The following is a 55792-nucleotide window of genomic DNA, read 5'->3' as shown; positions in this document are numbered from 1 at the left end:
AGGGCGCTTATCCGCCTGCGGAGCACGGCGAAGGTTTCGGCAAAAGCGGCGTTTACCGCTGCCTCGTCGCCTTCCACCTTGGCCGGGTCGGGCATTCCCCAATGGCTGCGGACAACCTTGCCGAAGTATAGCGGGCAGGCTTCGCCCGCTGCGTCGGCGCACAGGGTTATGACCGCATCCGGCTTTTCCGTCAGATTATCCCATGACTTGCTGGACAAGCCTTCCGTGGAAAGTCCGGCTTCTTTGAGCACAGCCAGGGCGCGGGGGTGCACACGTCCGGCGGGCTTGCTGCCCGCACTTTGCGCAGCCACACCAGCCGGGGCCATTGATTTGAAAAGCGCCTCTGCAATGATAGAGCGGCAGGAATTGCCCGTACACAAGAAAAGAATGTTCATAAGCGCCACTACTTCCGGGCTTCTATGGATAGACTGACAACGTAATCGGCCATTTCTTTACCCTTTGGCAAAGTCTCGGCGATTTGCTTGTACAAGGGGTCGTTCCAGTCCTGCATGTTCCGCACATAATCGGGCTTGGGCGTCAGGACGATAGAGGTGAAGCCGGTCTTTTCGAGCATGGCCCTGGTTTCGTCCACCAGCACGGCTCCGGCCACGCAACCAACCAAAGCCGCCGCCATTTCCCGGATGTTGTCGGGCAGATGTTGCAACAGGGCCAAGTCGGAAACAGACACCTTGCCGCCGGGTTTCAGAACTCGGAAGATTTCACGCCATACCTGGGGCTTGTCCGGCGAAAGGTTAATGACGCAGTTGGAAAGCACCACGTCAACGCTGGCATCGGGCACGGGCAAATATTCAATCTCGCCAAGGCGGAACTCCACGTTGTCCAGGCCGGTACGCTGCCGGTAGTGCTCAATGTTCTTGCGGGCCTTGGCAAGCATTTCCGGCGTCATGTCCACGCCGATGACACGCCCGGAGGCTTTCACCTTTTCGCCTGCCTGGAACACGTCAAAGCCGCCGCCACTACCGAGGTCAAGCACTGTCTGCCCTTCCTGCAAGGCCGCAATGGCTACAGGATTACCGCAGGAAAGCCCCATGTTCGCGCCTTCCGGCAGATTGGCAAGACTTTCCGCGTCATAGCCAATGGCCTGCGCCAACCGGGTTGGGTCGGCCTGACTGCTGCGCGGGCTGGAGCAACAACAAGAACGCTGCCCCGTGGCGATAGCCGCATATCCAGAGCGCACGGTTTCTCTGATTTGCTCGTTTGATTTGTCGGGCGTGTTCATAAAAATATTCTCCACGTTATGATTTTTTGTGTTCGCAGCAGGTCGGCAGAAACTCCGGCGCAATGCCACTTTCTGTCCGGTACGTCCGGCACTGGTCAGGGCTGCCGGAGCAGCACTCGGCAGTCAGGTAGGCGATAGTTTCCAGCATCAAAGGAATGTTGGCTTTGTACCGCGTGTTGCGGCCTTCACGCTCCATGCTGGCAAGCCCGCTGTGGACAATGGTTTTCAGGTGAAAGGAAAGATTCGTCTTGGGTATGTCCAGCATCCTGGCAATATCTCCGGCAACCAGTCCGTCCGGCGCGTATTTGACCAGCAGCCGGAAGATGGAAAGTCGGGCCTCGGAAGTCAGGACTTCAAATATGGTGGTGGCGGTTTTTGTTTCCATTGGATAATTATTCAACGCCAATTGAACTATGTCAAGGGTGAGCAGGAATTTCTCCTTCGCTGTGACCAAAGTATTCGGTCGGAGGCAACTACTCTACAACGCCCATAGAAGGAACCGGCGAGTATAAAGAATGCGGAGCGTCCCATGCAAGTTGACACCAAAATACCCGCCTGCTAGGAACAATTAAACACTTGCTTATGTATTTGTTTAGGAGATGCCATGTCCAAGCAGAAAGAGGATACCGGCCTATGCGGCTGTACCGTCATCCATGAAAATGTCGTTGCGGATGTTAGGGGAAAGGTTCTCGAAGATACGTTTCTTGTAGAAATTGCTGAGCTTTTCAAGTCGTTGAATGATCCGACCCGCCTCAAGATTATTAACGCCTTACTGCATGCGGAAATGTGCGTGTGCGACATCAGTGCCTTGCTGGGCATGAGCCAACCGGCTATTTCCCACCACTTGAAGATCTTGCGCCATATGCATTTGGTCAATTTCAGACGCGAAGGAAAAATCGTCTACTACTCCATCGCGGACGATCACATTGAGCCTCTTTTTATGCAAGGCCTTGCCCATATTATGGAAACCAAGAATTAATGATGCAATATATAAAAATAAGAACCAACATTACCAAAATGAATACTACATCGTATAACGGGTCAAGATTACATCAGAAGCGATTCTGGACACAGCCAGCGAGGAGCAAGGCCGATTGATGTCCAAGCTGTATGCTATTCTTGGGGTAAAAGGGGTTGTGGTACTGGTCTTTCTTTTGATTTCAAGCGCCACGGCAGTGGGCACCTCTACAGATACTTTTTGCCTATCTTGCCATGAAATGCGCATTTATCGGGATGAGTTGCTGCTATCACCACATGCTAAAGACGCCAAGGGCCACCCCATAGGCTGTTCGCAGTGCCATATCCCTAATTCCGGCGTATTTTCCATGCTGGGTGCAAAAACCTACATGGGAGCGAAAGACGCCTGGGCGCACTTCAATGACGAAGATCCGGCGGTTAATCGTAACGAAATGCGGGAAGACGCGAGAGAGTTTATAGCCGACTCAAATTGCCGGACTTGTCACGAAGATCTGATGCTCAATGCCAAAGGCGATGGCCCGGTGCCGGATAAAGGGCGAAAAGATCATGCCACATATCTGAAAAACAATCCCCACGCGGATAGAGGCGGTTGTTCCCGCTGCCATGGCAGAAAACCCCGCTCCTCAGCGCCCAAGAAGCCCAAGGTGGAAATCAAAAGCTGTGTTTCGTGCCATGAAGGCCTTGCGCATAAGCCTTTTCATATTGCTCCTGACAAATAGTTAAAACGAATAAAGCTGCCGAGAGGTATTTCCCCGGCAGCTTTATTCGTTTTAGTCCGAGCCTGCTATTGGCCGTGTCCCATCATGCCGCCCATCATCGGGCAACCACCCATCATGCCGCCATGGCCCATACCACCACCATGGCCCATACCGCCGCCGTGCATCATGCCGCCCCCTTGGCCCATGCCGCCCATCATGCCGCCGTAGCCGCACATCGAGCCGCCCATCATCATGCAGTATTGCATGAAGTTGTTATAGGAGATGCCGTCCTTCGCCATTTGCTGCTTCACCTTGGCCTGTGCTTCGGTGAGCTTGGCGCTCAGAGAATTTACCTCGCCAACAAGACCTTGAATGGTCTTATCGTCGGCTCCTGCGGATATCTGGGCGTCCAGTTCCATTTTTTTCGCGTACAGCAACTGCTCCAGGGGGTTAATGGTCGCGTAAGCTTTTTGCATGCTGGCCTGGACTTCAGGGGTCATGTTGTTGTAGCCGCCGTTCCCCATCATTTGACCGTTATGTGGAGCAGCACTTGCGATGCCGGAAGCCCCCAAAATTGTCATAGCTGCGAAGGCAAGCGCCATCATAGAAGTGCGAATAGTGTTCATAATGTTCTCCTTAAGGTTGGTTCATGTGTAAATTTGTTTATACGCTTTGGTAAACTTTGTTCATCTACAGCAGGGCATTCTTCAGAGCATTGAATTCATCGATGCTTATTTCTCCCTTAGCCAGACGTACTTTGAGAATTTCCAGAGAATCATAACGATCCTTAATGTTGTTTCCTGGTGTCTCTTTTCCCGTGAAGGCCTTCACAATGAAGTACACCACGGCAATAAAGAGAGTCAGGCACAACCACATCCATATTCCTCCGAACATGCCCATGAAGTGAGGGGAAGAGCAGCTCCACATACCGGCCTCCTAATACCCGTAGCTTGAGGCCGGATAATTCATTCCCGACGGATACCCGGAGCCTCTGTACTGTGGGGCATCGCTGGAACCGTTATTCCAGTAGCCGCAATGTCCTCCATGGTAACCGTCTCCATAGTATCCACGGTGGGGTGAACAGGCGGCCACCAAAAGGACCAATCCCAGTATGAGAAGCATTTTTTTCATGGTGAACTCCCTTATCTCTCTTCGGATTCGTACCGAGTATTTCCCTTATAGCCAGAACCGTGCCAACGCGATTAATTAAGTTAATTCTTTGATTTTATTGATAATATAAAAGATATAATCATTTTCTTCTTGCCTTGGCAGTGATTGGTGCATAATAATTATGCACCCTCCTGGACTCAAAGGGGTAAAATTTATGCATGCTATGACAGCTAACTCTCTTCATAAGGAAAAAATATGTCGCTTCTTCGCTCTTTACCTGCGGTCCGAGGCCAGCTGGCGGCCCGCTATTCGCCTTGGCTGATTATCGGCATGACGGCAATATTGGGCCTTGCCATCTTCATTCTGGCATTTCAGAACGCCCAACGCGAAAAAGCGTATATGTCGCAAAATCTCATGGACAGAGCCAATTCGTTGATATGGGCTTTGGAGGCGGGAACGCGCACGGGCATGGGCATGAACAGCAACAGCCGCGCCGTCCAGTCTTTGCTTGAAGAAACCGCCAAACAGCCCGGCATTGTGTACATGGCCGTTACCGATAGAGCGGGAATATTGTTAGCCCACAGTGAACCTCAAAAAGTGGGGCAATCTCTTTATAGTCGAGAGGTTGTTCAGGCCCTTGGCGTCGGCGAAAAAAGCCGGTGGAGAACTACGGAAAGCACGGCAGGCGCTTCTGTGTTCGAGGTATATAGAACTTTTTCCCCTCTGCCGGGTTTCCATCGTCATATGTGGCATGGTTCTTCTGGGGGCGGCGATTGCCGGGACTGTTCATGGGGGGGAGGGAAAAATACCGGGCACGGCATGCCACCATCAGCGGACGATACGGAAGACAATGTGCTGATTTTTGTCGGGCTGGATGTGAAGCCCTTTGAGGACGCCCTGGCGGAAGACTTCCGCAACACGCTCATAACCGCCGTTCTTGTGGGGCTTTTAGGGTTAGGCGGTTTTGCTTCACTGTTTTGGGCGCAAAGCTACCGACGTTCACGCCGCATGCTGCAAGATACCCGCGCTTTCGCCTCAGAAGTTGTCACCAGCCTGCCCATAGGACTCCTGACCACTGACACGGAGTACAAAGTAACTCTTGTCAACGAAGCAGCCGCCACGATTCTGGGAAAAAGCGAAGAGCTGCTTACGGGCAAACATCTGGCCGCTGTGCAAAATTTAGATTGGAATTCCATCCTGAAGCGTCTGGGTGCCGGAAATACTATCTTGGAAGAAGAGCATTCTCTGACGCTGCCGGAAGGAACCGCCACACCTGTCAGCATAAGCGCTTCCGGGATCATCAACGAAGAAGGCGTCAATCTCGGCTGTCTGTTTCTGTTGCGGGATCTGCGGGAAGTAAAGCGCCTGCAAGAGCAATTACGGCGTAGCGAACGCCTTTCCGTTCTCGGCAATATGGCCGCACGGGTGGCGCATGAGATTCGGAATCCCTTAAGCTCCATCAAAGGTCTTGCCACATATTTTTCTGAAAAAAACACCACAGAGCAGGACAAAGAATTTTCCGCCACAATGATCAGCGAAGTGGACAGGCTTAACCGGGTAGTCTCGGAGTTATTGGACTTTGCCCGTCCCACGGTGCTGAAGCTGCAAGACAGTGATATCAACGCTGTTATCGAGCGCTCTTTGCGCTTGGTGGAAGCGGACGCCACAACCAAAGGCATTACCGTGTCTTTCTCGCCAAACCCGGCTTTGCCGCTCCTGCTTGTTGACTCCGAACGGTTGACTCAGGCCTTTCTCAACCTCTTCATCAATGCGGTACAGTCCATGGCAACAGGGGGAACCCTGCGGGTAACAGCAAAAATGGCGGACGACTCGCGCATAGCGGTTGAAATCGCCGACACGGGCAAAGGCATTCCAGCCGACATAGCCGCAAATATTTTTAACCCCTACTACACGACCAAGGCCACCGGAACAGGGCTTGGCCTTGCTGTCGTCCAAAAAATACTCGAAGACCACCACGGCGAAATCAAGATGAGCAGCGCTGTCGGGCAAGGCTCTGTCTTTACCCTGCTGTTGCCGCAAAAGGATGCACAATGAGTACTCTTACCAAGGCGAAAATCCTGGTTGTAGATGATGATTCCGCCCATCGTGTCACGTTGCGGGCCTTGCTTTCGGCGTGGGGCGCTGTGGTTGTGGAAGCTGAAAGCGGAGAGAAAGCCGTCAGCTTGTGCCGGGAGCATCCTTATGACCTCATTCTGATGGACGTTCAGATGGAAGGGATAAACGGCATTGAAGCCCTTGCGGAAATCAAAGCGTATAACCCCGCCATTCCCATTCTCATTATGACGGCTTATTCCAATGTGGAAACCGCCATTGAAGCACTCAAATCCGGGGCCTATGACTACCTGTCCAAGCCCCTGGATTTTGATGTGCTGCGCCTTACGCTGGAACGCGCCCTGGATCACGCGACACTGCGGACGGAAAATCAGACGCTCAAAGATCGCCTGGGCTTGTCTTTTGATACCGGCGGCATCATCGGCACAAGCCCATCTATGCGCAAGCTTATGGAAATGCTGGCCATGATTGCGCCTTCGGGAGCCACTGTTCTTATTAACGGCGAATCCGGCACAGGCAAGGAAATGATCGCCAAGGCTGTTCACGCCAACAGTCAGAGTAAAAAAGGCCCGTTTGTCGCGGTGAATTGCGCGGCTCTTTCAGAAACGCTTCTGGAGTCGGAGCTGTTCGGGCATGAAAAAGGAGCCTTTACCGGGGCTGAAAGAAGACGTGAAGGACTTTTTGCCCAGGCCAATAAAGGAACCATCTTTTTGGACGAAATAGGCGAAATTTCCCCTCTCATGCAGGTAAAGCTGCTCCGGGTTATCCAGGAACGCGAATTTCAGCGGGTCGGGGGTGAACAAGTTGTCAAGGTGGATGTGCGTATTGTGGCGGCCACCAACAAAGACTTGAAAGCGGAAGTTGAAGCGGGCCGTTTCCGGCAGGATCTCTATTTTCGTCTGAATGTCGTGACGCTGGATATCCCGCCCCTGCGCCAGCGGGTGGAAGACGTGCCGCTTCTGGCCATGCACTTTCTTGAACACTTTGCGGGCAAGAACAATAAAACAGTCAAAGGGTTCACTCCCACGGCCATGGACAAGCTCCTGAAATATCCGTGGCCCGGTAACGTGCGGGAACTTGAAAACGCTGTGGAACGTTCCGTTGTGTTGCTGGTCGGCGAATACATCGGCGAAAGGGAATTGCCCCCTTCCATCGTAGGTGATCCGTCTGTGAACGACGGAAAAGAATCCTACGGCGCATTGGTCGGTTTGAGCCTTGAAGAGGCGGAAAAAATCGTCATAATGAAAACAGTGGAAGCCTGCGAAGGCAATAAAAGTGAGGCAGCCAGACGACTCGGCATTACCCGAAAGACTTTGCAGACTAAGTTGATTCACTACGAGTTGGCTGAGAACGGAGAGACGGAATAGCGCCGGGCACTACTGTCGTAGGCTTCATATCCTATCTGAATGATTTTCTCTCCCTCTTCAGGTTGTTTTTTGTGGCATTAACGATTAAACGTATAAGTAGATGTTTAATTGTTAATGTGCTCTTGAACAACGGCAGGCTTCTGCCAGCCAAGGAGAAAATATATGGATACCCCCACAACAAAACACCGGGAAACCGAGGCAATATCGAACCTGCCTGAGGCCAATAAGGCGGAATCCGGGCAGTCTGAGTGTGGAGATGCCTGCGAGCTAGCTTCTCGGCCTATCAATATGAAGGCTCAGACGCCGCAGGCAACGGTTTCAACATTTTCCATCACCGGCATGGACTGCCCCACAGAAGAAAGCCTGATCCGGAGCAAGCTTGCCTCGCTGAAAGGTATTACCAGCCTGGATTTCAATCTTGTGCAACGGACGCTTAAAGTGGGCCATATCGCTGAAGCCCTGCCCGCCATCAGTGCCGCGCTTGATTCGTTGGATTTGAATGCAAAACTGCTGGATACGGAGAACCCCGCTCCAGAAACACCACCTGCAACGGGCAACCTGACACGATTGGCCCTGGCGGGTGTTTTTGCTGTGGCCTCTGAAGTTGTTGAACTCGCATACGGCCACTCTTGGATAGTTCTGGCCTTAGCTCTCGCAGCCATTGTTGCAGGAGGGTTGTCTACCTATAAAAAAGGCTGGATTGCGGTAAAAAACCGCAATCTGAACATGAACGCCCTTATGACGATAGCCGTCACCGGAGCCGTGTTCATCGGGCAGTGGGCGGAAGCGGCCATGGTTATGGTGCTGTTCACATTGGCGGAAGTCATTGAGGCCAGATCGTTGGATCGCGCCAGGAACGCCATCCGGGGGTTGATGGAACTCACCCCGGAACGAGCGACAGTGCAACAACCTGACGGTAGTTGGGTTGATGTCGATGCCAAAATGATTGTTGTCGGCAACCGTATACGAGTTAAGCCGGGAGAACGGATTGCCCTGGACGGTGAAATACTTGAAGGACGCTCGGCAATCAATCAGGCCCCGATAACCGGAGAAAGCCTGCCGGTGGAAAAAGCCGAGGGCGACCATATCTTTGCCGGAACCATCAATGAGTCCGGCTCATTCATATACCGGGTAACAGCCGGAGCAAACGATTCCACCCTAGCCCGAATCATCCACGCGGTGGAACAGGCCCAAGGCAGCCGTGCGCCCACGCAACGCTTTGTAGACCAATTTGCCCGCTACTATACGCCCGCTGTTTTTGCGCTGGCGCTGGGGGTGGCTGTTGTACCCCCGCTGTTTACAGGAGCACTCTGGCTGGATTGGATTTACAAGGCACTGGTACTGCTGGTTATTGCCTGCCCTTGTGCCCTGGTCATATCCACACCGGTAAGCATCGTCAGCGGGCTGGCCGCAGCGGCCCGGAAAGGCATTTTGATCAAAGGCGGCGTTTATTTGGAAAAAGGCCGCGAGCTATCATGGCTGGCTTTGGATAAAACAGGCACCCTGACTCACGGCAAGCCCGTACAAACCGATTTTGAAACGAGGCAGGGAGCAGACCCGCTGACTGCCCGCAGCTTGGCCGCAAGCCTTGCCGCCCGTTCCGATCATCCGGTCTCCAAAGCGTTGACTGTAGCAGCTCAAAAAGATGGAATTGCTCTGCCGGAAGTAAGTGAGTTCATCGCTCTGCCCGGACGTGGTGTTAAGGGCCGCATTGGTGCTGAAACCTATTATCTCGTCAACCACAGGATGGTGGAGGAACTCGGAATATGCTCTTCTGACCTGGAGGAACGGCTTGCTGCACTGGAAAAACAGGGCAAAAGCGTCACGCTGCTGACCGACGAGAAGCATGTGCTGGCCTTCTTTGCGGTGGCGGACACGGTTAAAGAAAGCAGCCGTGAGGCGGTCTCTGAACTCCACGCTTTGGGCGTAAAAACAGTGATGCTCACGGGAGACAACCCACACACAGCCGACGCCATCGCTGCTCAGGTAGGAACCGACCGCGCCCTTGGGGGACTACTGCCGGAAGACAAGCTTCATGAGATTGAAGGCCTGCTGTCGTCCGGTGGAATCGTAGGTATGGTGGGTGACGGCATCAATGATGCCCCGGCACTTGCACGGGCGGACATCGGCTTTGCCATGGGTGCGGCAGGTTCTGACACGGCCATTGAGACAGCAGACGTGGCCTTGATGGACGACGACCTGCGCAAAATACCGACATTTATTCGTCTTTCAAGGGCCACGGCAACCATCCTGAAACAAAACATCATACTTGCCCTTGGCATAAAAGCGGTGTTTCTCGTCCTGACCTTTATGGGCGAGGCCAGCATGTGGATGGCTGTATTTGCGGACATGGGCACCAGTCTGTTTGTGGTATTCAACGGGTTAAGACTCTTACGCAAGTAGGTAACGAGCAGACAGGGCTTCGAGTCAACTCCGCACAATGATTTTTGCAGATGCCGTGTGGATGAACAAAATAACTGTCCCGATCTACCAATATTTACCCCGAGGTGTTATGCTAAAGATAGGTGAATTGTTTTTTGCGCATTCCAAGGAGGTGAGTTGTGAAAAAAAACAACAAAAACACCTATATAATTGGCATCATGCTAGGATTACTGGCTATTGCGTCCGCAGTGGCAACCACTGTTTTGCTCGGCAAAAGCAACTACCTGGGCACATCAACTTCTTTTGTTCGGGCAGCGGGTTTTATTGAAGAATTTTTCTCTCCCACGAGCACTTCCTCTGTCAGCTATTACGTGACTCAAAAAATCAAAGTAGACTGGCAATTCATGCTGGTAGTTGGCATCGCCGTTGGCGCATTTTTATCTTCTTTAGCCAATGGAACATTCAAAATTGAGTGGGTTCCCCCCATTTGGCGTGAGCGGTTCGGAAATTCCGTTGTTAAAAGGGCTTTTGGCGCTTTTATCGGCGGAATTTTTGCCATGTACGGAGCGAGGCTGGCGGACGGCTGCCCCAGCGGACACGGCCTAAGCGGCGTGATGCAGCTCTCGGTCAGCTCTCTTGTCGCCTTATTCCTGTTCGTTGCCGTCGGCGCTTTGATTGCGCATGCCGTGTACAGAGGAGGTGCCAAATGAGTACCGAACAAATCTTGGGATTGGTCACAGGCATAGCCTTCGGCTTTTTGCTGCAACGCGGCGGAGTTATCCGCTTTGAAAAACAGGTGGGCATGCTTCTTTTCAGAGATATGACCGTGCTGCGCTTCATGCTTACGGCCATCATCGTCGGTATGGTGGGTATTATCATCCTTGCCCAGGCCGGTGTGCTTACGTTGAGCCATAAGCCCATGAATGTAGGGGCAATCATCATCGGCGCTTCCCTTTTTGGCGTTGGGTGGGCACTGACAGGACTGTGCCCAGGCACAGCCATGGGCGCACTCGGCGAGGGTAGATTTCATGCAATTTTCACCATTGCCGGTATGCTGGCAGGGGCGATGATCTATGCCCATACCTACGATTTTTTGAAGGAAACAGTACTGGCCTGGAAAGATTACGGCAAAATAGACCTGCCGGAACTCACCGGCATTCCTGTCTTCATCCTGGTGGCGCTGTTCGCTGTCGGTGGGATACTCCTGATGAGGGCATTTGATAAAAAGGGGCTGTGAAAAGTAGAGCCAGAATCTGTAGCCCCACGCAAGTAAAGAATAAGGGCAGGCCTCATAGCCTGCCCTTATTCTTTACTTGCAAGTCTCTTTACATTCCGGCCAGCCGGTACAACCCCAGAAGTCATACCCGCCTTTGCCGTCCTTCCCCGCTTTCTTCACCCGATGCGCCATGAGTTTGCCGCATTTGGGGCAGGCCTTGCCCGTGGCTTTGCCGAAGGACTCCAGTTCCTTGGTAAGCTGCGCATGGGCTGTGCCGACCACCGCCCTGTATTGCGCTTTGCCTTCGGCAATATCGTCCAGGGCCTGTTCCATGTTTTTGGTGAATTCGTATTCGATGAAGGTGAAGTGGCCGCGCAGCCCGTCCACCACCATGACGCCCAGCGGCGTGGGTACCAGAAAGCGCTTTTCGGTCTTGACGTATGCGCGGGTTGTGATGGTGTCGATAATGGCTGCATACGTGGACGGACGGCCTATGCCGCGCTTTTCCAACTCGCGCACCAGACTGGCTTCTGTAAAGCGTGGCGAGGGCTTAGTTTTCTTGGTCAGGAGGTTGCCGGATAGGGCTGTGGCCTTTGTGCCGGGTTTCATAGTGGGAACAGGGTTTTCCGGCTCCTGCTGGGCATCCTCTGTGTCTTCTGTCTGGTCGTTGGATACCAACACTTTCCAGCCTTGCGAAACCAGTGTCCGACCTTTCGCCTCAAAGAGTGCCTGTTTGCTGTCCAGATCCGCGCCAAGCTGGAGAGTCCGCACGGCATACACAGCATCTTCTAACTGGCAGGCCAGGACGCGCAGGCGGATCAGACTGTACAGGGCCTTTTCGTCTGCCGATGTTCCGGCTTTCTCATCTTCGATATGCGTGGGGCGAATCGCTTCATGGGCTTCTTGAGCGCCTTGCTTGGATTTCCAGGTGCGGGGCTTATCCACAACCGGCCAGCCTTGGCCTTCGCAGTAAACGCGGAAGGCTTCCACTGCTTCTTGCGACAGGTTTGGGGAATCTGTCCGCATGTAGGTGATTGCGCCTTGTTCGTACAGACGCTGTGCCAGTTGCATTGTCTGCTTAGGCGTGAATTTCAGGGCGTTGCTGGCAGCTTGCTGCAAACTGGACGTGGTGAAGGGAGCTGGAGGCGCGGAACGGCTTTCGGATTCCTGACAGTCCAGTACATCCAATATACGCAGCTTGGAGGCCTTCTCGGCCAGAGCCTTATCCAACAAATACTCCTGACCGTCTTCAAGCCAGCCTTTAGTGACCCAGGAGGCCTTCCAGCCGTCCTTAATATTGTCCAGGCTCTCAAAGGTCAGCTCCACGCCATAGTGGGTTGTGGAGCGAAAATCTTTGATCTCCCGTTCCCGATCCACTACCAGACGCACGGCGGGGCTTTGCACTCTGCCGGCAGACAGTTTCGTGCCGGCCACGTTGGAAAGCGGCCCGCTGACCATATAACCACAGAAACGATCCAGCACCCGCCGTCCTTCTTGCGCGGCCACCAGGGCCATATCGATGGAACGCGGCGCTTCCAGGGCCGCTTTGACGGCCTTCTCGGTAATCTCCGAATAGGTGACGCGCTTTGCGTTTTTGAGTTTCAGCGCATCGGCGAGATGCCACGCAATAGCCTCTCCCTCACGGTCTGGGTCTGTGGCCAGATAGACGGCTTCCGCTCCTTTGGCCATGCTTGCCAGCCGAGCCAACACCTCTTTGCCCCGGTCTGTGGGCACATATATGGGCTTAAAATCCGGCGCAGCTACGCCCATTTCCTTTTGCGGAAGATCGCGCACATGACCGACAGATGCGGCCACCTTCCAGCCGGAGCCAAGGATTTCCTGTATCTTTTTCACCTTGCCGGGAGATTCGAGAATCAGCAGTTTCGCGCACATGACTTTTCCTTTTGGAGGCCGTCGTGCGGCGCGATGCCGGGGCGCGTGGCCCGCAAGGGTATGAACGATAAACTAAGATTTTGTTGGGCTGATGCTGCAAAGACTTATGAACCATACCGCTGTTTATACACCTCTTTTGGTATTGGAATAATACAAAAAGGATGTCCTGACACATCTATCATTACCTTCCAATCGCTCGAGAATTGGCTCTCTGCCATTTTCGCGCCACACGCTATTGCGTACTGTACCTTTTCATCAAATTCATCAGCTTTTACATAAAAGTCCAAATGAACCATTTGCTGTTGCTCTATTGGGGTAGATGGCCATATCGGGTTTTTATAGTTGAGATTTTCCTGAAAAACCAAAGGCGTTTCCGTATAATCATCTTTTATTACCGTAATCCACTTTTCCCCATTGTGAACTTGGCTACTTTTAGTCCATCCCAACATCTTTGCATAAAAGTCAGATAATTCTTCAATGTTGTCACTGTCTAATACGATTGCACCCAATTTCACTGTAATTCCTCCATGTTAGTGACATTTACGCTAGTCAGCCTATTATCAAGAAAGTTGATTTTCAAATTCCAATTTGTCGAGTGAGTTTTTATTCGCGGTTTCAAGTTCAAAGTGCAACACCCAGTCCTTGGGTATTGGCGTCTTCTAAAAAAACTTCATAGGGTGTCTTAAACCCAAGGCATTTTCTAGGCCGCCAGTTCAAGCGGCACATTGCCGCTATGATCTCATCTTGCGTGACCGATGCCAAGCTTACCCCCTTGGGGAAGTATTGGCGTAGAAGGCCATTGGAGTTCTCGTTCAAGCCACGCTCCCACGAATGGTAGGGGTGCGCAAAAAATCCCTGAGCCTCGAGTGTAGCTGACACATCGGCATGGTAGCTGAACTCCTTGCCGTTATCATAGGTAATAGTCTGAACAAAGTCCTTAATGGGTGTCAAGAGTCCTTCAATGACCCGCCTTACTTCGCTGGCGCTTTTGTTGGGAGCCTTGCCAAACAGGAAAAGACGACTTTTACGCTCTGCAAGTGTCACCAAAACGGGGCCTCCTTTACTGCCTTCAACGGTATCAGCCTCCCAATCACCAAGGCGTGAGCGCTCGGCAACAATGGACGGGCGTATGTCTATGCTGATACGCCCCTTGATTTGACCTCGTCTGTCGGGTTTGCCATATCGTCGTTTGCGTTTGCGCTGCCAGCGCAAATGGCTGTGCAGCGTTCCTCCTCGTTTTTTGTCCGCCAGAATGTACTGGTAAATCCATTCATGACTGAGGGCAAAACCTTTGCGTTTGAGAACTCCAGAGATTTGCTCCGGACTGAAGTCCTGGTGCAGACACTGTTCAACATACGTCCATACCTCAAGGCCAATGCGCTTCTTCCCTTTACTGGTCTGCCTTTTCTGACTGCGCTTGTGTGCCTGCCTGTAGCGGTAGCCACGCGCCCCGGTATTTCGCGCAAGTTCGCGGCTTACAGTTGAGACGCTACGGCCTATCGCTTTGGCTATGGCCCTCAGTGACGTTCCACTTTTCACTGCCTGGCAGATGTAGTACCGTTCTTCCCTGGCAAGGTGTGCATAGCCCATACGCCCCTCAATCTTTGGTTGGATGGAGAGGCTAAAGGGCTATACCACCTTGCCTTTTCATTCAACTTTGAGGGTGTTGCACTTGCAAGTTGAATCCGCCATTATCATACTCGTTGGCACAGTAAAATCCTGTCAAATGCTCATTCCTATTTCCCAACCCTGGGAACGAGATTTTTCCTTTTCCATACCCTTTTGTAGAGCAAAGCCCACCTGCCGTTTCACTTCATCAATGCCCCTCGACTGGTGCAGATCGTTAAAATCCGTCAGCCCCCTTGACCGTTCCTCATCTGTAAAGATCGGCGCGACCGCCTTGCCGCCCACGGCCTGAGCAGCCTGTTGCGCCAAGTCCACACCCTTGTTCCAGAGTTCTTCACCGCCAGGCGTCCGGCGTGTGTGCTGATGGTCATTGTCCGCGCAGATAGTAATGGCGGCGTTGGGGAACTTTCCCCGCAGTTTCACGGCCACAGGCTCAAGATTACCCGCATCAAAGGCCACGGCCACGGGTTTGCCGGTGGCCAGGTGTAGGCTTGCGCCGGTGGCGTAGCCCTCTGAAAGGAGGATTTCCCCTTGTGAGAGGTCTTTGTCGGGGGCCGCGATCAGATGGAAATTTCCGGATTTTTCCATGCCCGGCACAAAGCGCTTTTCGCCCTCAGCGTTGATGGTTTGCAAGCCGCGCAGTTCGCCTTCCACGTTGAAGGCCGGAATATGCAGCACTCCGGTGCGATTTTCATGCAGACCGATAGCAGGAACGCCTTTGACCTTCAGATACGGGTGATCGTCATGGGCCTCGATTCCGGCTTTCCAGGCGATCAGGCTCAGTTCAGCGGCTTTTTCGTGGCCTTGGCGGATTTGTTCCGCCCGTTCGATTTTCTTCTGTTCCGCTTCCAGGCGAATGGCGTCCATTTCCTCTTTGCTCAGGCTGTGACCCGTGGCAATCCACTTGGTTTTTTCGCCGGAACTGAAGTTCTGCATCCATCCGGCAGGCCTGTCGTCCAGATAGCCGCAATATGCCCCGTCCAGTTCGTTATGCTTGCCGGTAAACAGCGGCACACGATGAATAGCACCGTCCATAATGGGATCTTTGCCCTGCAAATCCAGCCCGGCGTCAATGAGGGCGGCGGAGAACTCTTCCTGTGGTGACAAAGTGCGCAGAGACGCAGGCGCTTTGACGGTGTTTTCCGGCAGCCATTTTGTCAGCTTGGCCAGGTCAGTGCCTTCCAGCGCGTACCAGCTCTTTTGATCTTTGTCCCACTTGGCCCCCAGGCGCTTGGCCCGTTCTTTTTCCTTGTAGGGAACGGAAAGGTAGGTTTTTTCTTTGGCCAGATTTTCCGGAACCCCCATGGCCGCAACGTTTTCTTCCGCTTCACGCTGTACGGTCTTGCCCGGCTGTTCCACCTGGAGTTCCTTTTTCATTTCCAGGCCCAGGACATATTCCTTGATCTGCTCTGCATCCCGGCAGGCCCGTACAATCTCAAAGGGATCCTCTTCCAGAGCCTTGATCCAGGATTGCACATAGGCGGTGTGCTGGCCGGGGTCGTGGGCAACGCCAATGTCCTGGCCGAGCATCCAGGAGGCGATTTCCGCTCGCAGTTCTTCACGAGCGTAGCCTGCGGAGCCAAAAGGTCCGCCGCTGTCCCGGTTCAGGCGGGAGGTATCGCCCGTCCAATGGCCAAGCTCATGAAGAGCCGTGGAGTAATACTTTTCCGGCGCGTCAAAATTCTCCTTGGGCGGCAAGTGAATTTCATCGCGCAGCGGGCTGTAGAACGCCCGGTTGCTCTGATCATGCTTGATGATAGCGCCGGATGCGGAAAGGATACTTTCGGCTTTGTCCACAGGTTCCCAATCGAAACTTTTGTCCGTGAGTTCCAGCGGCGGCATACCGTCAATCTGTTCGGCGTTAAAGACATGCGCGAAACGGATCACAGGCTTGTCCAATTCCACGGTCTTTTTCAGGGCCTTGCCATCATCACCGAGCACCGGCTTGCCGTTTTCATCCAGCCGGTCTTCCTCTTTGCTGAACTGGAAAAAGACCACAGGCGTGGCTTTGCTGCCGGGCAGAATGTGCATTCCCTGTTCGTTGGCCTGCTTGAGCGTCATCCAGCGCGGGTCTTCAAAATCGGACAGACCGAGACTGACCCGGTTCATGCCCCGGTACACCGTGCCCGAAACCGGGTTGTGCGGAGCCATGACCTGCTCTTTGCCCGGATGCCAAGGCCGCTGCCATGGCGCAGTGCCCTCTTTCAGGTGCTCAATGATCTTTTCCGCGAACTCGATGTGAAACGGCGGACGCTTGGGCTTGTCCTGCTTCTTGGCGGGTTTCTTTTCAGCCTTCATAAATCACCTCGCCTTGTCCGTTGACGGTCAGCAGCGCGTCTTCGATCATGTCCGCCAGAGCAATCGAGTCTTCAGTAAACGCGCCCATATAGTCGGCCACGTCCGGGTCAGCCTCGATGCTGAGAATGGTGGGGTTGTCCGCAAGCTGTTGCGCTATCATTCGAGCGGCGGCAGCCAGATATTCTTTGTCGTGCATGGTTATTCTCCTTTGGAGTTGAAAATAAAAACAGGCTCGACCCGCTGGAGCGCATCCAGCGGGACAAGCCCGAAATAACGGCTGTCGAAACTGCCCTGATGATCGGCCAACACCAGAGCCATGCCGGACGGGATAACCCCGGCGCTGAGAACTGAGGGCATGGCGCGGCCCTGGCTGTCCAGGGCGCGGATATGCAGAGCGTCGGGGTTCACGATATCGCCCGGCAGGCCCGCTATCCGTTTGAGCAGAGGGCGAAGCCCGGAGGGACAGGAACCAGCTTGCAGATAGCCGCGTTCTCCGGCCAGAGCCGCGTACTCGCCATCCAGGCAGAAGCTCACCAAGTCGCCTTTCCCCGGAGCACCCGGGGAAATCCGGTAGACACCTTTGGGCAAAGACGGCGTGGGATTTATGCGCAGGCCCGAGCCAAAAGCCAGCATCAGCATGATCGCCAGCCAGAGCACCGAAAAAAGGCCGCGTCGCGCCCACCTATTCAGCGAAATAGCTTTCATAGGAGGCCTCTGGTGGGGTTGTGACGGTTTCAGGCGCGGGCTTGGCCGCAGAACTGGAGGAAGCAGAAGGCGCTGCCGTATACCAAGCCGCAGGGCGCGGCTGGTACAGGGAATCGGAAATGCCGCTCTGATACACGCTGTTCAGGCCGGGCACCGGCACCTTGGAACGCTTGGAAAACACCGGATCAAAAAAGTAAAGAATCTGCCTCCCATAAATCGGCGACTGACCGGCAGTGAAAATGAGCATATCGCCGGGCTTGATCACCTTGCCCTGGTTGTCCTTTTCCGGCCCAGGCAGACGCATGCATTCGTCAGGCGTGAGCAACGGTCTGGCTGTTTCTGTGACGTTCACCGAGGCGTTTTTCATGTGGCCGGAGCGGGAGCCAGAGAGTGACACCTTTTCTTCCACCACCGTGGTCTTGCCGGTCATGTCCGAAAGGGTTTTGGCGGTTTCAATGGTGTTGGGAGCGTAAGCAATGCGCACATGGCAGTTGGCCATGAGCGCGTTATCCTTGCCGTACACAGCATTGAGCTGGGTTATGTCCTGAACGATGAGATAGACCTTGCCGCCGTAACCGGCGATGTAGGCCAGGGCCTTTTCCATGATCGGAAGTTTGCCCAAAGAGGTGAACTCATCGAGCATAAGCAAAAGCCGGTGCTTGTAGCCCGCTTTGCTGGAGCCGTCCGCGAACTCCATTTTAGAGCAGATGCGGCGCACAATCATGTCCACCATGAGCCGCAGCAAAGGCCGCATACGGTCAATGTCAGCCGGGGAAATGACAAGGTAGAGGTTCACCGGCTTGTCATGGTTCATCAGATCGTGAATGCGGAAGTCACAAGAAGCGGTGTTCAGGGCCACCACAGGATCGCGGTAGAGAGCCAGGTTGGTCAGGGCGGTGGAAACAACGCCGCTGGCCTCGTTCTCCGCCTTGTTACTCATTTCTCGAGCGGATGAAGCGATGAAGGTATGGGCTTCGGCACCTCCTTCGCCATGCGGAAACATCTCTTTGATAATATCCGCGTGTGGTGTGGCGATCATTTCCTCAAAAAGCTGTTTTATAGTACGGCTTTCATCCGCCAGCATGCAGGAAAGATCGTAGAGGTTGGCCGTGCGCTTCTGGCTATGCCGGATCATGATGCAGCAATGCAGGATTGCACCGCCGAGCATGGCGAAAGCCGCTTTGCTCCAGTGGTCTTCCAGGCCTTTGCCTGTGGGATCAACCAGCATGGCAGCCATGTTCTGCACATCAGGAATGGCCAGGAGAGAATCCAGGCGGATTTCTTCCAAGGGATTAAAGCAGGCCGATGCGCCGGAAGGGTCAGACGGATCAAAGCGCAGCACAGTCTGATCTTGCGATTTCCGCCAGCCAGCCGTCAGCGCCCAGTTTTCGCCCTTGATATCCAGCACAATGCTGGAACCTTCCCAGGCCAGAAGCGTGGGCAGAATCAGACCCACGCCCTTGCCGGAGCGAGTGGGCGCGAAAACCATGATATGTTCCGGCCCGTTGTGGCGCAGGTACTGTTGAACTTCTTCCGGCTTGGATTGCAGCCCGCGCAGCAGCAGAGCCAGCCCAGCGTACTTTTTGAGCCAGCCGCCCACGTAGACGCCTTTGCCCTCAAAGTAGCCCATCGTGCGGATTTCTTTTTCTTCCGCCCACCGGGCAGAGCCGTGCAAATTGGCATTGGAGCGCAGCTTTTTTGCAAAGCAGAGCCACACGCCCAAGATGATGAATTGTGGCAGCAGGAACAGGGCCTGGCTCTGAGTAATGGCCTGATCAATGAAGCCGTAGGTATCGGCTGGCCCAAACTTCGCCTGCCATTCAAAGGCCGACCAGGGCCAATACCAGGGCAGGCCGAAGGCCACGCCCAAGGGCTTGCCGAGAGCTGGCTGATAGCTGAAAAATGCGGCTATACGTTGTGTGGCCAGCATCATGCTGACAAGGCCATGTAAAAGTAAAAAAGGCGGGTACAGCCAGCGCAGAGAACTTTTAGGCTTCTCTGTGCCCAGGCCGTATTTTGGCACAACGCCCATGATCGCACCTCGTAGAGAGGCCGTCATGCGGCGCTGAGTTGGGGCGCGTGGCCCTCAGAAGGAAAAGACCTATCGCCAAGCCTTGTACGGCTGCTGAAACACCAAGTCCTTAGTGACGATCACGTTGAACTGATAGCCCGTGCGGATTTCCAGGGTGGGCTTTATATTCAGGTTTTTCTGCAACAGCTGCATGGTGGCCTGCCCTAATTGCGCAGCCAGGGCCGCGCCCATTTCATCCTGCAAGGTAGGTGTGCTGTTGCCGCTGTCCGAACCGCTGGAAGGCCGTAGCGCATCCATAGAATAGGACATGCCGCCTGTAATCATGCTCATGAGCACGGCGGAACCAAAAATACGGAAATAGTGGTTGTCCACTTCATCCGTGTACCCGGCATTCCCCGCAATATCCGAGCCGGGCATGGCTCCAAGGGTGACGGCGGAACCATCAGGAAAAACCACGCGGTTCCAGGCCACCAGCACCCGTTCTTGCCCGTAAATTACCCGTGAATCGTAGGTGCCGAAGAGCTTTGCTCCCTGCGGAATGAGCAGTTGCCTGCCTGTGGCCGTATCCCAGACGTTTTGTGACACTTGGGCAATAATGTTGCCCGGCAGATCGGAATTGATGCCTGTCACCATAACGCCGGGGATCACTGTGCCGGTTTTCAGTTCCAGAGGCTGACCGGCTGTGCGGGTATGGGGCGACATCCAGCTGGAATCCTTTCCGGCCCGGCTGAAAAAGGCCTCTTTGTCCTTATCCGCAGCAGGATCGTAGGAGCTTTCCCGGATACCGTAAGGATCGGGACTACCGTCTTGGCCGTTGGAAGATTCCCGCCGCCGTTCTTCCGTTACCGTAGCGGCTTTGCTGTCCGCTCTTTCAGAGGCTTTTTTGACGCCAAGGGGAGCCGTAAGCGCCGTCAGTTGCGCCTGAGCCTTCATGCGCCGGATGTTTTCCAGCTCCTGACGGTACGGATCAGATTGCTCTTTGCCGCCCTGGACGACAATCAGCGGTTCTTTTTTTGTGCTTTTTTCGGGAGCTGCCGGAGGCCCGGCAATGGCTGGAGAACCAGCCGGAGGCATCAGGGCAAGGCCCTTGCCTTCACCCATGAGCAACGGCTTTTCCTGCTCTTTAATATCCACTTTTTTCGTGGCGGCTTCTTCTTTCTGGTTGTGGGCAAAGTTCACGCTGTAGACCAGAATGCCGACCAGCAAAAGGCCAGCCAGCGCCACGGCATACATGGGCCATTTGCTCATGCGGGCCACGTTGACCTTTTTGACCGGCTCAAGGCTGTTAGGGGTAGTGTCGGACATACCGCCCCCTATTCCGTGATCGCGGTAACGCCTGAATCCCAGGCCTGCCGCGTTTTTGAAGATGCCTTGTCTACCATTTTACCCAGACTAGACCGCTTGAATTCAATGGTGGTTCGGCTTTGTCCGGCTTCCGGCTGTCCGCTGGCCGTGTACGCCCGCGCTATGGCCTTGCCGTCTGAAAGCCGAAGTTGCAGATACCACGCGGCCTTGTCTTCCAGCGCATCCAAGGTGTAGGCCACGGCCAGGGTATCAGCGGAATCCGTAGTAGCCAGGGTAAAACCCTGTGCCCGCAGACCGTTTTCAAAAGCCGCAGCAAAACCGTTGCCAGCGTCTTTCGCCGGGAGCAGATGCAAGGTGGTGTGCCCAGGCGGATACAGAGCCGTAAGGCAGGAAACCGCATCCGTTGCAATGGCCGACACCGCGCCGCCTTCAGGCAAAGGGCCACAGTAAGAACCAACCGGCCCGCGCACGGCACAGCCGGAAGCCAGCAAAACCGTCAACATCATGGAAAAGAGTATGGTACGCATCACTTACCCCCTCTCACGACTTCGATTTTTTCCTGATCGCCGCCCACACCGATAATCAGGGCAATGCGCTCAAAAAGGCCATCCACGATCATGGCCGAGTCTTTGACTCTATAGTTCACCAGTACATCCTGTTTTCCCTTGCGCACCAGGAGCACCGGCATTTCCCCCGACTTGGACTTCTCCTGCAGCCGGATGAAGGTTTGCTGGCCATCGTCGTATACGCGCTCCGGCTTCCAGCTCGCCTTGCCCTTGACCTCGTAGTTGAAGTTCAGAGCGGACAAATCCGCTTGTTTGCCGTCCACAGTGGTAGAATTCCATTCCCGATCTTTGGCCTCTTTGGCTTGCCTTTGAGCCGCTTTCTGGCGCATGGCATCAGCGTACAAGAAGCCAACATACGGCGTATGCCCGGAACGCTGAGAGACAAGCCGCAAATGGTACACGCGGCGGTTTGTAGTAACAACGGCGGAGCTTTCCAGCCCCGCGTCCACCGGCTTGATGAAGAGGTGAACCGTAGCCCCAGCGCCGGAACCGGCAGAGCCGGAATCCACCATCCAGCGGGCAGAGTCGCCCACCACTATTTCATTAACGGTTTCGCCGGATTCGAGTTCCACGTCACATACCTGCATGGGTGTGGCCACAATCGTGGGCAGGCTGGCCCCATGCACGAAAACCACCTTGCCGCCGCTGGATAAAACAGGGTCAACATTCTGCCGTGACCAGTCGCTGGAAAGTTGCAGTGCCTTTTTCTCCCTGGAGTTCAGGGGGACAGTCTTGGGGCTGAGATAGTCGATTTCCGGCATGGACGGCGGCATGACCGTGGGCACTCCTTCAGCCGTCAATGCCGGAGGATAGCCGTCTGGCACAGAAGCCGGAGCCGCTATGGCGGGAACAGCGTTCAGGGCAAATACAAAGGCAAAGAGCAGTATCTTTTTCATAGTGAACCTCATTGTTCATTGGTTTTGGATGACGTGGGTGTGGCCGGAGCCAAAGTCTGAGCACCAACCACTTTCCCGGCTGACAGCGCCGTGATGTACACGCCGCCAGGGTTACGCAAGAGAACCGCGTCCACTGTGGGCGGATTGATTTGCACCGTTACCGTGGCTTCATAGGTGTAGGTATCCAGGGTAACGCCCGCGTGGCTGCGGACGGTTTCTACCCATTCAACCCGGTAGGAATCGGAGCTGACCGGCAGGGGCAGGCCTTTGACTTCCACATGCACCAGCTTGCCGGTCTTTGCGATTTCATAGGGATTATTTGCTTCATACCATTGACGCAGAACGCCCTTGGCGCTCCCGGCCATGAAGAAGGACAGGCGATCAATCATCTTTTTCTGGAGTTCCACGTCCGCCGTGACTGTGCGCCAGTTGCTGATGCAGGCCGCAATTTCCGCCTGTATCAGGCGCTGTGGTGTTGCGCTGGCTGCGTCTGCCCGTGCTACAACAGAGGATTTCCCCAGGTTGTCCACTTCGATGATGTAGGGAACCGTCTTGACTTGCCGCGCCTGGATGACGTTGCCGGTGATGGAAATGCCGGTCAGGATCAGGCAGAAAAAAGCCACCATACGCCATTGCGTTGCCCAGCTGATGTAGGAGCCGTAGCGCTCCAGCCATTCTTCCCGCCCGTTCAGGTAGGGGCTGCCCGCTTTATCCGGTGCGGGCTTATCTGTTTTGTCTTTGAAAAAAGCCATGTGTACCGCCATATTGTTTAAGATTTATCGCCGTTTTTATTCATTTTTGCCCGCTCCAGGCGTTCCTGCATTTCTGAGCGGGTACGAGTGCTGAGGTGCTTTTCTCCGGATGTTTTCGCATCCTGGCGAGCCCCCCAGAGGGATTTAGCCATGTGGGCCATTTTTCCGAGGCCGCTTGCGCCTTCCATGTTGGCCACGTTGGAAGCGTCCCGCATATTTTTGATGGTGTTGGAACTGCCGATAGCCGCGCCGATGGCTCCGCCACCGGCAGCAGCCACAGCAGAAGTCAGCGCCGCGCCGCTGGAGACATGGGAACCGTTGATGATGCCCGCACAGACATCAGGCAGGGATTTAACCAGGGCCAAGAGCACCACGGACGCGCCAATGACCACGAATATGTCTTGGAGTTCAGCCGTAGAGGTGGAAAAGCCCTCAATAAAGGCGATGCCGACACCGAGTACGAGCTGCATGACAAAGAGCTTGAAAGCTACGGCCAGAACATAGCGAATGGCATTCACCGCGTAATCTTTCAGGAAGTTTGAACCGCCGAAGCCCACCAGGATCAGCGCCGCACCCATGGCGATCATGGCTTCGCATTTGATGAACACCACTTGCGCGGAAATGAGCGCGAAACATACAATGATTACCAGGGCGGCAAGCAGCAATGCCACGGAGTTGCCTGGCGACCAGATGGAGAGTTTATCCAGCACCAGTTTGACGAGCTGCATGCCGGTCAGGAACGGCGATTCCGAGGAATATCCGCCTGGAGTCAGCTCTTTGCCGATAGCGCCCAGGCCGTTGATGAGGTTCCACGACCATTCTTTGTAATAGGTGATGACAGCCAGGAAGAAGCCCGCCGTCAGCAGGAGCATGACGAACTGCTTCATAATGTCGCCAAGCTGATCGCGGTTGAGTGCGGCCTTGATGCCCAGAAAGCAGACTTCCAGAATCACCAGCCAGCGGAATACGGTCAGGGCGTATTTACGCAGAATCGGTTCCCAGGCGCTTGTCTTATTGTAGAATTCAGCCACCAGCTTGGACACGAAGTCTTCATTTGCGGCATGGGCTTCACTGACGCCAAACACGAGCAGCCCGCAGCAGAGGCATAGGAAGAAGGCGAACAGGATATTTCGTTTCATAGAAACACCCGCCTAGAATGGGTCAGGCTTGGCCTGCGCCTTGCCAATCCTGTTTGTTTTCAGAGTGTTTCGCCACGCCTCCTGCTGCATCTGCGCTTCCTTCTCCGCCTTCATCTGGCTGGCCAGCGACGATTGCACCTGTGTGGCCATGAGTTCACGCAACTGCCGGGCTTCCTGCACCTGGAGCGCTGAAAGCTGATTACCCGCCTGGATCGCCTTCATCTGGCCGTCCGGCGTGGATAAAAGATTGTCCATGTATTGCTGGAATTGCGCCGGGTTTTGCTGCAAATCGGAAAGCTGTTGGCCACTCAGCTGAAACGTGGCCTGCGAAGCCTGGTCTACCGACTTTGCCCACTTATCCCACTCCGACTTGTAGCGAGCGTTGGCGGCTTCCACTTCCTGCGGACTTGCTCCGGCCAGATCGCCGAACAAGCTTTGTTCAGGGAACAGGTTGGTGAAGATTTCTCCCAAGGCCACAATATCGCCGCGCTGGGTTTTGAGTGTGTTGGAAAGCGAAGCCAGCCGGGTCAGGCTGCCTCGCAGCTCATTCACCAGGTTGGCCGGAAGCTGGGCCGTGTTCTGGAGCATGTTTTCAAACTGCTCCACGTTTTGCTGCACCATACGAATCTGCTGGCGCGTCTGCTCCACAGCTTCCTGATACTGCTTCATCAGGCTGGAAAGCTGCTCCATGTTGGTGATGCGATCCAACATTTGCACCAGGTTGGTGCTGCAATTCGTGCAGGTGACAGTGATGGCCTGAGCGGGCGAAGCGAACAACGCCAGGGTCAGAGCGAGAAGGATATATTTCTTCATAAAAAGACTCCTTTGATCAGGGTGGACGCTGCCCTGAGGGTACCGCGCAGAGCAGCGTCCACGTTGTTTCCGTTACGCTGCGTTGCGCTCGTGCAGCCATGCCGCCTGCCAACCGTCCGGCCCGTGTTCGGCTGCGAGTTCCTGAATACGGGCGATGCTCTCCTTGTCCGAAGCCCCCACAAAGGCCAGCGTCTTGCGTCCAAGGGCGAGCTGCACTTGCCGCCGCCCTTGGGGCGTTACAACGTAGTAGTCCCGCTTAGGCGTGGCCGTGGCGATGATGCCGATCTGCGTTTCGTTGAGTCCCATCCCCGTGTACAGATCGCGCTGGCCTTCCTGGCGGGCGGCGATGTTGGGCAGGAAGATCTTGGTCAGGCAGGATTCTGTGAGTACATCCAGAATGCCGGAGTTCCGGGCGTCCGAAAGGCTTTGCGTGGCCAGGAGAACCGCGCAGTTGGCCTTACGCATGACTTTCAGCCATTCCCGAATCTTGGCCCTAAACACCGGATGCCCCAACATGATCCAGGCTTCATCAAGGATCAGCATGGTAGGATCGCCGTCTAAAGCCTTTTCAATGCGGTGAAACAGGTAGGTCAGAACCGGAATCAGGTTTTTGTCGCCTAGGTTCATCAGGCTCTCGACTTCAAACACCATAAAACTGGACAGGTTCAGGCTGTCCGTGTCGGCGTCCAGAATTCGCCCCATTGCCCCTTGCGCGGTGTAATGCTGGATAGCCTCCTTAATCTCTCGATCCTGCACTACATGGTAGAAACTGGTCAGGGAACGCAGATGCTCCGGGTTGGCCGCAAGACTTTGCATGGCCGTGTGAATGGCGTTGCGGTGCGAAGGCATGACCGTGAAGCCTTGCAATTCCATGAGCGAAGCGATCCATTCTTCCGCCCAGGAGCATTCAGCGTCTGACTCGCTGATGCGCTGTAAAGGCGCGAAGGAAAGCTGGTTGGAGTCACCAATATTGTAGTGATCGCCGCCTGCCCCATAGCAGAGCGGGAACATGCTCATGCCCTTGTCAAAAGCAAAGATGCGGGCGTTATCATAGCAGCGAAACTGCGCGGCAAGCGTTGCCAGCAAAGTGGACTTACCCGCGCCGGTCGGCCCAAAAATGAGCGTGTGCCCCAAGTCTCCGACGTGGATGTTGAACCAGAACGGCGTGGATTTATCTGTTGTCAGCACAGCCAGAGGCCTGGAATCAGGCGGATAGAATGGGCAGGGACAAACCGGAGAACCTGTCCAGACCGTTGCCAGGGGCAATAGATCAGCCAAGTTCAGGGTGTTGACCATAGGACGCCGCAAGTTGGCGTATCCGTTACCCGGATGCGTTCCCAGCCAGGCTTCCAGGGCGTTGATACTTTCAATCCGGCAGCCGAAACCGAGAGTCTGCACCGTGCGCCGCAGTTCCCGTGCCCAATCCTGCAAGCGCTCCTGGTCTTCGTGCATCAGCACAATGGTTGAGGTCAGATAGCCCGCGCCCACATAGCCCCCCTGAACTTCTGTGAGCGCGGTTTCCGCGTCTTCGGCCATGAGCAGGGCATCACGATTGGCGCGGGCATTGGGGTTATTGAAAAACTGGTCCATGAACCGGAAAACCTGCTGCCGCCAGCCCTTGCGGTAGGAGTTGATTTCCTTTGTGGCGTCATACTGATCCAGGCACAGAAAGCGGCTGGAAAAGCGGTACTCCAAAGGAAGAGCGTCCAACTCCGCCAGCATGGCCGGGTAGGACTCCTGCGGCAGGCCGTCTATGGAAATGACTGCCAAATGCCTGTCGCCCAGGCGCGGAATGATGCCGCCCACTAAATCTTCACTGCCGAGCAGTGCATCCAGGTACATGGGCGTTTCCGGCACCCGCATGGGATGCAGCTCGCCGGAAAGGCAGTGCTGGAGATGCGAAAGCAGATCGGACTGCGTGTAGTCTTCCCCGTCCGCGTAATAGGCCGTGTATTCGCCCAGCCGCTGCATGTGCAGCACGGCGGAAAGCGCATCTTCCAGCTCTTCCAAGGTATTCTGGAATTGCACCAGAGCCTTTTCCAAGCCGGAAGACGAAACCGCGCCCGCTTGTGCTTTACCCGCCATTTTGGCGGCGTTCAGGTTGGGTTTATAGGTGACGGACAAGATCGTGCTGGTGCTGAAACAACGCTGCCCAGCCTCATTACCGGAACCGTTGAAATACTCCCGGCGCTCATCGTCGATCATTTGCGTTACAGGATCAGGGAAGTGCCCTTTGCCCGGAGCCGGATAGGCCCGATGACTGCTGCGGATCGCATCCATATGCAACATCCAGCCGGTTCCGAGCAACTTGACCGCGTTGTTGAACTGCGCCGACACGTAGGCCATCTCGTCAGGCGTGGAGCTGGCAGTATCCTGCCCGCGTACTTCCCATGCCGCCAGAAAGGAGGCGTCTTTGTTCAGGACCACGCCCGGCGCAACAAGCGCCGCGTAGGGCAACAAATCAGGCAGGCCTTTGGCTTTAGAGCGGTAATCAGCGAGTTTCAGCATTTGAAACCCCCTGTGAGCCGCCAACGGCTTGCCTTGGCCGGGTAGAATTCCTGTTGCTTGATATGCCGCAGCCAGACTCGGCTCATAATCGGGTCGGCCTTGGCCATGCGCCGCAGGGCAAACACCGCCAGAATCCAGAACACCACGGCGGAAATGATGGAAACGGCAGTCAGCCCGCCCACGCCCACAAGCAGGGCAATCAGGCCGCTGGTCATAACCAGTTCACGTTCCGCGCCCATGATATGGGCATGGCGGTGTAAGGATTGATGGATAGGGAGGGTACGGCTCATCAGATCACCGCCCCGCTGAAACTGAAGACGCTGTTCACGATGCTGGCCGCGAACGCGATGAAGGAAATGCCGAAGACCACGGACAAGAGCAGCTTGAAACCACCGCTGATGTCGTCTTTGTTCATTATGAAGATGACACCGCACAGCGCCATAGCCACGATGGAAATCCATTTACCGGCAGGCCCGGTAATGGTGTTTACGACCTGTTCAAGGGGAGAGGAAAACTCGGTGATGCCGCCTGATGCAGCTGCAAATTCAGGAAAGACCAGAAGGCAGAGGGCAGCAAGGGCAAAAAAGGTCAGACGGGATTTTTTGCTTTCAGGAGTGGAAAGAACTATTACGCTCATGACTGTCTCCATGATGGAGGCCGTCATGCGGCGCTTGGCTGGGGCGCGAGGCCCGCAGAATGATGCGAGTTTTACAACGCGGGCACAGAAGCTCTATTTCTCCGGCTTCCATGCGTCCTTTGGCCAGCAGTTTGTTGCAGTTGCCGCAACGCACGTCTTTAGGGTCTTTGGGTGTTGCGGTCATGGCAATTGTCCATCCTGGTTTGCTTCATACAAATTCTCCGTTTCGTAGGTTTCGGTTTTTGGGTTGAACCTGTTGACCTTGATAATGTTGGAAATACGGCGCTGGTTGGCCGGAGTCTTTTCCATGTACACCACCAGATCTACCGCCCGCCCGATCAATTTTTGCTTAGGCCCAAGCCCGGCTTCCTCCACTAATTCTTCCAGGCGCGGCAGGGCCTCTTCCGCACCATCCGCATGGAACGTGCCCACGCCGCCAGGGTGGCCCGTGTTCCACAGTTTGAGTAATTCAAGGGCGGCATAATCCCGCACTTCTCCCACCAAAATGCGCTTTGGCGCATACCTCATGCTGACCTTGGCCAGTTTGCGCATATCCACGTCCGAGAGCACGGAAGTACGAAAAAACACGGTGTTGGGGCTTTTGGATTGCAGCTCCGCCGTATCTTCCAAAATGAGCAAACGATGCGAGGGCGTAAGCTCCGCAATGGCGTCGATCACTGCGTTGACGAAAGTAGTCTTGCCGCTTGAAGTTCCGCCAACCACCACGATATTCCAGCGCCGGAGTACTGCGTCATGGATTATCTCAACCACCCGTGCCGTGATGGAACCGGCAGCCAGATACTCAGCCAGGGTAAACACGCGGCTGGCTTTCTTACGCAAAGAGAAGGACGGACCAGGCCCGACAATGGGCGGAAAAGTGCCCTCAAAGCGAGAGCCATCTAGGGGAAACTCACCTTCCACAATGGGGTTCTTCTCATTAACCGTCAGATCAAGACCACTGGCCACCAGCGAAAGAATCAACCGGCTTTGCGCCAGCGGTATTTCCCCGATAGGTTCATGCTCCTGCCCATACCGTTCGATCCACAGGGAACCGTCCGGGTTGAGCATGATCTCAATCACCAGTGGGTCTTCCAACGCCGTGAGTATAGGCCCAGCGCAGTTGTGCCGTAGGCTGGCCAGCAGGCGCGGATCGTCACAGGCACGCATAAGCATCAGCGTACCGCCTTCAGCACAAAGACCGCCACATTGACCAAAGCCGAAACGGCCACGATAGCCGCAAGCCACGCCGTGCTATTTTTGAAAGCATTCAGCCGGGCAGCGTGATCGTCAAAGACTTTGCGGATGCCTTCCACTGAAGCTGAGGACAGACTTGTGGAAAGTTGCGACACAGCAGTCTGCACGCCGGAGACATAGGTGTCAGTTTTTTCCGCCATGAGTCTGTTCAGGCCGCTCTCGTGCCGGGTCTGGAGTTTCTGTATTTCTGAGAGCCAGGCATTGAGGATGGTGCCCACCATAAGAATGGCATCGTTCTTCGGCAGCATCTCCCCATGCACTTTACCGACCAGGGCACGGGCCTGTTCCAGAGACAGTCCTATGCCGTCCGGCAACGGAATTTCGGGAGTTTCAGGAGTGCTGGCAGGGGGTTCTATTTCTGACATGGAAGCCCCCTACAGTGTGATTCCGGCCCGTTCGATCAGGCCGACCACTTCATTCCAGTACCGGCCCAAGCGCGAACGCATGACAATGGATTGGCTGGAATTGATGCCTGTTTCAAAGCTCTGGCGCTTGGCAAAAAGTATCTCCAAGTCCTTGCCAATAGTAGCTTTGTTACCTTGGGGAATGGCGAGAATCGCCTGAAACTGTTGGTGAAATTCTTGGTATACTTTGAATCCTTCAAACGGCTTGCCGTCTATGGAGATTTCGCCGAAGTACGGATTGAGCCATACAACTATTGGAGTTTTGGGAAAGCCCAGAGCCAGGGAGCGCAGGCCAAGAACAGTATCGCCGATGGCTTGTCCGCCGGTGATGACGGTATGGAGGAATACGTTGTGTCCGCCTTCGGAAAAGATGCCAAGCACATCATTGTCTTGAATGTAACTGTTGAGCGCCAGGAAGGAGGACGCGCCGTTGTCCACAATGACATGGGTTTCTTGAGGCAAGTCGGCGATGGTGTTGATCAGAGAGTCGAATTCACGTGGATCAATGTCGCCATTTTTCAGAATATCCAAGCGGGTGACTTCAAACTCCTTGAAGCCAAAAAACGTGGCGTTGACCGGATCAGTATCAAAGGCAACTACGGTTTTCCCCAAGTGCTTGAGCACCTGGTAGAGAATCGCGGCGATCATGGATTTGCCCACGCCGCCCTTGCCTTGCTGGATGAAATGTATTGTTGCCATGTGGTCTCCTTTGCTACAGGGCGTCGTCGGGGTTCATATTTCTAGGATCGGGAAAGGACTTTGCCGCTGGGGTGATAATTTTGGGGCCTGTGTTCAGCGGCCTCGCCGCCGGAGCGGGTGCGGGAGGAGCCGCAGGAGGCGAAGCATTGAGGCTTTGCACGTTCAGCATGTTGGAGGAGGCCTTTGTCAGAACTTTGCAAAAGGCGTCATAAGACATGGTGAATTGTCCGCTTTCCGTCAGCCGCGTGTGAATCTTCCTCTTGTCAAAGCCTTGAGACAAAAGGCTTTCAATGGCATCGCGGGAGGCCAAGAACTCAATTCTGGCCATGTTGCGGGGGATACGCTTTTTATCACCGGGCATGACTTTCCCCAGAGCATTCGTTCTTGTCAGTTACTTGCTGCAGTTTAAGGGTGATCAGTTCCACAGTCCGCGCCGGAAGAGCTTCACCGTTTCTTATCTTTCTCTTGATATTCCGGTATTGCCTCTCCGAATAACCCAATGCCTCCGCCACAAACTCATCTTTTCCATAAGCCGTCAAAAGGCCATTAATGGCTTCGTTCATAATGTTTTGTCCTCCGTATTATGCGGGTTTCCCTCAGCATGTAGCACAAAGAAACTTGTGGACAAGGAAAGAATTTCCGGTAATACAGAAAAAAAGGTGCAGGTATGGACAGGTATGATTATTCGTTGAAATTGGAGCGGGCGTTTGTCGAATATGCGGACAGGCGGGCTGATGAGAAGGGTTTGGGCAAAGGTGAATTCGCGCATCTGGTATGGCCCGAGGACACCTTGAAGGCAGCGGCTTCTCGCTGGTCAGCCATGCGCAGCAAAGCCACCAACACCGGCAAGCCGCAAGGCCTGCTCATGTCGGACGCCCACAGAATGGCGAGTGTTTTGGGGATAAATTTGGGCTATATCCTGACGGTGCTGGAAGACAGGATCACTGAGGGCAGGGTTGATTTGACCCATCCCGCCTGAATTCGGGACTCAGTGAATCCCTAATTGGAAGCCGGGCGGCTGCCCAGTTTTTACTCCAGGTATGAAAATTTGTTACGCATGCTTGTTGAGCATTTCTGAAAATTGTCAGTTACAGTGGTTGTACCTTGACATTTTTTCTAGTAGGATTAAATCCTATTCAAAGAAGTGAGAGGTACACATGCGAACAACACAGCAGTTAAGCATAACCCTGCCAAATGAAATGGCGAATGCAATAAAAGCCAAAGTGCAGACTGGCGAATATGCCACAGAAAGCGAAGTTATCCGGGAGGGGCTACGTGCGCTCATGGCCCGCGACAAGGCTGTTGAAAGCTGGCTTCACCAGCAGGTAGGCCCGGCCTATGATGCGCTGAAGGCTGACCCGTCCCGCGCTGTCACAACTTCTCAGATTCGGGCGCGTCTTGCCGCCGAGCACGCCAAAAGAAAATGAGCTACCGCATAGTATTTTCACCAGAGGCCGAAGAGCAGCTTGCCGCTCTCTATGGCTACATTGCCGATGCTGCTTCACCCGATATCGCAGAGCGGTACACTGAAGCCATTGTCAGCTACTGCGAAGGCCTACATACCTTCCCCATTCGCGGCACCATGCGTGAAGATGTGCGTCCCGGCCTTCGTATCACCAACTATAAAAAACGAACCATCATAGCCTTTGAGGTAGATATGCAGGCAGAGCAAGTGTCTATCATTGGCCTGTTCTATGGCGGGCAAGACTATGAAACATATTTACAGGATGATTTAGACCTGGAATAGCCTGTAAAGAAATCCATACTTGCACAAACTTTTGGCGAAACATGAAATGTTTGGGGGATTTTTTTACCTGATTTGAATTGCTATTTATAGCCTCACGCTGCCACACGCAAAAACCGTCTCAATTCGGCAATCACTGAATGACGAATTGAGACGGTTTTCATTTCAGATTTACAAGTGAACCACTCAACTATTCTGCCTAGCATGTTGTTATTGTCTGATATTTCGTTTCGGACATGCTCAAAGCCAATGATGGCAATTGCAGCCCCGCGTTTAATTATGGCGAGTTCGCCATAATTAAACGCCAAGTGGGGTTGATGCCTTAAACTTTTTTTCATACCTGCGCATACCTGGACAAGTTTTTTCATCCAACATGCTTTAGGTCTATTGTTTGATACTGGAATTTCCGGTAATAATTTCCTCATGCATAGATTGCAAAACAAAATTTCTCTTACAGCACCGGGAGAAAACGATGGAGAAACGCAAGCGACTCACAAAAGTTGAAAAGAAATTCGTGCATACATTGCTGTCGAATTTACCGCCGGTCATTGCCCGCAAAGAGGTAGTGCGTTTCCTGGGCGGCATTGTCGCTCCACAAACGCTTTCCAATGCTGATTCATCTGGCGAAGGCCCGGAAGATGCCTTTCGTGTTGGAAATTCCGTTGTATATCGCACAGAATCTCTGGTGCGTTGGATTGTTGAGCACTTTGGAGTTGAAAAGCTCAGAATGTCGCGAAACTCGGTATTATAAAACGTCATTGAGGACTGGTTATGGATATTCCCAAACTGACGCCGGAAGAAATTGCGGACAATTTGCAAACGACCTTTGAGCGGCTGCTTACTCCAGTCGTGGATTCCATAGGGCAGATAGAGCGCCTAAAAAGGCGCGAGTACCTGACCGCCGAAGAAGTGGAGCTGATCTATGGCTTGAAGGCTGTGACCCTGGCCAATAAACGTTCACGCGCACGCGGGCCTGAATACATCAAGGATGGCGATAAAATTTTGTATAAGCAGCAGGCCATCAAGAAGTACCTCGACGCCAGAGCCGTGCGGACTGCCGAATGATCTATGCCCGTGCAGAGGCTATTGCTTTGAGTGACAGCTTTTCGGTTTCCTCAGCCTTGCCTTTGGCGAAGATGCCTTGGATTACGTTCACGGTCTGACTTTTCTTGTCGGGGCACAAATGGGAATAGCGCTTGGTCATTTCCGTGCTGCTGTGACCAACCATTTCCCCGATGACGTAAAGGGGCACGCCTTCCATGGCCAGCCAGCTGCAATAGGTGTGTCTGAGTGTGTGGAAGACGACCTTATGCCTGCGGTCAACATTGGGAGGATTGAGCTTCGCATCCGCCACTGCCCGCGCAAAACTGCTGGTGGCGGAATCAGATCCCAACTGTGTTCCCTTTTGGCCAGGAAAAAGAAGCGGGGAGTCCTTCCGCTCCGCCACAACCCGATCCAGCGTTTCGAAAAGTGTATCGTTCATGGGAATGGAGCGCTTGCCTGTTTTCCCGTCCGGGTGGATCAGGCGGCTTTTCAAATTTACGTCCTGCGGGCGCAGACCCAGAACTTCGGAAAGGCGCATTCCTGTATGCAAAGAGGTCAAACTGATATCATGCCAAAGCTGACTACGTTTCTTTACAGCGCCAAGAAGCGTCTGGGCCTCATCGGCGGTCAGGAAACGGTCACGGGCGTTGTCCACCTTGGGCATCTTCACTTTGTCCATCGGCTTCGGGCCGGAGTACAAGTCCCATTCGGTCAGCTTGTTATAGACGCGCCGCACATTGCCGATGATCAGGCGCACGCTGGCGGCGGCAAGTCCTTTTGCCAAAAGGGACGTTTTGATGCCTTCCATCTCCAGGGACGTGATCTCTTTCAGCGGTCTGTTCTTCAAAACGGGTTCCAGATACCTCGTGTAAAGCATCCGTTCATTGTCCGCCCCTTTCAAATTCGGGAGCCATTTTTCGTCAAAGATCGCCCAGGCCTCCCCAAAGGTCATGCCGGATTCTTTGCGTCTTTGTTGAATAGGGACAGCGGCCTCGCCCAAGCGGAGTTGTTGCATACGGTCGGCACGGATATCCGATGCCATGGATGCAGTCATTTTCTCGCTGCGCCAACCTATTTTCTCCCAGACTTTTTTACCGTTTGGAGACTTATAGGTGATGTAAAAACAGAGGTCAGGCTTGCCATCAAATCTCTTCTGCGTACTTTCGAGCTGATAGACACCCATGAATTTAGTTGGAACTCTTACGTTTTCAGCTTTTTTTGCGCTCATTTCTCTGCTACCCTATTGCTACCCTACGGCGTATTTTTGACCCTATTGATACCCCTCTGCGTGATTTGTAGTGAACCACAGACAACGATTAAAGTCAATAATACCAACAAAAATGAGGTGCAGCGAACTGTGGTGATGTGTGGTGAAATTAAGGCCTACTTATTCGTAATCAGCAGGTCAAGAGTTCAAGTCTCTTAGCTGGCTCCATAGAATTTAGCCCTCACGGTGCATAACCGCGAGGGCTTTTTTTGTTGGGCTACCACCATAAATAAAACTGAGTGCAATTGGATGAAAAATCTTGCCGCGCCCTGCCCCATACCCCTTCGACTTTTGCCCTAACTCTGGCATATTGGGATCAGAGGTTCACAGTTTGGCAGAAGCACATTTTGAAAGGGTAATAGAATGTCTTTTATGGATTTGATCACACTAGCCAATATCCGAAAAGAATTAAGGTTTTTTGTACACCGATTGATAATAGGCTTAGTGCTATCTTTTACGTTCTCCTCAGATATCCCGCGTGTGTTTAATGAGATTGAAGCAAAAAAAGTTGAGCTATCGCTGATACTCTTTACAATTACGATACCTATGTACATAATCTATCGTTGCAAACCTCAGCGCTTCTTTCTCAAAAAATTTCAATCTGAGTGTATTCAGTTTTGTCAATCCGTGACTTCAATCATGAGAGGAATATTAATATTTGGCATATCATCATTTATTTATGATCTCTTTAAATGGAATGCTCCTTTTGAAGATACTGCTTATATTGTAAATTTTCTAATATTTCTCGAGGCCATCACTATGGTTCATTTTGACCTCAAAAATTTTGAGTATGATTTTAAAGATAACCAAATTTTGTTTACAATCACAATGACGGATGATGGGTACATAATCAATAAGACAGAAAATGGGAAATAACCAGTAAACTACTTGTACGTTATTGCATGTAGTTGATTTCATTTTCCCGTGGCTGGCGTATTCTGGGGGAACTAATTAATCAAGAGCCACAAAAAAACAGCCCATCATTGGTCGGGGTTTTTGCTTCGGGCCGTCAGGTTTTGATTTTACACCGCTTTCCTCGCCATCTCTGCTAGTAAGTCCTCGGCAGCTTTCTGTATCGACGATTAAACTCATTCTGGTACAGCTCCTCATGCGCTGAAGTGACTCTCATTCCCAAGCATAGATAATTTGCAACGCCCCCCCCAAAAAACATGATCGGCTTTCCCCTCCAAGGAGAAAGCCGAGCATTTGTATCATCCTGATTTCTACCTGCCATGCAGGTTTGATCAGGAGGCAAGTTATGTTCATTAATGGGGCCGCTCGGTGCTAGTCGCAAACGCCTTCATGTTCGGGGCCTTCGGGAACAGTGCAGGCCTGCTGCTTTTTTCCGGTTCCGTTGCACTCAAAACACTTCATGCCAGCATCGTCTTTTCCGTTGCCCTGACAAGCCGGGCAGGTGGTGTAGTCATCAACTCTCGTATTCTGGGCCATAATAAGTCCCCCTTTCTGGAGTTATGCTATACATTACTACTAGCATCCCGGTGTCAAGGGCACAAGCGGACAGTTCCAGCCCCGGATATCCGCCGCAGCAGCATGCCGCGCCAGCCTCGGCGCGCTCGTCAGCGAGCGTACAGATGCCCTCCCAGCACCGCCAGCTCCCGCATTCTTCCTATCCGCCCGGCCCCGCTGCCTTTCTGCCCTTCACTCCACCCGCAGTCCAGCACTTTTGCTACCGCACAATGTTCACGCTTTTATTGAAACAGATACCAGCATGACAACCAGCGGGCGTGCATATAATAAAATGTACACATTTGAACATACAAACACCCTTACACATAAAAACAATGCAAGATATAAAACCTTACCTTGAAAAGGCCGAACAGTATCACGGGCACATTTGCAGCGGGCAGATTCTGGGCATCCGCATGACCCTGATGGCGCTAAAAGCCCTTGGCATGTCGCCGCATGACGATATGCGCGATCTGGTTATCTTTCTGGAGACTGACCGCTGCGTTGCGGATGCGTCATACGTTGTTACTGGCGTGACCGTGGGCCGCAGGCGGGTCAAAATGTACAGCTACGGCAAAACAGCCATGTCGTTTCTGGATTTGAAAACCGGCAAGGCCGTGCGGGTCAGCGTCATCACCTCCGACAGACCGCCCCACCATGCGGACAAAGCCGCCCAGCTCGCCTTTTGGGAAGGCTATGCCGACAGCGACATTTTTTCCTGCCAGCCTGTGAGCATCGCCATGCCGGAGGGCGAACTGCCCGGCCCGCCAGCGCGCATTGCAACCTGCTGCGTCTGCGGCGAGGACGTGCTGGATTGCAAGGAAGTTGTGCAGGATGGCAAAACATACTGCCGGGCATGCCTCAACGGCGCATATTACAGCCCCATTGGAGACAGCCATGCATAACCGCTGGCATTTGTATGACGAACTGATTGATTCCGTTCCGTCAAAGGAGCTGGTTAAATCCTTTGTTTACGGCGATCACTGGCTGATGGTGGAATCAGACGCCGGGGGCGTGGGCATGGCCCAGCATTTCCCGACCATGCCGGGCGTGCAGGATCCAGCGCTCTCCCCATATGAAATTGTCGGCCAGCCCTTGCGCACGGTGGCCGAACGCCTCAAATCGTGGGATTTCAATCAGGCTTCCATCGGTCTTGCGGCTCTGAATGCCGCTAACAACACTCTGGCCCTGCGGCCAGAAAGCCCCATCCAGCCCGGCATAAACCGCATGCCCGGAGATGCCTTCAAATTTTTTCTTGCAGAGGCTACGGGCAAAAAAGTTGCGGTGATCGGGCATTTTCCCGGTCTGCGCATGCTGCGCCAGCACTGCGACATGTGCATTCTTGAGCGCAATCCACAGCCCGGCGACCTGCCCGATGCAGCAGCGGAATACGTTCTGCCGGAGCAGGATATTGTTTTTGTCACGGGCACAACATTCATCAATAAAACCATCACCCGCCTGCTGGAACTGACCCAGAAGGCCAAGGTTTTCATGGTCGGGCCAAGCACCCCCATGCATCCCCTGCTGTTCCGGCACAGTTTTGCCTCGCTTTCCGGCCTGGTGGTGGAAAATGCCGCAGGCATGGCCCGCGCACTGAAAGATAACAACTGCGAGGCCATTTTTGCCAGCGGGGGCCTCAAGGTAAATCTGCTGCCCGGCGGTGCCCAGTGAATATTGAATCTTTTGAGAAGCTTTGGGTCGATTATCAGCCAGACCGCAAGGATGCGCTGGATTTCTGGAACAAGCGCGCGCCATCGTTCAACAAGCGCATTCGCCGCAAAACTGCGGACGAACACCGCCAGCGCCTGATGGAACACCTTGCGCGCAAGGCTGCCCTTGACCGCAACAGCGCGGTGCTGGATATCGGCTGCGGCCCCGGCGCGCAAAGCCTTGAAATGGCCCCGCTGGTGGGCCGGGTGGAAGGCTTTGACCTTGCGCCCAACATGATTGATCTGGCAAAGGCCAATGCCGTTGAAGACAACTGCCCCAACGCCAGTTTTCGGGTTCTGGACTGGCAGGCGGCAGACATCGACAGCATGGGCTGGCGCAGACAATTCGATCTGGTTCTGGCATCGCGCACGCCAGCCATCAACAACCGCGCAACGCTGGAAAAGATGATTGCCGCCTCCAGCCGCGCCTGCTGCATGATCACGCATGTGGAAATGCGCCATTCTGTCAGGGATCAGCTCAAGAGCCTGCTCGACTGGGATGAACAGAAGGCCCGCATTGCCCGCAGTTTTTTCTGCGCTTTCAACATGCTGTTTCTGATGGGTTTTTATCCTGAGGTTGAGTATTTTGACCGGTCGTGGGAAAGCGAAACGACCTTTGAGGATGCGGAACTGATGCACCTCAATTATTTCACCAGCATGATGACAATTTCTGACAGCCTGAAAACCGAAATGCGCAAGAAACTGGCAAGCCTTTGCCGCAACGGAATTATTCAGGAAAAGGTGGAGTCAAAGCTGGCCGTCATGTTCTGGAAAATATAGCCCGCAACGCCCGGCCCCACAGGCTGGGCTTTCTGCTATTTGAGGCTGAACTGAATGGGGACAACCACGCGGGCGACCTGCGGCGGCGGCGCAAAGGGCGATGCCCGATGCACGGCTTCCAGCGCTGATTCGTCCAGCGAATCGAAACCGCTGCTGGTGCGCAGCTCCACATTTTGCGCCGAGCCGTCTCTGGTGATGGTAAAGGCCACATACACAAGCCCCTGAATGCCCATACGTTTTGCTTGCGGGCTGTATTCCAGATATTTGCGGATGCGTTTTTTGATGTATTCGTAATTGCCCTTAAGATAGCCCCCGGCATCCCCCTGCCCTTCACTGGCGGCCCCGTTGCCCTGACCGCTGCTGCCGCTTCCGCGCCCCTGCCCTGCTCCATCTGCCAGCGACATGCCCTGCCCTTGCAGTTTGCTTTGGCTTGCGCCGCAGCCAGCGCCCGACTCAGCGCCAGAACTTGCGCCAGCAGCGGTGGCAGACGGTTTCAGGTCGGCGGCTTTGTCTGTCGTATTGTTGGCTGCCTGCTCCCGTTGCTGAACATTATGTTCCTTGCGGGCCGTAGCTTTTGTAATTTTTTCAACCTTGGCGTGGTGCGGTTTTTCCTTGGGTGAAGCATCGGCTGTTTTTTTTGCCGCCGCTTTTTCAGCAAGTCGGGGTATGGCAAGCGGGGATTGGGAATCCGCCACAGTGGGTTCGGCGGGTTTTTCCTGTTTTTTGGGTGTGGGGCTTGTTTCTTTTTGAGCGGCTGCCGCCGCATCCGCCTGCGGCTCTGCATTCTGTTCCGTCTGGGCGCTGCCGCCGCCAGCTCCGGCTGGTTCTCCGGCGGTGCCAGAACCGGGCTTGCCGTAAGTCAGGGTAATCACCACCCCGTCAAAGTCGCCACTGCCCGTGGGCGGCAACAGGCTGCCCAAAAACCAGATCATCCCCAATGCCGCAATGTGCGCCGCAAAAGAGGCCGCAAAAAACCACGGGCCTCTGGTATGCGGCTTTGCGGGCGGCTCCTCAAGATAGGAAGCCGCAAAAAGTTGCCTGTCGGCTGCTGGTTCCATGCTCATGGCGCATCCGGTTCTGTAAGGTGCATCCAGCGCTGTGCCCTGGGGGGCAGATTGTACAGCCCCTTGATCTGGGGCACGGTAACAGTGGTGGAAACCGGGCCGTCTGCAACCACATGCCCCGCCTTGAGCAATATGGCGCGCCCGCCCAGATACACCGCCTGTTCTGGATGGTGGGTGGTCAGCATGATCGCCGGCCCGGAGCCGGAAAGTTCGCCAATCAGTTCCAGCAAATGAAACTGGTTGCCGTAATCCAGCCCGGTAACAGGCTCATCCATAACAAGAGCCGAGCACCCCTGACACAGCGCCCGCGCAATAAGCACAAGCTGCCGTTGCCCGCCGGATAGCTCCAGATAGGATTTGCGCGCGTAGCTTGCCATGCGCACCTGCTCCAGAGCGGTCATGGCCCTGTCCACATCCTCGGCGGAAAACCTGAGCCATGGGCTGCGGGCTGTACGCCCCATAAGCACCACATCAAGAACCTGATAGGCAAAAACGCCCGTATGCATCTGGGGCACATAGGCCAGTGTGCGTGCAAGATCCCGCCGCGAGATTTCTTCCTGCGGGCGGCCTTCCAGAAAAACACTGCGGCGCGGCACAGGCAAAAATCCCAGAATGGCCCGGAGCAGCGTTGTTTTGCCGCAACCGTTGGGGCCAAGCACGTTCACCACTTCTCCCCGGGCCACGCGCAGAGAGACCTGCTGTAGCACAGGCGGGGCATCAAAATAGCCAAGGGTGAGGTCACGCACTTCAATCATAGCGTCTCTTCCAGTCGTACCACAGGCTAAAGGCAAACAGCGGCAGCAGGATGATCGAGGTGGCGATGCCCAGCGGCAATTCCACTGTCCAGATCGTGCGGATGAAGGAATCCGTCAGCAGAATAAAGAGCGCGCCGCCCAGGGCTGAATTCAGCAGGCCAAGGCGATTGTCCGGCCCGCAGATAAAACGCATCACGTGCGGAATGACAAGTCCAACCCAGTTGATGACGCCCGCCATGACAACTGTCAGCGAACACGCCAGCGTTGCCGCCGCAATCAGTTGCATCTTCATGCGCATGCTGTTCACGCCCAGAGCCATGGCCTCGTCGTCGCCCATGGAAAGCGCGTTCACGACCTTGCCGTTAAGGCAGATGAAGGCCAGAGCGCAGAGCATGAGCGGCCCCCCCCATACAAGGTGGCGCGGCTCTGTGCGCGAAAGCGAACCCATGAGCCAGAAAACAATTTCGGGCAACTGCCTGTTGGGGTCTGCCACGTACTGCACAAGCGAGGTCAGGGCCACAAAAAAAGAGCTGCTGACCATGCCGCCAATGAGCAGGGCAAGAAAACGCGCCTTTGGGTAGAGCATGGAAAAAAACAGGGCAAGGCCCACGCCCAGCGCGCCGCCAATAAAGGCAAGTACCTGTGTGGCCGCCATGGATGAAAAAGCCAGAATGCCCACTGCCCCGCCAAAGGCCGCCCCGTGCTGCACACCCAGAATACCGGGCGACACCAGCGGATTCTGAAACATGGCCTGATACACGCTGCCAGATACCGCAAGGCTTGCGCCCACCAGCAGAGCCGTGACAATGCGCGGCAGCCGCAGATTAAAAAACAGAAACAGCACCTGCTTTTTATCCGGGCTGAGCGTGTTGCCAGACCATGCATCGGCAAGCGCGCGGCAGAGCGCGCTCATGTCCAGAGGGTAGCGCCCCATGTGCAACGAGAGCAGCACTGCGGCAACCAGCATCAACCCCAGCCAGAGCAAAATTCTTTCAGAACGTGCCATAAGGTTCAAAAAGCTCGTTTATCTGCGCATCGCTCAGATCCAGGTTAAAAAACAGTTTCATGAACCGGCGGCTTTCGGCCTTGATGTCCACTGCGTACAGATCTGGGTGCAGCAGATTTGCCAGCCATTGCACGCCCATAAGCCGCATATAGGTTGCGGGGCGCTCTATCCAGCTGAAGGGGCCGCGCGGGATAAAATACACCCTGCCCGTCTGCACCGCAGGCAAGGCCGACCATTGGGGGTCTGTACGTATGCGGCGCATAAGATTGGGGTGGAATACCAGCACCACATCCGGATTATAGGCCATGACCTGCTCAAACGTGACCTTGAGCTGGGCGTTTTCCGTACCGGGCGGGCACATGTGCACACTGTCCGCGCCTGCGGCTTCAAGCACCTCCGAACGCACGGAATCCTTGCAGACCGAGGCAAGCCCGTTGGCTTCCAGCGCCACATATACGCGCGTGCGCCGTTCTGACGGCAGGTTTTTCATGGCCGCAGCCACCCGGTTCAGCGTTGCATCAGCATACGCAGCAAGGCTTTGCCCGCGCTGTTCGCGATTATACAGCCGCCCCATTGTCAGAAAGCAGGCCGCCATATCCTTCATGCTGCCGCCCGGGGCAGAGGATACCTGCATGCCGAGGCTGATCAGAGTCTGCTCTATGGGCAAATGGTCGTGCATACCCATGGAGAGGTAAAAGGCCTTTTTGATGCCGCTTGCCAGCAGCATTTCCCTGTCAGGAATAAATCCCTGCCCATACCAGCCGCCCAGGATGGGCAGGTCGTGATACTGTGGCGGAATAAATTTTTTTTCATAGTCCCGCAGGGGGGTGTTCCATGCTGCAAGCAGCTCAGGCGCAAAGGCGTAAAGCGTAAAGGCCGAGGGCGGCGTGGGGCAATAAACACTTCTGGCGTCGCCGCTGGCGGCTGGCGCAGGCGCGCCCTCTGCCGCGCCTGCGCCAGTGCAAGGCAAAAAGGCCGCAAGCGTAAGCGCTGCCCAAAACAGAAATGTACGGCGAATCTGCATGATGTTGCCCCAGGTGGGGCCGCCTGCGGGCGGCCCCACCCGATTAAGATTGAGGTATTAGAAAGTCGCGGTAACACCCATGAAAAAGCTGCGGCCAGGCTCCGGATAATAGGCGCTGTACGCATATTCCTGATCAAACATGTTCTTCACGCCAGCTTCAACGGAAAAGTTCTTGTTGATATCGTAAACGGCCTTGAGGTCCACGGTGGTGAAGCCGGGGGCCTTGCGGTAATACGTATCATACGGTGCACTGTTCCAGTAAAAGCCGCTGCTCATGTTGACCTGCGGAATAATTGAGAACCCTTCCACAGGCGTGATGACGCTGTACAAGGTGCTTGTAAGCTCGGGCAGCTGGGTGAGCTTGTCGTCGTTGGTGCAGTTGTTCCAGTGCAGGTAGTTGAACACCGCCCCCACGCTCACATACTGGTTGAACACAGCCTCCGCGCCCAGTTCGTAACCGTAGAAGGTGGCCCGGTTCAGGTTGGAGAACGACATGTTGCCAGAAGTACCCTGCGAGGTGATCAGGTCTGTCACATCGCTGTAGTACACGCTGCTGTTGAGCTTGAGCCAGTCGCCAAAAATGCCCTTGTAACCCAGTTCATAATGATAGGCCTGCTCGGGGTTAAGATCGGGATTGGCAGGAGTGCCGCTCGTGCGCATGTAACGCTCGCGCATGGTGGCAAAGCGCGATTTTTTGGCAAAGGTGGCGAACACCTCATGGTGTTCCGTCAGGTCATAGAAGGCCCCGACCTGATAGTTGAACAGGGTTTTGGGGTCGCTCAGTCCGTCCTTGTAGGAGTACATGTCGCCCGTGGTATGGTCGCGGCTCTCAAGGGTTTGCGGAACCATGGTGCTGAGGCTGCTGCCGAAAACCAGAGTGAGCTTGTCCACTGGTTTGAGGGTGTATTCCGCGCCCAGATCCGTGTAGGTTTCCGTGATGTGCTCATCCAGCTGCGAACCCACATCAGCGGCCTTTTTCTTGAGCTTCGGTTTCAGGCCAGTGTCGTCAAACACGCTGTAGTCATTGTATTCTTTGTGCGAAAGAAGGCGATAACCAGCGGAAAGGGCGATCTTGTTGGCGGGGTTGAAAGTATAGTCAAACGTCAACTGGCCGCCGGTGGTGAACTGGTCATACGTCTTGTCCGCAGAATCCCGCCTGGTCATGGACACATCGGTGTAGCTTTTTGAAGTGTCCTGATGCCAGTCGTAATAGGCAACAGCCTTCAGGTGCGCCTTGCTGCTGAGATTGAAATTGCCATTGGCGTACAGGCGGCTGGTTTCGTATTCCGGCCATTCCCAAAAACGCTTGTAGGGATATGTGGTTGAGTCGCCCGTACGGGTCTGGGCGGCATCAAAGGGCTGGCCCTTCTGAAAGTGCTGCCGCGTATAGCCCACCATGACATCCACGTCATCATTGGGCGTCCAGCCACCAATGATATTGCCGGAGAGGGTCTGGTTGTCCGAGTTGCGCGCGCGGCTGCCCGGCTGATAGGGCGCGGAGTCAAAACTGGCCGGATAGGTGAAGAAATTCTGGTTATTGAATATGAACGTTCCCTTGAGGTAGTAGAGATCCTGCTTGGTTCCCACGCTTGCCGCAGCCATTTGACCCTGATTCTGCACGTTGCGGTCAAAAAAATTCATGTACTTGGCGGTGGCTTCAAACTCTTTTTTGGGTTTTGCCGTACGCAGGTTCACTGCACCCGCAAGGTTGTTGTTGCTGATCAGCAAGGGCGAGCTGTAGCCCTTGGAGACTTCGATGGATTCAAGGCCATAGGTCAGGATGTTGTTGGCATCCCATTCGTTGCGATAAGCGGTTGCAACGGGGATGTCGTCAATGTAGAGGCCCACCTGATAGCGGTTGGAGCCACGAATGCTGATGGTTCCCTCATTGCGGCCTGCGGAAGTTTGCAGGTTCACGCCTTCCACGCCGCGCAGGGCTTCCCATAGGTTTCTGGCGGTTTTCCGCTCTATGTCCACCTGGGTGATGTGGTCGATGGTATCCTTGGAAGCTGCCATTTCCAGGGGAGAAAGTTGAACTTCGCCATTACCTTCATTACCGGCGGATGCAGCACATGGGCTGCCGATGATCCCCAATAAAGCCATTACCGCCGCATGCCTGTGCCACTGTTTCATTGTGCCTCCAGATTTGAATCGTCTTCCCTGCCCTCTTTCTGCCAATTTTTTAAAACTGCTTCTGATAATTAATATTTTATTGTGTAAACAACCGATTGAAGAGGGGCAATGGTGGCACGATATATTGGGAACCGTGATTATTGGTGAAGCTTTGGGAAGCGATCTCCTTAAAATTCGGATGGCAAGAGGTAATCCACTGAACTTGCTGTTAAAAAACAGAAAGGCGCACGGATCCTCAGTCTTCCGCAACGGACGCTGGTTTCAATAAATTCGGGATGAGGAAAAAATGGAGAAATGTTCCGGCAACCGCGCAGAATGGGGATTGATGCTGCGGCTTTTCTGCACTGGGGGATAGTGCAATTGCACCCGGCGCATGTGGTGGAGAGGGGCGCGGATAATTTAATATTATAAATCAATAGGCTAATTAATATACATAGTTTCATTTATCTGATTACAACAAATCTTTGACGGCCTCTCTGCCAAGGGCTATGTTTTACCAATGAATAAAGACAACCTTCCCGTGATTCGGCCCTGTATAAAATGCGGCAACTACCCCAAGCTCCAAACATCCAGACCTGAAGGCAGAACCCACGACATCTTCCGCCTCTATTGCGACTGCGGAAACTGCCCCTTACAGTGGTCAGTCAGCGAATCTGCCGCCATCCGGCTCTGGAATTCCTACGTGGCATCCTGAGCATGCCTGCTTTGCCAGCCCGCCTTTTCTTATTACCGCGCCCTGCGGCATGCGGCGCTGATTCGCCCTACCCTGCGGCACATCACCCGCCAGCCCATTGGACATCTTGATCGGATGACCAATGCTGGGCCCCTGTGCGCAAAAAAAATAAACCTGTCACCCACAAGCAGGAGTAATTATGAACACCCCTGATAATGGTTTGCAGCGTGTACTGGCAGCCCCTCAAGATGACCTTGAAACTGTCTGGAAGCGGTTGCTGACCGCCATCGAGAGTGCAAAAATTCCTGTTTTCTCCATAGTAGATCACAAACAGAATGCCGCTGAGGCAGGCCTTGATATGACTGGCGCGCGCGTGATCACCTTTGGCAATCCGGCAGTGGGCACAGCCCTCATGCTTGAAGCCCCGGAGGCTGCCCTTGATCTGCCCCTGCGCATTCTGGCGGTGAAAACGCCGCAAGGGGTTTGCCTGCTCTGGAATGATCCCGCATGGATTGCGAGCCGCCACGGAATTGTTAAAAACGCAGACGTTGCGCAAAAAATGCAGAAATTGATGGAACGGCTTGCCAGTGAGGCGGCTCGACATCAGGCTGGGGCTGGCGGCCAGTAGAAAATTGCTTTGGCGGGCACGCCATAAAAAAGGCGGGCCGGGAAAATTCCCCGGCTCGCCCCCAACAGTTGTTCCCGACAGCGCGGTGCTATTTTGTGCTGCCGGACAATGCCTGCCCAGTCACCCCGCAGTAGACAAGAAAGAGCTCCACGCCCTCATCGCCCGTATACCCATAGTGCGGCTTATTGACCATTTCTGCCAGAAAGTCCCCTGTTTTCAACTGCCGCTCCAGACCGTCCACCTCGCTTTTTACTGTCAGCGCGCCCGCATGCACGTAGGCAATGTTCGGCATGGGATGGGTGTGGCTGCCCAACCGAGAATTGGGAGGAATCACAATTTTTACAATCTTGATGTCCGCATTCCCGGCCGGGTATGAGCCATAGGGCGTCCCATCCCATGAGTGTTCGGCTTCAAACAGCACCGTCTTGGTCACGCCGGTGGCAGGGGCCACAGCGGCAACAGCCTGGCCCGCCTCAAACAGCACCGCGTCTCTGCCGCCCGCCCAAAAACCGGCAGCAAAAATGGCAATGCCTGCGATTATTGCGAGGGCGTAACTTTTTTTGATCATGCACTTCTCCTGCACGGCACCGTTTCGTAAAAATTGGGGGAACATCTCCGCGAATTAAAATGTCCACGCGCCACTATGCCAGATCAGCCTGCGTTTTGCCCCCGCCGCAGCCAGCGCAAAATGGTTGCAAACATCTGATCCGGTTCCACCGGCTTGGCAATAAAATCGTTCATTCCCGCTGCAAAGCAGCGGTCGCGATCTTCATTAAATGCATTGGCCGTCATGGCAATGATTGGAAGGTGCTGAACGGACGGCATTTTTCTCAGCTCGCGGGTCGCCTCCAGACCGTCCATATTTGGCATCTGCATATCCATCAGCACCAGGGCATAGTGGCCGGGGCTGGTCTGGCGCACCTTGGCAAGGGCTTCCAGCCCGTCACGCGCAACCTCTACTTCAAGCAGGGCCTCTGCCAGTGTTTCTGTTGCAACAATCATGTTTATTTCATTATCTTCCACAAGCAAAACACGGCTGCCTGCAAAATTTACAGAAATTTCCTGACAGGCATTCTTGATCTGTTCCCTGGCCTTAACAAGCCTGGCGTCTTCAACCTTGTCAAAAACCGCCGTAAACCAGAAAGTGCTGCCCTGTCCCAATGTACTATGGGCTCCGGCCTGCCCGCCCATAAGTTCTGCCAGTTTTCTGGTAATGGCCAGGCCAAGGCCCGTGCCGCCAAACCGTTTGGACATGGAAGAATCAGCCTGCTCAAAGGGAGCAAACAGGTTTGGCAGTTGCACCTTGGCAAAGCCTATGCCGGTATCTGTCACCTCAAAGCGGAGTCTCACGTGCGATTCCATTTCCGCGTCCTTCAAGGTGCGTATAGTAACACTGCCCGAGTGCGTAAACTTGATGGCATTGCTCACAAGATTGAGCAGGGCCTGCGTGACGCGCAAGGCATCGCCATTGAGCGCGCAGGGCATGGGATCAGACTCCACATGCAGCTGTATGCCCTTGGCAGAAGCGCTTTCTGCCATGATTGACACCACATTGTTGGAGATAGCCCTTATATCCATCGGTTCGGCAACAATAACCAGCTTGCCGGCTTCAATCTTTGAAAAATCAAGGATATCATTGATAAGGCGGAGAAGATGCCTGCCTGATGCCTGAACGCGCTCCAGCTTTTCCGTTGTATCCTTATCCTGCGTTCTTTTCCGCAAAAGGTGGGCAAGCCCGATTATGGCGTTCAACGGTGTGCGGATTTCGTGGCTCATGCTCGCCAGAAAGATACTCTTGGCGGCATTGGCAGCTTCGGCCTGCTCGCGGGACAGCGCCATCTGCGCCATTGCCATGCGTTCATTTGTGATGTCGTCAATAACAGACACTATCCCCTTGGAGTGGTCAGCCGGATCAACCGCCGTGCCTGTCATGCGCGCCCAAAAAAGGGTTCCATCGCGACGCACCAGTTCTTCTTCCCTGCAATGGATTTCGCCGTTCCATATCCGCTCGTAAGGAATTTTGCCCGCATCAATGTATGCCCCATCGTCAACATACCATACCCTTACGGACTTGCCGATCATCTCGCCCTCAGGCCAGCCAAACATTTCGTGCAATCTGCGGTTGCCGCGAATAATTGCGCGGTCGGCGATCAGCGCAATGCCGGAGCTGGCGCAGTCGTATATGGTCTGCAACACAGCCGTGCGCGCGGCAAGTTCCGCAGACCGGCTGGCAACCTGCTCCTCCAGTTGATCGTTAAGCGCGGCAGTGGCCTGCTCCGCCCTTTTGCGTTTTTGATTCTGTATTGCCAGAGCAATGGACAATGCAAACAAAATGGCAATGACTGCCGCTGCGGCGATTACCGAATTGCGGTATTCGCTCCAAATGGTTCGCGGGCGGTTCAATACTACAGAATCTGGGGGCAGCTTGGTGGTGTCGGCACCCCAACGCAGCAACTGAACCCAGTCAAACATGGGCTGCGGCAGCACAGCGACATCTGTATTGTCGGCATCAATTTTACGGATTCCGGTCAGAAATTCAAAACCGACCTTGCCTACTTGCCGCCCAACCTCTGTGGTCATTACGACAGACCCCCCCGTTGCGCCCTGGAGGACATGCGCATCATAGAGTGCCAGCACTGGCGCGTTTGCCAGCCTGGCAACATCGGCGGCCACTTCTGCGGGAACAAAACTGCGCCCGGTGCTGTCTTTGTAATAGGTTCCAAGCAAGACAAGGGTATTGGGGGGCAATGACGAAATCCGCTCCAGCATTTCCGCGTAGGGCAATGCCGCAGTATCCTCCATCTCAATATTTTCCGGCAATGCGGCCAGGGCCGAAACCACCTGAGTATGGAATAAAGACCGTTTTCTATATGCTCCGGCAACTACAACCAGATTGCGCGTTTGCGGGAAAAGATCGAGCCCGTAGCGGAGCGTTCCGGCAATATCCCAGCGGCTGCCCACATACAAAACAGAGTGCGGGCGACCGCGCCACAATACCGCAGGATTGGATATCTGGGTTGCCAGAACTGGCACATCAAGCGGCACCATGCCGGCGCACTCATATGCAAAAAATTCCAGCGCAGCCTGATTTTGCACGACCACCAGCCCAATGTCTGCCCGGGCAATCTTTTCCTGCAATACGGATGCAAGCCTGGAGCGCCAATAAGTGCTGTCGTTGCGTACAAGATCAAGCATTTCAACGTAGATATCGTTGAAACTCAGGCCTTTTTTCCAGAGGACTTCAACTGTTCCGGCAGCCATGTTGTCTGTAACAGGCAGGCCGTATTGCGACCCGGAAAGAATGAGCACGGCCTTGTGCTCTGCTGTTTGCGGCTTGCCCGTTTGCATTCCCGGCTGCATGCCCTGCGCATTGGCCGTGGCGGCGCTTGCCGCGAGAGTGGAAAAACCGGCATCAGAAGTCATCAACAGGGCGCAACCTATGATAACCAGCCACATTGCAGCAATGCGCAGGATAGATGGACGATGTAAACTGCTTTTCGGCAGTTTCACAATGGGTAGCAGTGATTGCATCTATTCACCCCTGCATCGCAAGCTCATTTATAAAACGAGGAATCTGCGTAAGGGTGCCTGCCGTGCGCGCTGCGCACCTCGTGGCTTCTGATTAAATCTTGTATCTTACATTAAGTGCATCCAATGGTGAAGTCCAGCTACCGCAGGTTGTGCAATTCTTATGAAGAAACTGTTTATCCTGATATTATAGTATGTTAATATGTTTAATTTTTCAACAATTGTGCATGCCACAGATATTGCAGGCATTCAAACACCTGCAAGACACCTGCACACGCTGCTATTATTATTATTTGGTATTGTGCTACACAAAAAATAGTAGCAGTCAAACGATACTAAAATACACGCAAAAGGCAGCTGGGCATTCCATCTACATATGCGCTTCTTTGTAAAATTCGTCCGGCTTGAGAATGAATATTTCATCGCTGTTCTTGTCAAAAGAAAACAGACCCCGCTCCTGCGCCTGCCGCATAACCTTATACAGGGTGATGCGGTGCATGCCGAGCAGGTCAGCCATATCGCGGTAAGAAATATCGCGTTTGGCCCGTAGAGGTTCTGAGCCCGGCACAATCCGTGAAGCCAAAAACTTGCATATGCGTGTCAGTTGCGATTCCATACACAATGAAACAGCATTTTTTGATAACAATGTAACTTTTACACTGTAACTTTTGCAAAGATTAAAAAGAAGTTCAGGGTGTTGCATACCCAGACGATGCACGTCTTCTCTGGTAAATGTGCAGATATAGCAGTCTTCTGAACAGTCATGAAAAAATCGCACCTCGCCCTGCCCGGAGGGTATATTTTTATCCCCGTCCATAAACATTGGTGTTTCATTAAAACATGAGCCGTCACCAAGATACCAGAGCGATTTTTCACTTCCATCAGGGGCCAGGGCCATAAGGCGAACCCTGCCGCTCACCAGAAAGTACATTTCTGGCAGATTGTCATAAAATTTATGCCCCTTACGAAACAGACGCGGCTTTGTCAGCGCCACGCTTCGCCAACACTCATTTTGTCTGAACAATTCAGTAAATGACACGTCAGCCCCCTGGGAAAGTGATGAACTCAAGGCGTTAAGCGGAATCCCGGCCTCTATCATGCCAGCGTTCCACATGCTGTTTTGGAACCTACCGTACCCTTTTTGTGAATTATGTTGCAAGGACAACGTTTTGACCATTTATCTTGTGGCAGCATTTCTGCGTACACGATCAAAGGCCTCAGGCCATTGATCTACCATCGTGAGACTTTCACTTCGGCATTGCGTGTTGTTGCACTGCTTGCCGGAAAGCCTTCAACGGTTCAATGTAAGCACATTCAGCCCACCGAGGAGGTTGTCATGGGACACCCGACTATCTATCCCACAGGCGTAACGGTTTATAACCCCGAAAAAGCCTGGAGTGGATTCACCATCATTCAGGCGCCGGACAACGGCGCTCTGCTTCTTGGCATGAACGGACATGAAATCCGCATGTGGAAGGACGTTCACGGCTTTCCCAACAAGATGTTCCCCGGCGGCATGCTTATGGGCAGCACCGGCACACGCCACCCCAAGCACGGGCTTCAGGATCAGCTTGACCTTGTACAGATCGACTGGAACGGAAAAATCGTGTGGAAATTCGACCGCGCCGAATTTGTAGAAGATCCCGGCCAGAAGGCTCAGTGGATGGCGCGTCAGCACCACGATTTCCAGCGCGAAGGCAGCTCCACAGGCTACTACGCTCCCGGCCAGGAACCCAAGATCGACTCCGGCAACACTCTGGTGCTTTGCCACAAAAACACTGTGCAGCCCTACATCAGCGACAAACCGCTGGTTGACGATGTTATCTACGAAGTCACCTGGGACGGCGACATCGTGTGGGAATGGAACTGCTCTGACCATGCGGAAGAAATGGGCTTCACCGAGGCTGCGCTCAACGCCATGTGCCGCGACCCCAACTACCGGGGCGGTACGCTCATGGAAGACGCCCCCGGCGTGGGCGACTGGATGCACGTCAACTCCATGTCCACCCTCGGCCCCAACAAATGGTTTGAGGCTGGCGATTCCCGCTTCCACCCCGACAACATCATAATTGATGGACGGGAAACCAATATTATTCTCATCCTGGACAAAAAAACCGGCAAGGTTGTCTGGCAGCTCGGCCCGGACTATGACCGCAGCCCCGAAGACAAGGCCATCGGCTGGATCATTGGTCAGCACCATGCGCACATGATCCCCCGTGGCCTGCCCGGTGAAGGCAATATTCTGGTATACGACAACGGCGGCTGGGGCGGCTACGGCAACCCCAATCCCGGCGCGCCCAAGGGCGTCAAGGCGGCCCAGCGCGACTACTCCCGCGTGCTGGAAATAGATCCCGTGGCCCGCAAGATTGTGTGGCAGTATACGCCGCATGAAGCAGGCTTCCTCGTGCCGCTGGATGCCAGCCGTTTTTACAGCCCCTTCATCAGCTCTGCCCAGCGCCTGCCCAACGGCAACACGCTTATTTGCGAAGGTTCCGACGGCCGCGTTTTTGAAGTGACGGCAGAACACGAAATCGTGTGGGAATACATCTGCCCCTACAAGGGCCACATCAGCCTGCCCATGAACTGGGTGTACCGCGCCTACCGCCTGCCCTACTCCTGGGTGCCGCAGGCGGATGTGCCGGAAGAAAAGGCCATTGAACCTCTGGAAGTCAAGACCTTTCGCGTACCCGGCGCGGCCCCGTTTGGCCCCATGTCTGAAGTCAAGGTTGAAGGCACCATCGGTTACTACAGCGGCGCAGGGCACTGCGTAGCCGCAACGGAATAGAAACCTGTTCGCCATACCTTCCTTGCAGGGGTTCCGTCTTCGGACGGGGCCCCTGTTTTTTGTGGGCCGCCCTCCCCCGCATAAAGTTTTTTGCTCTTGCGGTGCAGAAAAAAGGAATCTGACAGTCGGCGGACGCCGCCCCAGATGGATCATTGATACTGGCAATTCTGCTCCACCATCTCACTTCAGGCAGGAAGCGGCCCGCAGGGTCACTGGGCAAGGCTAAAATTTAGGGAAGCCCCCCCCCGCAAAACGTCTAAACCAGACAAAATTTCGCCATAAAAAAAGGCGGGAGAGCAAGCTCCCCCGCCACATCAGCCCAAGGGCTACAAAAATCAGAACTGGTAACGGAAGGACAGCGAAACGCGCCAGTTATCCCGATACTGCGAATCTTCCACTCCCCGCCAGGTGCTGCCGTCAAGATGCAGGTTCACGTAGGCGGCTTCCACATTCATCAGCAGGTTGTCGTAAATCTTGTAGGTATTGGACACGCTGCCTTCCCAGGCATGGTCGGTGGTGGTCAGGTAGGCCATGGGGCCGTCGGCCCTGCTGGGATAGCTCGTCATATTGGCCTTGCGGGGCATTTCCGCACTGTTGGTGCCATGAAAATACGCGAGTTTGAAAGTGTGGGTCAGGTCGTCAATAAAGCTGACATCCTTGACGGTGCCCACAACGCCAGCCAGACCGCCGGGGTTGTGCCCGAGAACCTTCCATGTATTGAGATCAAAGAAGCCGCCGCCAAAACCCAGAGGCGTGACCGGCCAAGGGGAGTTGAACACAGGCAGACGTTCCGAACCGTTATAGGGGTTGCTGTCGTCGCCGCTGCCGTACCAGGCGGTTACGCCGGGGGTACCCCAGGTACACTTGTAGTCCACACGCAGGGCGGCGTACCAACCCTGACGCACAAGGTCAAAGGTCTTGGCCTGACGGGTGGAACTGAACTGGGTGTAATCTTTCAGCTCGCCCATATCCACGCGGCCATAGGTGAACTCCGCCGCGATATCAAAAGGCTCGAAAGCCGTGATGTCAGAGGTCAGGCCGCCCCAGAAGCCATTGCCCCATGTGTTGTTTGCGTTGCGATACTTTTTTTCAAACGTGCTGACATAGTTGCCGCCGCTGCCAAGCACAGGCATAAGCCCGCCGCGCGGGGCGTAAATGGCAGGTTCGCGCTGCTCGGTATTGTTGTTGATGCCGCGCAGGCTGTTCTCGCCAATGAGGCCGTACATGCCCCAGGGGGTTATTTTCATGCCGTTGCCGGTGATCGGCAAGGTCAGCGCCAACAGATCAAGGTTATCAAGGTAGTTTTTCTGCGTCTGTCCGTTTTGCGTAATTTCCGAATTGTCGTTGTACGGCCGCGCCCAGAAGCCCGTCAGCCCCATCTTGTAATCGCCGCTGCTCACCAGAGGGGAACTGACGGTTACCCCGGTGGAATACTGACCATATACCGCGCTCCAGCCAGTCACATAACCGGGCAGAAGCTGCGGCTGCATACCCATGCGCACCTTTATATCGGTCTTGGGCACGAGCCAGTCAATGTACGCATGCCGGACGCCAAGATTTTTTGAACTGTCCGCTCCAAGAGATGCGCCATCGCCGGATTTTCCCCAGTTCATGGTGCCCGTGCCTACAGTGAACATCAGGCTGCCGGACACGTTTTCGCTGGCAATGGCGTCTATCTGGGTGCGCAGGCGCTCGATCGCGCCGAAGGTGTCGCTCCCTTTAATCCCGCGCGGCATGACATTGGATGCTTCAAAGCTTACATCAAATGCCCCCTTGACCTTGAAATCAACCGCCTCGGCCGCTTCCGGCGCAAACAGCAAGCCCCCGGCAAGCAACACTCCCAGTACGTTGTTGCGAACAGCTTTCATCATTCCTCCTGTGCAAGTTGGTGCAACCATACAGAAACCTCTTCCAGTAATGCTCTGTAATGGCGCTTTCCGAGAGCCTGCACCGTTGCCGCAACAACGTTTTTTGAAAAAAGTTTATTTTTTCACAATCAATGGGCATCATCTCTCAAAAATAGCTCAACATACTATTTTAAAAGAATATTTTTATAAATGTGAAAAAAATATTCAGAAAAGGTTGCCGCAACAACGTCACCAGCACCACTGCTAGCCTAGGTTTTTGAACCAACGTGGCAGTGGATGATTTTTTTCACAAAAAATGCAAAATGGCAGACAATGAAAAGGAGAGGCGCAATGCAGGATTCGCCGCGCATCAGCAATAACTACTTTGACGGCCTTGCTGTTACAGGACGCCACAAGGCAGTGTTCTTTATCATCATGGTCGCATACTTCTGCGAACAGATGGATAACTGGAACTTCGGCTTTATTGCCCCGGCGCTGATGCACAACTGGGGGCTGACCATGAAGGATCTTGGAACTGTGACCTTCTGGTATTTTGCCTCCATGACCCTCGGCGGATTTGTCGGTGGATTTATCTCGGACATCATCGGGCGGCGCAAAACGTTTCTCATTGCCATCACGCTGTTTTCCACAGCCTCCATCATCAACGGACTCACGGACAGCTTCCACGTATTTGTGGCATCGCGCGCCCTGACGGGTTTTGGCGTGTTCTGCCTCATGGTATGTTCGCAAGCGTATATTGCAGAAATGGCCCCAGCCGAGAGTCGCGGTAAATGGCAAAACATGATCGCGGGCGTTGGTTTTTGCGCCGTGCCGGTCATCGGTATGCTCTGCCGCCTGATTATTCCCCTGCACGAAGAAGCCTGGCGCTACATCTTCTATATGGGCGGCGTTGGCTACATCGCTCTCATCATCGCCTGGCGCTACCTTGATGAATCCCCCCGCTGGCTCGTGGCCCGTGGCCGCATTGCAGAAGCGGAAGCCGTCATGAAAGACCTCACAGGCAGGGATATCGACCTTGCCGATGCGGCCAGCAAATGTCTGACCAGCAAGCCCCCGCTCAAGGAAGTGTTGCTTGGCATGTGCAGTTCCAAGTATCTTAGGCGCACTCTGGTTATTTTTCTGCTGGTGGTTTGCACCAACCCCGCCACCTTTGTGGTCACCAACTGGACTGCCACCCTGCTCAAGGCCCACGGCTTCCCGCTTGAAGACACCCTTATGGCCACCACGCTCATTTCCATTGGCGTACCGCTCGGGCTGTTTGCCTCCAGTGCTTTTACCGACAAGGGTGGACGCAAGATTCCCATTGTCATCATGCTGCTTGTGATGGCCGTGCTTGCCCCCATCTTCGGCAATTTAAGCCAATACTGGGCAGTGGTGCTTACTGGCGCAGTGCTTACGGCCTTTGTGATGGGCATGGGTTTCACCGTATTTTCCTACACGGCGGAATCCTACCCCACCCACCTGCGCAACACCGCCACGGGCTTCCACTCCTCGATTGGTCGTCTGGCCGTTGCTTTCTCACAACCTCTCATTCCTGTTGTCTATGCAGCATACAGCTTTGACGGAGTGTTTTATATTTTCAGCATGCTGTGCATCATCCCCGCCATTGTCGTTGGCGTATGGGGTGCGCGCACGGGTGGCAAGTCGCTCGAAGACATTGCCTAAGCTCCGGCTAAAACAGGAATTTACGCATCTGCATCCACGGTTTTTCGTAACAGGAGGCTCA

58 protein-coding genes (1 of these 58 running past the window's edge) are annotated in these 55792 nt (G+C 54.2%); 18 read left to right on the top strand and 40 right to left on the bottom strand.

Annotated features, from left to right (window positions below):
• The 3 genes in view from G449_RS17470 to G449_RS17465 are tightly spaced (at most 16 nt apart) and all read right to left on the bottom strand, a layout consistent with a single transcriptional unit that may run on beyond the window.
• Positions 1-395: the 5' portion of an arsenate reductase ArsC gene (locus tag G449_RS17470; RefSeq protein ID WP_051135474.1), read on the bottom strand. 28 nt of this gene lie to the left of the window's left edge; the window shows 395 of its 423 coding nt (coding positions 1-395); the start codon lies at positions 393-395; its stop codon lies off the left edge, out of view.
• 8 nt (positions 396-403) lie between these two features.
• Positions 404-1240, bottom strand: a complete 837-nt coding sequence (gene arsM / locus G449_RS0114805; protein WP_022660098.1) for an arsenite methyltransferase — start codon at positions 1238-1240, stop codon at positions 404-406.
• 16 nt (positions 1241-1256) lie between these two features.
• The gene (locus G449_RS17465) at positions 1257-1625 is read right to left on the bottom strand and encodes an ArsR/SmtB family transcription factor (RefSeq protein WP_022660097.1); all 369 of its coding nucleotides are present in this window, start codon (positions 1623-1625) and stop codon (positions 1257-1259) included.
• A 219-nt stretch (positions 1626-1844) separates the two neighbouring features.
• Here G449_RS17465 and G449_RS0114795 point away from each other — a divergent pair, with 219 nt between their 5' ends.
• Positions 1845-2219 (top strand): ArsR/SmtB family transcription factor, encoded by a 375-nt coding sequence (locus G449_RS0114795; RefSeq protein WP_022660096.1) that lies wholly within the window; start codon positions 1845-1847, stop codon positions 2217-2219.
• Positions 2220-2337: 118 nt separating this feature from the next.
• Complete coding sequence (locus G449_RS17460; protein ID WP_022660095.1) at positions 2338-2937, top strand: cytochrome c3 family protein; 600 nt, start codon at positions 2338-2340, stop codon at positions 2935-2937.
• Between the two features lie 65 nt (positions 2938-3002).
• On the opposite strand, the gene G449_RS17945 is transcribed toward G449_RS17460, so the two are convergent.
• The 3 genes from G449_RS17945 to G449_RS18800 form a co-directional block, all read right to left on the bottom strand.
• The gene (locus G449_RS17945) at positions 3003-3542 is read right to left on the bottom strand and encodes a hypothetical protein (RefSeq protein ID WP_022660094.1); all 540 of its coding nucleotides are present in this window, start codon (positions 3540-3542) and stop codon (positions 3003-3005) included.
• A 64-nt stretch (positions 3543-3606) separates the two neighbouring features.
• On the bottom strand, positions 3607-3843 hold the full coding sequence (locus G449_RS17450; RefSeq protein WP_022660093.1) for an SHOCT domain-containing protein: 237 nt from the start codon (positions 3841-3843) through the stop codon (positions 3607-3609).
• 9 nt (positions 3844-3852) lie between these two features.
• Positions 3853-4047, bottom strand: coding sequence for a lipoprotein (locus G449_RS18800; protein WP_159060486.1), 195 nt, complete (start codon positions 4045-4047; stop codon positions 3853-3855).
• A 234-nt stretch (positions 4048-4281) separates the two neighbouring features.
• Here G449_RS18800 and G449_RS17445 point away from each other — a divergent pair, with 234 nt between their 5' ends.
• The 5 genes from G449_RS17445 (at position 4282) to G449_RS0114755 (ending at position 11085) form a co-directional block, all read left to right on the top strand.
• Positions 4282-6081 (top strand): ATP-binding protein, encoded by a 1800-nt coding sequence (locus tag G449_RS17445; RefSeq protein WP_022660092.1) that lies wholly within the window; start codon positions 4282-4284, stop codon positions 6079-6081.
• Entirely contained in the window at positions 6078-7466 is a 1389-nt protein-coding gene (locus G449_RS0114770; protein ID WP_022660091.1) for a sigma 54-interacting transcriptional regulator, read from the top strand. The genes G449_RS17445 and G449_RS0114770 overlap by 4 nt, the downstream gene beginning before the upstream one ends.
• A gap of 162 nt (positions 7467-7628) precedes the next feature.
• On the top strand, positions 7629-9869 hold the full coding sequence (locus G449_RS17440; protein ID WP_022660090.1) for a heavy metal translocating P-type ATPase: 2241 nt from the start codon (positions 7629-7631) through the stop codon (positions 9867-9869).
• Between the two features lie 158 nt (positions 9870-10027).
• On the top strand, positions 10028-10558 hold the full coding sequence (locus G449_RS0114760; RefSeq protein WP_022660089.1) for a YeeE/YedE thiosulfate transporter family protein: 531 nt from the start codon (positions 10028-10030) through the stop codon (positions 10556-10558).
• Positions 10555-11085 carry a DUF6691 family protein gene (locus tag G449_RS0114755; protein WP_022660088.1) on the top strand — a complete coding sequence of 177 codons (531 nt, stop codon included), beginning with the start codon at positions 10555-10557 and terminating at the stop codon, positions 11083-11085. Before G449_RS0114760 ends, G449_RS0114755 begins: the two co-directional genes overlap by 4 nt.
• 72 nt (positions 11086-11157) lie before the next feature.
• Here the strand turns inward: G449_RS0114755 and topA are convergent, their stop codons facing one another.
• The 22 genes from topA to G449_RS0114650 all read right to left on the bottom strand — a co-directional run bounded on the left by topA (position 11158) and on the right by G449_RS0114650 (position 31154).
• Positions 11158-12957 (bottom strand): type I DNA topoisomerase, encoded by a 1800-nt coding sequence (topA, locus tag G449_RS17435; RefSeq protein WP_034605787.1) that lies wholly within the window; start codon positions 12955-12957, stop codon positions 11158-11160.
• 104 nt (positions 12958-13061) lie between these two features.
• Complete coding sequence (locus tag G449_RS17430; protein ID WP_051135472.1) at positions 13062-13472, bottom strand: VOC family protein; 411 nt, start codon at positions 13470-13472, stop codon at positions 13062-13064.
• Between the two features lie 106 nt (positions 13473-13578).
• The gene (locus G449_RS0114740; protein WP_027181051.1) at positions 13579-14547 is read right to left on the bottom strand and encodes an IS30 family transposase; all 969 of its coding nucleotides are present in this window, start codon (positions 14545-14547) and stop codon (positions 13579-13581) included.
• Positions 14548-14679: 132 nt separating this feature from the next.
• Entirely contained in the window at positions 14680-16881 is a 2202-nt protein-coding gene (locus tag G449_RS17425; RefSeq protein WP_022660085.1) for a zincin-like metallopeptidase domain-containing protein, read from the bottom strand.
• On the bottom strand, positions 16871-17077 hold the full coding sequence (locus tag G449_RS0114730) for a YvdQ family spore coat protein (protein ID WP_022660084.1): 207 nt from the start codon (positions 17075-17077) through the stop codon (positions 16871-16873). The genes G449_RS17425 and G449_RS0114730 overlap by 11 nt, the downstream gene beginning before the upstream one ends.
• A gap of 2 nt (positions 17078-17079) precedes the next feature.
• Entirely contained in the window at positions 17080-17586 is a 507-nt protein-coding gene (gene traF, locus G449_RS0114725; protein WP_022660083.1) for a conjugative transfer signal peptidase TraF, read from the bottom strand.
• Complete coding sequence (locus G449_RS17420; protein WP_022660082.1) at positions 17564-19618, bottom strand: type IV secretory system conjugative DNA transfer family protein; 2055 nt, start codon at positions 19616-19618, stop codon at positions 17564-17566. The genes traF and G449_RS17420 overlap by 23 nt, the downstream gene beginning before the upstream one ends.
• 69 nt (positions 19619-19687) lie before the next feature.
• A complete protein-coding gene (locus tag G449_RS0114715) occupies positions 19688-20923 on the bottom strand; it encodes a TrbI/VirB10 family protein (protein ID WP_022660081.1) in 1236 nt (411 codons plus the stop codon).
• Positions 20924-20931: 8 nt separating this feature from the next.
• Positions 20932-21450 carry a hypothetical protein gene (locus G449_RS17940; RefSeq protein WP_022660080.1) on the bottom strand — a complete coding sequence of 173 codons (519 nt, stop codon included), beginning with the start codon at positions 21448-21450 and terminating at the stop codon, positions 20932-20934.
• Positions 21450-22385: a P-type conjugative transfer protein TrbG gene (trbG, locus tag G449_RS0114705; RefSeq protein ID WP_022660079.1), complete on the bottom strand. Its 936-nt coding sequence runs from the start codon at positions 22383-22385 to the stop codon at positions 21450-21452. The genes G449_RS17940 and trbG overlap by 1 nt, the downstream gene beginning before the upstream one ends.
• A gap of 8 nt (positions 22386-22393) precedes the next feature.
• On the bottom strand, positions 22394-23137 hold the full coding sequence (locus G449_RS0114700) for a VirB8 family type IV secretion system protein (RefSeq protein WP_022660078.1): 744 nt from the start codon (positions 23135-23137) through the stop codon (positions 22394-22396).
• A gap of 17 nt (positions 23138-23154) precedes the next feature.
• Positions 23155-24276: a P-type conjugative transfer protein TrbL gene (trbL, locus tag G449_RS17935; protein WP_022660077.1), complete on the bottom strand. Its 1122-nt coding sequence runs from the start codon at positions 24274-24276 to the stop codon at positions 23155-23157.
• Positions 24277-24288: 12 nt separating this feature from the next.
• The gene (trbJ, locus tag G449_RS18230) at positions 24289-25089 is read right to left on the bottom strand and encodes a P-type conjugative transfer protein TrbJ (protein ID WP_022660076.1); all 801 of its coding nucleotides are present in this window, start codon (positions 25087-25089) and stop codon (positions 24289-24291) included.
• A gap of 72 nt (positions 25090-25161) precedes the next feature.
• The gene (locus G449_RS0114685; protein ID WP_027181049.1) at positions 25162-27597 is read right to left on the bottom strand and encodes a VirB4 family type IV secretion/conjugal transfer ATPase; all 2436 of its coding nucleotides are present in this window, start codon (positions 27595-27597) and stop codon (positions 25162-25164) included.
• Positions 27591-27887 carry a conjugal transfer protein TrbD gene (gene trbD / locus G449_RS0114680; RefSeq protein ID WP_027181048.1) on the bottom strand — a complete coding sequence of 99 codons (297 nt, stop codon included), beginning with the start codon at positions 27885-27887 and terminating at the stop codon, positions 27591-27593. The genes G449_RS0114685 and trbD overlap by 7 nt, the downstream gene beginning before the upstream one ends.
• Entirely contained in the window at positions 27887-28234 is a 348-nt protein-coding gene (locus tag G449_RS0114675) for a TrbC/VirB2 family type IV secretion system protein (protein ID WP_022660075.1), read from the bottom strand. Before G449_RS0114675 ends, trbD begins: the two co-directional genes overlap by 1 nt.
• On the bottom strand, positions 28206-28418 hold the full coding sequence (locus G449_RS18225) for a Com family DNA-binding transcriptional regulator (protein WP_081640593.1): 213 nt from the start codon (positions 28416-28418) through the stop codon (positions 28206-28208). The genes G449_RS0114675 and G449_RS18225 overlap by 29 nt, the downstream gene beginning before the upstream one ends.
• Positions 28415-29407: a P-type conjugative transfer ATPase TrbB gene (gene trbB, locus G449_RS0114670; protein ID WP_022660074.1), complete on the bottom strand. Its 993-nt coding sequence runs from the start codon at positions 29405-29407 to the stop codon at positions 28415-28417. The genes G449_RS18225 and trbB overlap by 4 nt, the downstream gene beginning before the upstream one ends.
• Positions 29407-29853 (bottom strand): hypothetical protein, encoded by a 447-nt coding sequence (locus tag G449_RS17400; RefSeq protein ID WP_022660073.1) that lies wholly within the window; start codon positions 29851-29853, stop codon positions 29407-29409. Before G449_RS17400 ends, trbB begins: the two co-directional genes overlap by 1 nt.
• A gap of 9 nt (positions 29854-29862) precedes the next feature.
• Positions 29863-30591: a nucleotide-binding protein gene (locus G449_RS0114660; RefSeq protein WP_022660072.1), complete on the bottom strand. Its 729-nt coding sequence runs from the start codon at positions 30589-30591 to the stop codon at positions 29863-29865.
• A 13-nt stretch (positions 30592-30604) separates the two neighbouring features.
• Positions 30605-30952, bottom strand: a complete 348-nt coding sequence (locus tag G449_RS0114655; RefSeq protein ID WP_022660071.1) for a TraK family protein — start codon at positions 30950-30952, stop codon at positions 30605-30607.
• Positions 30942-31154, bottom strand: a complete 213-nt coding sequence (locus G449_RS0114650; protein WP_022660070.1) for a hypothetical protein — start codon at positions 31152-31154, stop codon at positions 30942-30944. Before G449_RS0114650 ends, G449_RS0114655 begins: the two co-directional genes overlap by 11 nt.
• Before the next feature lie 104 nt (positions 31155-31258).
• Here G449_RS0114650 and G449_RS17395 point away from each other — a divergent pair, with 104 nt between their 5' ends.
• The 3 genes from G449_RS17395 to G449_RS0114635 all read left to right on the top strand — a co-directional run bounded on the left by G449_RS17395 (position 31259) and on the right by G449_RS0114635 (position 32338).
• Positions 31259-31570, top strand: coding sequence for a hypothetical protein (locus G449_RS17395; RefSeq protein ID WP_022660069.1), 312 nt, complete (start codon positions 31259-31261; stop codon positions 31568-31570).
• Positions 31571-31748: 178 nt separating this feature from the next.
• Positions 31749-32018 (top strand): ribbon-helix-helix domain-containing protein, encoded by a 270-nt coding sequence (locus G449_RS0114640; protein WP_027181045.1) that lies wholly within the window; start codon positions 31749-31751, stop codon positions 32016-32018.
• Positions 32015-32338 carry a type II toxin-antitoxin system RelE/ParE family toxin gene (locus G449_RS0114635; protein WP_022660067.1) on the top strand — a complete coding sequence of 108 codons (324 nt, stop codon included), beginning with the start codon at positions 32015-32017 and terminating at the stop codon, positions 32336-32338. The genes G449_RS0114640 and G449_RS0114635 overlap by 4 nt, the downstream gene beginning before the upstream one ends.
• A gap of 92 nt (positions 32339-32430) precedes the next feature.
• Here G449_RS0114635 and G449_RS0114630 read toward each other — a convergent pair whose 3' ends face one another.
• Positions 32431-32703: a hypothetical protein gene (locus G449_RS0114630; RefSeq protein ID WP_022660066.1), complete on the bottom strand. Its 273-nt coding sequence runs from the start codon at positions 32701-32703 to the stop codon at positions 32431-32433.
• A gap of 104 nt (positions 32704-32807) precedes the next feature.
• On the opposite strand from G449_RS0114630, the gene G449_RS17390 reads away from it, so the two are divergent.
• Together G449_RS17390 and G449_RS17930 are read left to right on the top strand one after the other, a co-directional pair.
• Complete coding sequence (locus G449_RS17390; protein WP_022660065.1) at positions 32808-33086, top strand: hypothetical protein; 279 nt, start codon at positions 32808-32810, stop codon at positions 33084-33086.
• 20 nt (positions 33087-33106) lie between these two features.
• Positions 33107-33400, top strand: a complete 294-nt coding sequence (locus G449_RS17930) for a hypothetical protein (protein ID WP_022660064.1) — start codon at positions 33107-33109, stop codon at positions 33398-33400.
• 1 nt (position 33401) lies between these two features.
• On the opposite strand, the gene G449_RS17380 is transcribed toward G449_RS17930, so the two are convergent.
• Both G449_RS17380 and G449_RS0114605 read right to left on the bottom strand, forming a co-directional pair.
• Positions 33402-34607: a tyrosine-type recombinase/integrase gene (locus G449_RS17380; RefSeq protein ID WP_022660063.1), complete on the bottom strand. Its 1206-nt coding sequence runs from the start codon at positions 34605-34607 to the stop codon at positions 33402-33404.
• Between the two features lie 1323 nt (positions 34608-35930).
• On the bottom strand, positions 35931-36095 hold the full coding sequence (locus G449_RS0114605; protein ID WP_022660060.1) for a hypothetical protein: 165 nt from the start codon (positions 36093-36095) through the stop codon (positions 35931-35933).
• A 353-nt stretch (positions 36096-36448) separates the two neighbouring features.
• Here G449_RS0114605 and G449_RS0114600 point away from each other — a divergent pair, with 353 nt between their 5' ends.
• The 3 genes from G449_RS0114600 to G449_RS0114590 are packed head-to-tail and all read left to right on the top strand — an operon-like array spanning position 36449 to position 38602.
• The gene (locus G449_RS0114600; protein ID WP_022660059.1) at positions 36449-37018 is read left to right on the top strand and encodes an FmdE family protein; all 570 of its coding nucleotides are present in this window, start codon (positions 36449-36451) and stop codon (positions 37016-37018) included.
• On the top strand, positions 37011-37784 hold the full coding sequence (locus tag G449_RS0114595) for a DUF364 domain-containing protein (RefSeq protein ID WP_022660058.1): 774 nt from the start codon (positions 37011-37013) through the stop codon (positions 37782-37784). The genes G449_RS0114600 and G449_RS0114595 overlap by 8 nt, the downstream gene beginning before the upstream one ends.
• Positions 37781-38602 carry a class I SAM-dependent DNA methyltransferase gene (locus G449_RS0114590; RefSeq protein WP_022660057.1) on the top strand — a complete coding sequence of 274 codons (822 nt, stop codon included), beginning with the start codon at positions 37781-37783 and terminating at the stop codon, positions 38600-38602. The genes G449_RS0114595 and G449_RS0114590 overlap by 4 nt, the downstream gene beginning before the upstream one ends.
• A gap of 35 nt (positions 38603-38637) precedes the next feature.
• On the opposite strand, the gene G449_RS17925 is transcribed toward G449_RS0114590, so the two are convergent.
• Genes G449_RS17925 through G449_RS0114565 form a run of 5 tightly spaced genes read right to left on the bottom strand, consistent with a single transcriptional unit; the run spans position 38638 to position 44584 of the window.
• A complete protein-coding gene (locus G449_RS17925) occupies positions 38638-39666 on the bottom strand; it encodes an energy transducer TonB (protein WP_022660056.1) in 1029 nt (342 codons plus the stop codon).
• Positions 39663-40421, bottom strand: coding sequence for an ABC transporter ATP-binding protein (locus G449_RS17370; protein ID WP_022660055.1), 759 nt, complete (start codon positions 40419-40421; stop codon positions 39663-39665). The genes G449_RS17925 and G449_RS17370 overlap by 4 nt, the downstream gene beginning before the upstream one ends.
• The gene (locus tag G449_RS0114575) at positions 40414-41427 is read right to left on the bottom strand and encodes a FecCD family ABC transporter permease (protein ID WP_022660054.1); all 1014 of its coding nucleotides are present in this window, start codon (positions 41425-41427) and stop codon (positions 40414-40416) included. Before G449_RS0114575 ends, G449_RS17370 begins: the two co-directional genes overlap by 8 nt.
• A complete protein-coding gene (locus G449_RS0114570; RefSeq protein WP_022660053.1) occupies positions 41414-42451 on the bottom strand; it encodes an ABC transporter substrate-binding protein in 1038 nt (345 codons plus the stop codon). The genes G449_RS0114575 and G449_RS0114570 overlap by 14 nt, the downstream gene beginning before the upstream one ends.
• A 57-nt stretch (positions 42452-42508) precedes the next feature.
• Positions 42509-44584, bottom strand: a complete 2076-nt coding sequence (locus G449_RS0114565; protein WP_022660052.1) for a TonB-dependent receptor — start codon at positions 44582-44584, stop codon at positions 42509-42511.
• Between the two features lie 872 nt (positions 44585-45456).
• Here G449_RS0114565 and G449_RS17365 point away from each other — a divergent pair.
• Positions 45457-45885 carry a DUF302 domain-containing protein gene (locus tag G449_RS17365; RefSeq protein WP_022660051.1) on the top strand — a complete coding sequence of 143 codons (429 nt, stop codon included), beginning with the start codon at positions 45457-45459 and terminating at the stop codon, positions 45883-45885.
• An 88-nt stretch (positions 45886-45973) separates the two neighbouring features.
• On the opposite strand, the gene G449_RS17360 is transcribed toward G449_RS17365, so the two are convergent.
• The 3 genes from G449_RS17360 to G449_RS0114545 form a co-directional block, all read right to left on the bottom strand.
• Positions 45974-46453 (bottom strand): cupin domain-containing protein, encoded by a 480-nt coding sequence (locus G449_RS17360; RefSeq protein WP_022660050.1) that lies wholly within the window; start codon positions 46451-46453, stop codon positions 45974-45976.
• A gap of 83 nt (positions 46454-46536) precedes the next feature.
• Positions 46537-49416: an ATP-binding protein gene (locus tag G449_RS17920; RefSeq protein ID WP_081640590.1), complete on the bottom strand. Its 2880-nt coding sequence runs from the start codon at positions 49414-49416 to the stop codon at positions 46537-46539.
• Positions 49417-49783: 367 nt separating this feature from the next.
• Positions 49784-50452: a Crp/Fnr family transcriptional regulator gene (locus G449_RS0114545; RefSeq protein WP_034605794.1), complete on the bottom strand. Its 669-nt coding sequence runs from the start codon at positions 50450-50452 to the stop codon at positions 49784-49786.
• A 297-nt stretch (positions 50453-50749) separates the two neighbouring features.
• Here G449_RS0114545 and G449_RS0114540 point away from each other — a divergent pair, with 297 nt between their 5' ends.
• Positions 50750-52198 carry an aryl-sulfate sulfotransferase gene (locus tag G449_RS0114540; protein WP_022660047.1) on the top strand — a complete coding sequence of 483 codons (1449 nt, stop codon included), beginning with the start codon at positions 50750-50752 and terminating at the stop codon, positions 52196-52198.
• 335 nt (positions 52199-52533) lie between these two features.
• Here the strand turns inward: G449_RS0114540 and G449_RS0114535 are convergent, their stop codons facing one another.
• The gene (locus G449_RS0114535) at positions 52534-54066 is read right to left on the bottom strand and encodes an outer membrane homotrimeric porin (RefSeq protein WP_022660046.1); all 1533 of its coding nucleotides are present in this window, start codon (positions 54064-54066) and stop codon (positions 52534-52536) included.
• Between the two features lie 330 nt (positions 54067-54396).
• Between G449_RS0114535 and G449_RS0114525 the strand changes: the two genes are divergently transcribed.
• Complete coding sequence (locus tag G449_RS0114525) at positions 54397-55731, top strand: MFS transporter (protein WP_022660044.1); 1335 nt, start codon at positions 54397-54399, stop codon at positions 55729-55731.
• The last annotated feature ends 61 nt before the right edge of the window (positions 55732-55792 follow it).

This window comes from Desulfovibrio desulfuricans DSM 642 (assembly GCF_000420465.1).
Lineage (GTDB): Bacteria > Desulfobacterota > Desulfovibrionia > Desulfovibrionales > Desulfovibrionaceae > Desulfovibrio > Desulfovibrio desulfuricans.
The sequence above is the reverse complement of the archived record's forward strand: the minus strand, read 5'-3'. Positions and strand labels throughout refer to the sequence as shown.

Excerpts from the sequence above, each read along its gene's own strand:
- arsM (WP_022660098.1), bottom strand. The coding sequence starts at position 1,240 with ATGAACACGCCCGACAAATCAAACGAGCAAATCAGAGAAACCGTGCGC.
- G449_RS17465 (WP_022660097.1), bottom strand. The coding sequence starts at position 1,625 with ATGGAAACAAAAACCGCCACCACCATATTTGAAGTCCTGACTTCCGAG.
- G449_RS0114795 (WP_022660096.1), top strand. The coding sequence starts at position 1,845 with ATGTCCAAGCAGAAAGAGGATACCGGCCTATGCGGCTGTACCGTCATC.
- G449_RS17460 (WP_022660095.1), top strand. The coding sequence starts at position 2,338 with ATGTCCAAGCTGTATGCTATTCTTGGGGTAAAAGGGGTTGTGGTACTG.
- G449_RS17945 (WP_022660094.1), bottom strand. The coding sequence starts at position 3,542 with ATGAACACTATTCGCACTTCTATGATGGCGCTTGCCTTCGCAGCTATG.
- G449_RS17450 (WP_022660093.1), bottom strand. The coding sequence starts at position 3,843 with ATGTGGAGCTGCTCTTCCCCTCACTTCATGGGCATGTTCGGAGGAATA.
- G449_RS18800 (WP_159060486.1), bottom strand. The coding sequence starts at position 4,047 with ATGAAAAAAATGCTTCTCATACTGGGATTGGTCCTTTTGGTGGCCGCC.
- G449_RS17445 (WP_022660092.1), top strand. The coding sequence starts at position 4,282 with ATGTCGCTTCTTCGCTCTTTACCTGCGGTCCGAGGCCAGCTGGCGGCC.
- G449_RS0114770 (WP_022660091.1), top strand. The coding sequence starts at position 6,078 with ATGAGTACTCTTACCAAGGCGAAAATCCTGGTTGTAGATGATGATTCC.
- G449_RS17440 (WP_022660090.1), top strand. The coding sequence starts at position 7,629 with ATGGATACCCCCACAACAAAACACCGGGAAACCGAGGCAATATCGAAC.
- G449_RS0114755 (WP_022660088.1), top strand. The coding sequence starts at position 10,555 with ATGAGTACCGAACAAATCTTGGGATTGGTCACAGGCATAGCCTTCGGC.
- topA (WP_034605787.1), bottom strand. The coding sequence starts at position 12,957 with ATGTGCGCGAAACTGCTGATTCTCGAATCTCCCGGCAAGGTGAAAAAG.
- G449_RS0114740 (WP_027181051.1), bottom strand. The coding sequence starts at position 14,547 with ATGGGCTATGCACACCTTGCCAGGGAAGAACGGTACTACATCTGCCAG.
- G449_RS17425 (WP_022660085.1), bottom strand. The coding sequence starts at position 16,881 with ATGAAGGCTGAAAAGAAACCCGCCAAGAAGCAGGACAAGCCCAAGCGT.
- G449_RS0114730 (WP_022660084.1), bottom strand. The coding sequence starts at position 17,077 with ATGCACGACAAAGAATATCTGGCTGCCGCCGCTCGAATGATAGCGCAA.
- traF (WP_022660083.1), bottom strand. The coding sequence starts at position 17,586 with ATGAAAGCTATTTCGCTGAATAGGTGGGCGCGACGCGGCCTTTTTTCG.
- G449_RS17420 (WP_022660082.1), bottom strand. The coding sequence starts at position 19,618 with ATGGGCGTTGTGCCAAAATACGGCCTGGGCACAGAGAAGCCTAAAAGT.
- G449_RS0114715 (WP_022660081.1), bottom strand. The coding sequence starts at position 20,923 with ATGTCCGACACTACCCCTAACAGCCTTGAGCCGGTCAAAAAGGTCAAC.
- G449_RS17940 (WP_022660080.1), bottom strand. The coding sequence starts at position 21,450 with ATGCGTACCATACTCTTTTCCATGATGTTGACGGTTTTGCTGGCTTCC.
- trbG (WP_022660079.1), bottom strand. The coding sequence starts at position 22,385 with ATGAAAAAGATACTGCTCTTTGCCTTTGTATTTGCCCTGAACGCTGTT.
- G449_RS0114700 (WP_022660078.1), bottom strand. The coding sequence starts at position 23,137 with ATGGCTTTTTTCAAAGACAAAACAGATAAGCCCGCACCGGATAAAGCG.
- trbL (WP_022660077.1), bottom strand. The coding sequence starts at position 24,276 with ATGAAACGAAATATCCTGTTCGCCTTCTTCCTATGCCTCTGCTGCGGG.
- trbJ (WP_022660076.1), bottom strand. The coding sequence starts at position 25,089 with ATGAAGAAATATATCCTTCTCGCTCTGACCCTGGCGTTGTTCGCTTCG.
- G449_RS0114685 (WP_027181049.1), bottom strand. The coding sequence starts at position 27,597 with ATGCTGAAACTCGCTGATTACCGCTCTAAAGCCAAAGGCCTGCCTGAT.
- trbD (WP_027181048.1), bottom strand. The coding sequence starts at position 27,887 with ATGAGCCGTACCCTCCCTATCCATCAATCCTTACACCGCCATGCCCAT.
- G449_RS0114675 (WP_022660075.1), bottom strand. The coding sequence starts at position 28,234 with ATGAGCGTAATAGTTCTTTCCACTCCTGAAAGCAAAAAATCCCGTCTG.
- G449_RS18225 (WP_081640593.1), bottom strand. The coding sequence starts at position 28,418 with ATGACCGCAACACCCAAAGACCCTAAAGACGTGCGTTGCGGCAACTGC.
- trbB (WP_022660074.1), bottom strand. The coding sequence starts at position 29,407 with ATGCTTATGCGTGCCTGTGACGATCCGCGCCTGCTGGCCAGCCTACGG.
- G449_RS17400 (WP_022660073.1), bottom strand. The coding sequence starts at position 29,853 with ATGTCAGAAATAGAACCCCCTGCCAGCACTCCTGAAACTCCCGAAATT.
- G449_RS0114660 (WP_022660072.1), bottom strand. The coding sequence starts at position 30,591 with ATGGCAACAATACATTTCATCCAGCAAGGCAAGGGCGGCGTGGGCAAA.
- G449_RS0114655 (WP_022660071.1), bottom strand. The coding sequence starts at position 30,952 with ATGCCCGGTGATAAAAAGCGTATCCCCCGCAACATGGCCAGAATTGAG.
- G449_RS0114650 (WP_022660070.1), bottom strand. The coding sequence starts at position 31,154 with ATGAACGAAGCCATTAATGGCCTTTTGACGGCTTATGGAAAAGATGAG.
- G449_RS17395 (WP_022660069.1), top strand. The coding sequence starts at position 31,259 with ATGGACAGGTATGATTATTCGTTGAAATTGGAGCGGGCGTTTGTCGAA.
- G449_RS0114640 (WP_027181045.1), top strand. The coding sequence starts at position 31,749 with ATGCGAACAACACAGCAGTTAAGCATAACCCTGCCAAATGAAATGGCG.
- G449_RS0114635 (WP_022660067.1), top strand. The coding sequence starts at position 32,015 with ATGAGCTACCGCATAGTATTTTCACCAGAGGCCGAAGAGCAGCTTGCC.
- G449_RS0114630 (WP_022660066.1), bottom strand. The coding sequence starts at position 32,703 with ATGAAAAAACTTGTCCAGGTATGCGCAGGTATGAAAAAAAGTTTAAGG.
- G449_RS17390 (WP_022660065.1), top strand. The coding sequence starts at position 32,808 with ATGGAGAAACGCAAGCGACTCACAAAAGTTGAAAAGAAATTCGTGCAT.
- G449_RS17930 (WP_022660064.1), top strand. The coding sequence starts at position 33,107 with ATGGATATTCCCAAACTGACGCCGGAAGAAATTGCGGACAATTTGCAA.
- G449_RS17380 (WP_022660063.1), bottom strand. The coding sequence starts at position 34,607 with ATGAGCGCAAAAAAAGCTGAAAACGTAAGAGTTCCAACTAAATTCATG.
- G449_RS0114605 (WP_022660060.1), bottom strand. The coding sequence starts at position 36,095 with ATGGCCCAGAATACGAGAGTTGATGACTACACCACCTGCCCGGCTTGT.
- G449_RS0114600 (WP_022660059.1), top strand. The coding sequence starts at position 36,449 with ATGCAAGATATAAAACCTTACCTTGAAAAGGCCGAACAGTATCACGGG.
- G449_RS0114595 (WP_022660058.1), top strand. The coding sequence starts at position 37,011 with ATGCATAACCGCTGGCATTTGTATGACGAACTGATTGATTCCGTTCCG.
- G449_RS17925 (WP_022660056.1), bottom strand. The coding sequence starts at position 39,666 with ATGAGCATGGAACCAGCAGCCGACAGGCAACTTTTTGCGGCTTCCTAT.
- G449_RS17370 (WP_022660055.1), bottom strand. The coding sequence starts at position 40,421 with ATGATTGAAGTGCGTGACCTCACCCTTGGCTATTTTGATGCCCCGCCT.
- G449_RS0114575 (WP_022660054.1), bottom strand. The coding sequence starts at position 41,427 with ATGGCACGTTCTGAAAGAATTTTGCTCTGGCTGGGGTTGATGCTGGTT.
- G449_RS0114570 (WP_022660053.1), bottom strand. The coding sequence starts at position 42,451 with ATGCAGATTCGCCGTACATTTCTGTTTTGGGCAGCGCTTACGCTTGCG.
- G449_RS0114565 (WP_022660052.1), bottom strand. The coding sequence starts at position 44,584 with ATGAAACAGTGGCACAGGCATGCGGCGGTAATGGCTTTATTGGGGATC.
- G449_RS17365 (WP_022660051.1), top strand. The coding sequence starts at position 45,457 with ATGAACACCCCTGATAATGGTTTGCAGCGTGTACTGGCAGCCCCTCAA.
- G449_RS17360 (WP_022660050.1), bottom strand. The coding sequence starts at position 46,453 with ATGATCAAAAAAAGTTACGCCCTCGCAATAATCGCAGGCATTGCCATT.
- G449_RS17920 (WP_081640590.1), bottom strand. The coding sequence starts at position 49,416 with ATGCAATCACTGCTACCCATTGTGAAACTGCCGAAAAGCAGTTTACAT.
- G449_RS0114540 (WP_022660047.1), top strand. The coding sequence starts at position 50,750 with ATGGGACACCCGACTATCTATCCCACAGGCGTAACGGTTTATAACCCC.
- G449_RS0114535 (WP_022660046.1), bottom strand. The coding sequence starts at position 54,066 with ATGAAAGCTGTTCGCAACAACGTACTGGGAGTGTTGCTTGCCGGGGGC.
- G449_RS0114525 (WP_022660044.1), top strand. The coding sequence starts at position 54,397 with ATGCAGGATTCGCCGCGCATCAGCAATAACTACTTTGACGGCCTTGCT.